General features: G+C 63.8%; 54 protein-coding genes (1 of these 54 cut by a window edge). 35 read left to right on the plus strand and 19 right to left on the minus strand.

Going from position 1 to position 55,709, the window contains the following annotated elements:
* Positions 1 to 347 precede the first annotated feature (347 nt).
* The 5 genes from ABIB91_RS09640 to ABIB91_RS09660 all read left to right on the plus strand — a co-directional run bounded on the left by ABIB91_RS09640 (position 348) and on the right by ABIB91_RS09660 (position 4,279).
* Positions 348 to 1,403: a catalase family peroxidase gene (locus ABIB91_RS09640; RefSeq protein WP_354160330.1), complete on the plus strand. Its 1,056-nt coding sequence runs from the start codon at positions 348 to 350 to the stop codon at positions 1,401 to 1,403.
* A complete protein-coding gene (locus ABIB91_RS09645; RefSeq protein ID WP_007596080.1) occupies positions 1,400 to 1,963 on the plus strand; it encodes a cytochrome b in 564 nt (187 codons plus the stop codon). The genes ABIB91_RS09640 and ABIB91_RS09645 overlap by 4 nt, the downstream gene beginning before the upstream one ends.
* Before the next feature lie 63 nt (positions 1,964 to 2,026).
* Positions 2,027 to 2,527, plus strand: coding sequence for a Dps family protein (locus ABIB91_RS09650; protein WP_354160333.1), 501 nt, complete (start codon positions 2,027 to 2,029; stop codon positions 2,525 to 2,527).
* Positions 2,528 to 2,743: 216 nt separating this feature from the next.
* The gene (gene fdhD / locus ABIB91_RS09655) at positions 2,744 to 3,580 is read left to right on the plus strand and encodes a formate dehydrogenase accessory sulfurtransferase FdhD (protein WP_354160334.1); all 837 of its coding nucleotides are present in this window, start codon (positions 2,744 to 2,746) and stop codon (positions 3,578 to 3,580) included.
* 18 nt (positions 3,581 to 3,598) lie between these two features.
* The gene (locus ABIB91_RS09660) at positions 3,599 to 4,279 is read left to right on the plus strand and encodes a YoaK family protein (protein ID WP_354213011.1); all 681 of its coding nucleotides are present in this window, start codon (positions 3,599 to 3,601) and stop codon (positions 4,277 to 4,279) included.
* Positions 4,280 to 4,328: 49 nt separating this feature from the next.
* Here ABIB91_RS09660 and ABIB91_RS09665 read toward each other — a convergent pair whose 3' ends face one another.
* On the minus strand, positions 4,329 to 5,582 hold the full coding sequence (locus tag ABIB91_RS09665) for an oxalate decarboxylase family bicupin (RefSeq protein ID WP_354160336.1): 1,254 nt from the start codon (positions 5,580 to 5,582) through the stop codon (positions 4,329 to 4,331).
* 248 nt (positions 5,583 to 5,830) lie between these two features.
* Here ABIB91_RS09665 and ABIB91_RS09670 point away from each other — a divergent pair, with 248 nt between their 5' ends.
* On the plus strand, positions 5,831 to 8,122 hold the full coding sequence (locus tag ABIB91_RS09670) for an FdhF/YdeP family oxidoreductase (protein WP_354160338.1): 2,292 nt from the start codon (positions 5,831 to 5,833) through the stop codon (positions 8,120 to 8,122).
* 23 nt (positions 8,123 to 8,145) lie between these two features.
* Here the strand turns inward: ABIB91_RS09670 and ABIB91_RS09675 are convergent, their stop codons facing one another.
* From ABIB91_RS09675 to ABIB91_RS09685, 3 genes are all read right to left on the minus strand, one after another.
* Complete coding sequence (locus tag ABIB91_RS09675; protein ID WP_354160340.1) at positions 8,146 to 9,507, minus strand: PAS domain-containing sensor histidine kinase; 1,362 nt, start codon at positions 9,505 to 9,507, stop codon at positions 8,146 to 8,148.
* 229 nt (positions 9,508 to 9,736) lie between these two features.
* On the minus strand, positions 9,737 to 12,880 hold the full coding sequence (locus ABIB91_RS09680; RefSeq protein ID WP_354160342.1) for an efflux RND transporter permease subunit: 3,144 nt from the start codon (positions 12,878 to 12,880) through the stop codon (positions 9,737 to 9,739).
* Positions 12,877 to 14,049 (minus strand): efflux RND transporter periplasmic adaptor subunit, encoded by a 1,173-nt coding sequence (locus ABIB91_RS09685; RefSeq protein WP_354160344.1) that lies wholly within the window; start codon positions 14,047 to 14,049, stop codon positions 12,877 to 12,879. The genes ABIB91_RS09680 and ABIB91_RS09685 overlap by 4 nt, the downstream gene beginning before the upstream one ends.
* A 69-nt stretch (positions 14,050 to 14,118) precedes the next feature.
* Here ABIB91_RS09685 and ABIB91_RS09690 point away from each other — a divergent pair, with 69 nt between their 5' ends.
* A complete protein-coding gene (locus ABIB91_RS09690) occupies positions 14,119 to 14,517 on the plus strand; it encodes a hypothetical protein (RefSeq protein ID WP_354160346.1) in 399 nt (132 codons plus the stop codon).
* A 266-nt stretch (positions 14,518 to 14,783) separates the two neighbouring features.
* Here ABIB91_RS09690 and ABIB91_RS09695 read toward each other — a convergent pair whose 3' ends face one another.
* The gene (locus tag ABIB91_RS09695; protein ID WP_007596049.1) at positions 14,784 to 15,125 is read right to left on the minus strand and encodes a hypothetical protein; all 342 of its coding nucleotides are present in this window, start codon (positions 15,123 to 15,125) and stop codon (positions 14,784 to 14,786) included.
* A 315-nt stretch (positions 15,126 to 15,440) separates the two neighbouring features.
* On the opposite strand from ABIB91_RS09695, the gene ABIB91_RS09700 reads away from it, so the two are divergent.
* The 10 genes from ABIB91_RS09700 to ABIB91_RS09745 all read left to right on the plus strand — a co-directional run bounded on the left by ABIB91_RS09700 (position 15,441) and on the right by ABIB91_RS09745 (position 24,243).
* Positions 15,441 to 16,226: an alpha/beta hydrolase gene (locus ABIB91_RS09700; protein WP_354160349.1), complete on the plus strand. Its 786-nt coding sequence runs from the start codon at positions 15,441 to 15,443 to the stop codon at positions 16,224 to 16,226.
* 98 nt (positions 16,227 to 16,324) lie between these two features.
* Positions 16,325 to 17,191 (plus strand): MBL fold metallo-hydrolase, encoded by an 867-nt coding sequence (locus ABIB91_RS09705; RefSeq protein ID WP_219681589.1) that lies wholly within the window; start codon positions 16,325 to 16,327, stop codon positions 17,189 to 17,191.
* Entirely contained in the window at positions 17,188 to 18,834 is a 1,647-nt protein-coding gene (gene mdcA / locus ABIB91_RS09710) for a malonate decarboxylase subunit alpha (RefSeq protein WP_354160351.1), read from the plus strand. The genes ABIB91_RS09705 and mdcA overlap by 4 nt, the downstream gene beginning before the upstream one ends.
* Before the next feature lie 10 nt (positions 18,835 to 18,844).
* A complete protein-coding gene (gene mdcC, locus ABIB91_RS09715; protein ID WP_007596039.1) occupies positions 18,845 to 19,162 on the plus strand; it encodes a malonate decarboxylase acyl carrier protein in 318 nt (105 codons plus the stop codon).
* Entirely contained in the window at positions 19,159 to 20,097 is a 939-nt protein-coding gene (locus tag ABIB91_RS09720; RefSeq protein ID WP_354160354.1) for a biotin-independent malonate decarboxylase subunit beta, read from the plus strand. Before mdcC ends, ABIB91_RS09720 begins: the two co-directional genes overlap by 4 nt.
* Complete coding sequence (mdcE, locus tag ABIB91_RS09725; protein ID WP_354160356.1) at positions 20,084 to 20,806, plus strand: biotin-independent malonate decarboxylase subunit gamma; 723 nt, start codon at positions 20,084 to 20,086, stop codon at positions 20,804 to 20,806. Before ABIB91_RS09720 ends, mdcE begins: the two co-directional genes overlap by 14 nt.
* Entirely contained in the window at positions 20,781 to 21,461 is a 681-nt protein-coding gene (gene mdcG / locus ABIB91_RS09730; RefSeq protein ID WP_354160358.1) for a malonate decarboxylase holo-[acyl-carrier-protein] synthase, read from the plus strand. Before mdcE ends, mdcG begins: the two co-directional genes overlap by 26 nt.
* The gene (mdcB, locus tag ABIB91_RS09735) at positions 21,458 to 22,339 is read left to right on the plus strand and encodes a triphosphoribosyl-dephospho-CoA synthase MdcB (protein ID WP_354160360.1); all 882 of its coding nucleotides are present in this window, start codon (positions 21,458 to 21,460) and stop codon (positions 22,337 to 22,339) included. The genes mdcG and mdcB overlap by 4 nt, the downstream gene beginning before the upstream one ends.
* A complete protein-coding gene (locus ABIB91_RS09740; protein WP_354160362.1) occupies positions 22,336 to 23,286 on the plus strand; it encodes an AEC family transporter in 951 nt (316 codons plus the stop codon). The genes mdcB and ABIB91_RS09740 overlap by 4 nt, the downstream gene beginning before the upstream one ends.
* A gap of 9 nt (positions 23,287 to 23,295) precedes the next feature.
* On the plus strand, positions 23,296 to 24,243 hold the full coding sequence (locus ABIB91_RS09745; protein ID WP_354160364.1) for an ACP S-malonyltransferase: 948 nt from the start codon (positions 23,296 to 23,298) through the stop codon (positions 24,241 to 24,243).
* Between the two features lie 203 nt (positions 24,244 to 24,446).
* On the opposite strand, the gene ABIB91_RS09750 is transcribed toward ABIB91_RS09745, so the two are convergent.
* From ABIB91_RS09750 to ABIB91_RS09780, 7 genes are all read right to left on the minus strand, one after another.
* Positions 24,447 to 25,457 (minus strand): helix-turn-helix domain-containing protein, encoded by a 1,011-nt coding sequence (locus ABIB91_RS09750; protein WP_354160541.1) that lies wholly within the window; start codon positions 25,455 to 25,457, stop codon positions 24,447 to 24,449.
* Positions 25,458 to 25,722: 265 nt separating this feature from the next.
* The gene (locus ABIB91_RS09755; protein ID WP_354160366.1) at positions 25,723 to 27,015 is read right to left on the minus strand and encodes an HlyD family secretion protein; all 1,293 of its coding nucleotides are present in this window, start codon (positions 27,013 to 27,015) and stop codon (positions 25,723 to 25,725) included.
* Between the two features lie 11 nt (positions 27,016 to 27,026).
* On the minus strand, positions 27,027 to 27,230 hold the full coding sequence (locus tag ABIB91_RS09760) for a DUF1656 domain-containing protein (RefSeq protein WP_354160368.1): 204 nt from the start codon (positions 27,228 to 27,230) through the stop codon (positions 27,027 to 27,029).
* The gene (locus ABIB91_RS09765) at positions 27,227 to 29,131 is read right to left on the minus strand and encodes an FUSC family protein (RefSeq protein ID WP_354160370.1); all 1,905 of its coding nucleotides are present in this window, start codon (positions 29,129 to 29,131) and stop codon (positions 27,227 to 27,229) included. The genes ABIB91_RS09760 and ABIB91_RS09765 overlap by 4 nt, the downstream gene beginning before the upstream one ends.
* Before the next feature lie 174 nt (positions 29,132 to 29,305).
* Positions 29,306 to 29,686, minus strand: coding sequence for a response regulator transcription factor (locus ABIB91_RS09770; RefSeq protein WP_007596023.1), 381 nt, complete (start codon positions 29,684 to 29,686; stop codon positions 29,306 to 29,308).
* 103 nt (positions 29,687 to 29,789) lie between these two features.
* A complete protein-coding gene (locus ABIB91_RS09775; protein ID WP_007596020.1) occupies positions 29,790 to 30,461 on the minus strand; it encodes a response regulator transcription factor in 672 nt (223 codons plus the stop codon).
* Positions 30,458 to 32,368 carry a PAS domain-containing sensor histidine kinase gene (locus ABIB91_RS09780; RefSeq protein ID WP_354160372.1) on the minus strand — a complete coding sequence of 637 codons (1,911 nt, stop codon included), beginning with the start codon at positions 32,366 to 32,368 and terminating at the stop codon, positions 30,458 to 30,460. The genes ABIB91_RS09775 and ABIB91_RS09780 overlap by 4 nt, the downstream gene beginning before the upstream one ends.
* A gap of 459 nt (positions 32,369 to 32,827) precedes the next feature.
* Between ABIB91_RS09780 and ABIB91_RS09785 the strand changes: the two genes are divergently transcribed.
* Complete coding sequence (locus ABIB91_RS09785; protein ID WP_354160374.1) at positions 32,828 to 33,679, plus strand: AraC family transcriptional regulator; 852 nt, start codon at positions 32,828 to 32,830, stop codon at positions 33,677 to 33,679.
* Positions 33,676 to 33,885 (plus strand): hypothetical protein, encoded by a 210-nt coding sequence (locus ABIB91_RS09790; RefSeq protein WP_007596015.1) that lies wholly within the window; start codon positions 33,676 to 33,678, stop codon positions 33,883 to 33,885. The genes ABIB91_RS09785 and ABIB91_RS09790 overlap by 4 nt, the downstream gene beginning before the upstream one ends.
* Before the next feature lie 120 nt (positions 33,886 to 34,005).
* Here ABIB91_RS09790 and ABIB91_RS09795 read toward each other — a convergent pair whose 3' ends face one another.
* Positions 34,006 to 35,208 (minus strand): MFS transporter, encoded by a 1,203-nt coding sequence (locus tag ABIB91_RS09795; RefSeq protein WP_354160376.1) that lies wholly within the window; start codon positions 35,206 to 35,208, stop codon positions 34,006 to 34,008.
* Positions 35,209 to 35,297: 89 nt separating this feature from the next.
* Between ABIB91_RS09795 and ABIB91_RS09800 the strand changes: the two genes are divergently transcribed.
* The gene (locus ABIB91_RS09800; RefSeq protein ID WP_354160378.1) at positions 35,298 to 35,978 is read left to right on the plus strand and encodes a TetR/AcrR family transcriptional regulator; all 681 of its coding nucleotides are present in this window, start codon (positions 35,298 to 35,300) and stop codon (positions 35,976 to 35,978) included.
* Between the two features lie 10 nt (positions 35,979 to 35,988).
* Positions 35,989 to 36,453: a DUF2231 domain-containing protein gene (locus tag ABIB91_RS09805; RefSeq protein ID WP_354160380.1), complete on the plus strand. Its 465-nt coding sequence runs from the start codon at positions 35,989 to 35,991 to the stop codon at positions 36,451 to 36,453.
* 973 nt (positions 36,454 to 37,426) lie between these two features.
* Here the strand turns inward: ABIB91_RS09805 and ABIB91_RS09810 are convergent.
* Positions 37,427 to 38,833 carry a DHA2 family efflux MFS transporter permease subunit gene (locus tag ABIB91_RS09810; protein ID WP_354160382.1) on the minus strand — a complete coding sequence of 469 codons (1,407 nt, stop codon included), beginning with the start codon at positions 38,831 to 38,833 and terminating at the stop codon, positions 37,427 to 37,429.
* A 197-nt stretch (positions 38,834 to 39,030) separates the two neighbouring features.
* Here ABIB91_RS09810 and ABIB91_RS09815 point away from each other — a divergent pair, with 197 nt between their 5' ends.
* Positions 39,031 to 39,339, plus strand: coding sequence for a hypothetical protein (locus ABIB91_RS09815; RefSeq protein ID WP_219681560.1), 309 nt, complete (start codon positions 39,031 to 39,033; stop codon positions 39,337 to 39,339).
* 20 nt (positions 39,340 to 39,359) lie between these two features.
* The gene (locus ABIB91_RS09820) at positions 39,360 to 40,247 is read left to right on the plus strand and encodes a sigma-70 family RNA polymerase sigma factor (protein WP_354160384.1); all 888 of its coding nucleotides are present in this window, start codon (positions 39,360 to 39,362) and stop codon (positions 40,245 to 40,247) included.
* Positions 40,248 to 40,452: 205 nt separating this feature from the next.
* Here the strand turns inward: ABIB91_RS09820 and ABIB91_RS09825 are convergent, their stop codons facing one another.
* Positions 40,453 to 40,980 (minus strand): winged helix-turn-helix transcriptional regulator, encoded by a 528-nt coding sequence (locus ABIB91_RS09825; protein ID WP_007596008.1) that lies wholly within the window; start codon positions 40,978 to 40,980, stop codon positions 40,453 to 40,455.
* Positions 40,981 to 41,195: 215 nt separating this feature from the next.
* On the opposite strand from ABIB91_RS09825, the gene ABIB91_RS09830 reads away from it, so the two are divergent.
* Complete coding sequence (locus tag ABIB91_RS09830; protein WP_219681557.1) at positions 41,196 to 41,933, plus strand: SDR family oxidoreductase; 738 nt, start codon at positions 41,196 to 41,198, stop codon at positions 41,931 to 41,933.
* 54 nt (positions 41,934 to 41,987) lie between these two features.
* On the opposite strand, the gene ABIB91_RS09835 is transcribed toward ABIB91_RS09830, so the two are convergent.
* Together ABIB91_RS09835 and ABIB91_RS09840 are read right to left on the minus strand one after the other, a co-directional pair.
* Entirely contained in the window at positions 41,988 to 42,881 is an 894-nt protein-coding gene (locus ABIB91_RS09835) for an SMP-30/gluconolactonase/LRE family protein (RefSeq protein ID WP_354160387.1), read from the minus strand.
* A gap of 57 nt (positions 42,882 to 42,938) precedes the next feature.
* On the minus strand, positions 42,939 to 43,598 hold the full coding sequence (locus ABIB91_RS09840) for a GntR family transcriptional regulator (RefSeq protein ID WP_354160389.1): 660 nt from the start codon (positions 43,596 to 43,598) through the stop codon (positions 42,939 to 42,941).
* 228 nt (positions 43,599 to 43,826) lie between these two features.
* On the opposite strand from ABIB91_RS09840, the gene ABIB91_RS09845 reads away from it, so the two are divergent.
* The 9 genes from ABIB91_RS09845 to ABIB91_RS09885 all read left to right on the plus strand — a co-directional run bounded on the left by ABIB91_RS09845 (position 43,827) and on the right by ABIB91_RS09885 (position 51,429).
* Positions 43,827 to 44,843, plus strand: a complete 1,017-nt coding sequence (locus ABIB91_RS09845; RefSeq protein WP_354160391.1) for a TRAP transporter substrate-binding protein — start codon at positions 43,827 to 43,829, stop codon at positions 44,841 to 44,843.
* A 76-nt stretch (positions 44,844 to 44,919) separates the two neighbouring features.
* Positions 44,920 to 45,429, plus strand: a complete 510-nt coding sequence (locus ABIB91_RS09850; RefSeq protein WP_007595997.1) for a TRAP transporter small permease — start codon at positions 44,920 to 44,922, stop codon at positions 45,427 to 45,429.
* A gap of 61 nt (positions 45,430 to 45,490) precedes the next feature.
* Positions 45,491 to 46,771 (plus strand): TRAP transporter large permease subunit, encoded by a 1,281-nt coding sequence (locus ABIB91_RS09855; RefSeq protein WP_007595995.1) that lies wholly within the window; start codon positions 45,491 to 45,493, stop codon positions 46,769 to 46,771.
* 31 nt (positions 46,772 to 46,802) lie between these two features.
* Positions 46,803 to 47,297 carry a type II 3-dehydroquinate dehydratase gene (locus ABIB91_RS09860; RefSeq protein ID WP_007595994.1) on the plus strand — a complete coding sequence of 165 codons (495 nt, stop codon included), beginning with the start codon at positions 46,803 to 46,805 and terminating at the stop codon, positions 47,295 to 47,297.
* A 14-nt stretch (positions 47,298 to 47,311) separates the two neighbouring features.
* A complete protein-coding gene (locus ABIB91_RS09865; protein WP_354160392.1) occupies positions 47,312 to 47,968 on the plus strand; it encodes a hypothetical protein in 657 nt (218 codons plus the stop codon).
* Positions 47,968 to 48,786, plus strand: coding sequence for a sugar phosphate isomerase/epimerase family protein (locus ABIB91_RS09870; protein WP_354160394.1), 819 nt, complete (start codon positions 47,968 to 47,970; stop codon positions 48,784 to 48,786). Before ABIB91_RS09865 ends, ABIB91_RS09870 begins: the two co-directional genes overlap by 1 nt.
* Positions 48,787 to 48,815: 29 nt before the next feature.
* Complete coding sequence (locus ABIB91_RS09875; RefSeq protein WP_354160396.1) at positions 48,816 to 50,537, plus strand: FAD-dependent oxidoreductase; 1,722 nt, start codon at positions 48,816 to 48,818, stop codon at positions 50,535 to 50,537.
* 159 nt (positions 50,538 to 50,696) lie between these two features.
* Entirely contained in the window at positions 50,697 to 50,858 is a 162-nt protein-coding gene (locus tag ABIB91_RS09880) for a DUF2934 domain-containing protein (protein ID WP_007595988.1), read from the plus strand.
* Between the two features lie 283 nt (positions 50,859 to 51,141).
* Positions 51,142 to 51,429 carry a DUF2934 domain-containing protein gene (locus tag ABIB91_RS09885; RefSeq protein WP_007595986.1) on the plus strand — a complete coding sequence of 96 codons (288 nt, stop codon included), beginning with the start codon at positions 51,142 to 51,144 and terminating at the stop codon, positions 51,427 to 51,429.
* A 273-nt stretch (positions 51,430 to 51,702) separates the two neighbouring features.
* Here ABIB91_RS09885 and ABIB91_RS09890 read toward each other — a convergent pair whose 3' ends face one another.
* The gene (locus ABIB91_RS09890; RefSeq protein ID WP_354160399.1) at positions 51,703 to 52,434 is read right to left on the minus strand and encodes a DUF3750 domain-containing protein; all 732 of its coding nucleotides are present in this window, start codon (positions 52,432 to 52,434) and stop codon (positions 51,703 to 51,705) included.
* 121 nt (positions 52,435 to 52,555) lie between these two features.
* Between ABIB91_RS09890 and ABIB91_RS09895 the strand changes: the two genes are divergently transcribed.
* Complete coding sequence (locus tag ABIB91_RS09895) at positions 52,556 to 52,816, plus strand: hypothetical protein (RefSeq protein ID WP_007595982.1); 261 nt, start codon at positions 52,556 to 52,558, stop codon at positions 52,814 to 52,816.
* Positions 52,817 to 52,968: 152 nt separating this feature from the next.
* Here ABIB91_RS09895 and ABIB91_RS09900 read toward each other — a convergent pair whose 3' ends face one another.
* Positions 52,969 to 53,199 (minus strand): hypothetical protein, encoded by a 231-nt coding sequence (locus ABIB91_RS09900; protein ID WP_035993475.1) that lies wholly within the window; start codon positions 53,197 to 53,199, stop codon positions 52,969 to 52,971.
* Here ABIB91_RS09900 and ABIB91_RS09905 point away from each other — a divergent pair.
* Positions 53,198 to 55,709, plus strand: partial view of a DEAD/DEAH box helicase gene (locus ABIB91_RS09905; protein WP_035993472.1) — the 5' portion only. The gene runs 599 nt beyond the window's last position; the window shows 2,512 of its 3,111 coding nt (coding positions 1-2,512); it begins with the start codon at positions 53,198 to 53,200; the stop codon falls past the right edge of the window. The two genes, ABIB91_RS09900 and ABIB91_RS09905, sit on opposite strands and share 2 nt — an antisense overlap.

Genomic DNA, 55,709 nt, shown 5'->3' on the forward strand with positions numbered 1-55,709 from the left:
ATCCCAATCGCATTCCACCTTCCGCAAAGACGCCAGCGCCATCGCGACACGTTCGTCGTTTGGCGATTGATCCCTGGCCTTGTGCGAAGAGTTCCTGAAATACAGCCGGGCGCAAGACGGGTCTTTCGAGCCCGGCGGCTGATTTCCAGATCGCACGAAATATTTCGAGAAAGCCCGAAAGCGGATGAGGACGGGTCTCCCGCGGACCGGGCAGGCTCGAACGTGCCTTCGCGAAATTGGCGTTGGCTTTCAGAAGATCGCGGCTGTGGCCGCCGGCTACAAGAGCCGCTCGGCAGAACGGGCCGTGTGACGCGTCTGTGTCAGCTCGCTCGTTACGAGGAGAAGCGATGAATCAATCAGGCAAACTGCCGCGTTCGGGACTCGGACCGCTCGTGTTGATAGCGGCCATCCTCGGAGGCGGGGCTGCGGCGTTCGCGTACACTGCGGGCTGGCTCTCGCCGGGGCGCCTGACGCCGGAGCAGATGATTGCGGCGCTGACGCCTCCGAGCGGCGCACCGCTCGGGCACCGGCGAAATCATGCGAAGGGGATCTGCTTCACCGGCATCTTCGAGGCCAACGGAAACGGCGTAGAACTTTCGCGGGCCAAGGTCTTCGAACGCGGCACGTATCCGGCGCTGGGTCGCTTCAATCTCGGCACTGCGGATCCGAACGCCGTGGATGCAACTGTCCGTGTGCGCGGTTTGGGATTGCAGATCGCCGCAGCGGATGGCGAAGAGTGGCGGATGGCCCTGATCAACCCGCCGTTCTTTGCAGTGTCCACGCCGCAGGCGTTTCACGACCTGCTGATCGCATCCGCCGAGAAGGAGCCGGAGGCGATGAAGATTTTCATCCACGCAAATCCGGAATTTGCCGCCTTCGCGACCTGGGCGAAGACGGCGCCCTGGACCACCAGCTATGCGGAGGAGCCTTACCACGGGCTCAATAGTTTCATCTTCACGAACGCGAAGGGCGGGGAGCACGCGGTGCGATGGTCGCTGCTGCCCACTGTGCAGCCCGTTCCGGTTTCGCAAGCCGAGCTGGAAAAGCGCGGTCCGGATTTTCTCGAGCAAGAGATAGTGGAGCGAATCAGGACCGCCGGCCCGCAGCGCTGGACCATGGTTACGACGGTCGCAGATCCCGGCGATCCGATCGCGGACCCGAGCAGGCCCTGGCCCGAGGGGCGCCGTACGGTGCAGCTCGGAACGCTTGTCGTGCAGCGGATCGAACCCGAGCGGGATGGACCCTGCCGCGACATCAACTTCGATCCGACCGTGCTGCCGCGGGGAATCCGGCTGTCGGACGATCCTTTCCCGGCCGCGCGCTCGTCGGTCTACCGCAAGTCCTACGATTTGCGTGCGGCCGAAGCCGGCGACTATCGGCGAACCGAGTCGGCGAGGCCATGAGCAACGCTCCGCATCGTTTCGCCCTGATCCAGCGGCTGCTGCACTGGCTGATGGCAGCCTGTATCGTTGCCATGTTCTTCATCGGCGTCGGCATGGTGTCCACCGTGGCGCCGAAGTACTTGCCGCTCATCCTGATCCACAAGACGCTCGGCGTCACGCTTCTGGTCCTCGTTGTGATCAGGCTGGCGCTGCGGCTCCATTACGGCGCGCCGCCGTTGCCGGCAGATCTTCCGCCGGCGATCAAGCTGGGAGCAAGATTGTCGCATCGGCTCCTCTATGGCTTCATGATCGTCATGCCGTTGCTGGGTCTCGGCATGCTTTGGGCTGCGGCCTATCCAGTCGTCCTGTATGGCGGGATTCGAATTCCGGCGTTGCTGCCGCAGAGCGACCGCGTGCACACATTGCTATGGAATGCTCATTTTTACCTGGGCTTCGCGTTCTTTGCCCTCGTGCTACTGCATTTGGCGGCGGCGCTGTTCCACGCTTTGGTTCGCCGCGACGGCGTGTTCGGGACGATCGCACCCTTTCGACTGCGGAACAGGACGACGCCGGCGGAATGAGTGCTTCGCGTGCCGGCGAAATCCGCACCTCAAATTTCTAAACCTCCAGCAAGGATGACGACAATGACCAAAGCAGATCTCCAAAGCCCGACGGATCTCGGGGCCAATGCGAACCGGGACGTTCCAGCCGCGCTGAGAGCGCTGCTGGCTGATGTCTTCGCGCTGTACCTGAAGACCAAGAACTTCCACTGGCACGTGTCGGGTAGGCACTTTCGCGACTACCACCTCATGCTCGACGAGCAGGCCGAGCAGATCTTTGCCATGACCGACGACATTGCCGAGCGGGCACGCAAGATCGGCGGAACCACGCTGCGCTCGATCGGCCAGATCGCGCGCGAGCAGCGCATTCTCGACAACGACGCCGATTATGTCGAGCCGCAGGACATGCTGGCCGAGCTGCGCAGCGACAATCAGCAACTGACGCGGGAAATGCGCCGGGTCCACGAGCTCTGCGACGAATACGGCGATGTCGCGACCGCAAGCCTGCTGGAAAACTGGATCGACGAGACGGAGCGGCGGATCTGGTTCCTGTACGAGACCGGCCGGAGTGGTCCGAGTTCGTAGGTGCGGGGCATGCCGTCACTGCATCCTCAAAAGATAGCCCCGGGCAGGTCCTTGTAAGCTTGCGCTCATTCATTGCCGGCGGACCGGTCGTGCGAACGAGAGTCGAACCATGGCTGACATGTCGAATTCGAAGGCCGGAGTCATCATACCGTCTCACCCGATCCTGGCTTCGTTCACTCCTCCCGACATTCGCCCTAGCCGGCAACGGTATCGGGCATGATGACGGAGTCGACGTATACGAAGCAGCGGGAGATTGCCTGGCGCGGCGGCCGCACGAGGTCGACGTCGCGATTTGTCGCCGAGGAGAGCGCCATCGCGCTCACCTACAACGGATCGACTCATGCGGTGATGATGGGGACGCCGGCCGATCTGGAGGATTTCGGTTTCGGCTTCAGCCTCACCGAAGGAATCATTGACCGCGCAGACGAGATCAGGAGCATCGAACTGATCTCGAACGAGCTCGGCATGGAAGTGCGGATGTGGCTCCATGGCGACCGCGCCGCGATCTTGGCTGCGCGCCGTCGCGCCATCAGCGGTCCGGCCGGATGCGGGCTATGCGGCATCGAGAGCCTCGAACAGGCGCGCCGCGCGTCGGCACGGATCCAGGGCCGCGGCATTGCCTTTCATGCGCGGGACCTGCTGGGCGCCATGCTGGCGCTGTCTCCCCTCCAGATCCTGAATCAGCAAACGCGGTCCGTCCACGCTGCGGCCTTCTGGCATCCCCGCAACGGCATCGGCCCGGTCAGGGAGGATGTGGGCCGGCACAATGCGCTCGACAAGCTTGCCGGATCGCTCGTTCGCAAGGGAACATCGGCTTGCGATGGCGCGGTGCTGCTGACGAGCCGCGTTTCGGTCGAGATGGTGCAGAAAGCGGCCATGATCGGCGCACCGGTCATCGTGGCCGTTTCCGCGCCGACCGCACTCGCAATCCGGACTGCGGACGAGGCGGGGATCACGCTGCTCGCGATCGCCCGCGATGACGGATATGGCGTCTTCACGCACCCGTGCCGCGTCTTGCTGCCTGACGAGGCTGCGCGACGCACCGAGTGCTGACCCCGCGGGCCGACCAGTATGGCGATGCAAGCCGCATCTTCCGCGTCGGACGTCGAGGCGCCTATCGGCATCTATGCTCCGGAGCGATCCCTTCTCGTCGCATCGGTACTGAGCATGTCAGGGGGCTTCCTCGACGCCTTTACCTGGCTCTCGCTCGGTGGCGTGTTTGCCAATTCGCAAACCGGCAATGTCGTATTCGTCGGCGTCTACGCGATGTCCGGCCAATGGCAGCAGGCGGCCCACCATCTGCTCCCGATGGTCGCGTTTCTCCTCGGCGCGTCGATCGCGATCCGCATCCAGGCGCCGCTGCGCTGCCTCGTCGGAGAGATCGTCTGCCTGGCGGCGGCGATGCTCTTGCTTCATCACGTTCCGGATATGGTCGCGATCCTCGGAATCTCCTTCGGTGTCGCGCTGCAGTCGGCGAGCTTCAGGCAGGTGGAGCGTTGGAAGTATCTCTCGACTACCGTCACCGGCAACATGTTGCGCGCCATCGACCAGTCCGTTGCGACATCCGATCGTGATGCGGCACGTGGCGCCGGAGTCATGCTCCTGCTCAGCCTGATGTTCCTGTTGGGAGCCGCCCTCGGCAGCTGCGCGACGAGGTGGCTGGGCGCGTGGAGCCTTGCCCTGCCGATTGCATCGTCGATGCACGTTCTTTGGTTCTGCCGGCGGCATCGCCATCGACGAGACCAAGGCTGACCATTCGAGCCCGGAGACTTCGAAACGGGGCGCCGATGTCAGACGCTCCTTATGTTCGGGCCTTCGGCATGACGCCTGGGCTGTTGTCCGGCCACTGGGCGATCAGCTTCTCGTCGATGTTGAAATGCTGGGCGACCAGGCTGGGGGGCGTGTGCGTCAGCCAGTTGGAGAGCGACACCTCCTCGTAGCGGTGCGCACGGAACACGCCGACGAACTGCAATTCGGTGTCGCCCACATTCTCGATATAGTGGCCGAGATTGCGCCGGACATAGCCGATGTCGCCGGCCGAGAAATCCGTCGTCAGCGCGTTGGGGCCGGTGTCGAACACCGTCATCCGCGCCTTGCCCTTGATGTAGTACTGCCACTCGTCGGCGTTCGGATGCCAGTGCATCTCCCGGACCGCTCCCGGCGGCATAGTCACCAGCGCCGCGGCGACGGTGGTGGCGACCTTGAAGTTGCTGCTGTCGGCGACGCGGATGCTGCCGGCGGAGCTCTCTTTCATCGGCGCCGAACTGCCGAGCGAATGGATGAACGGATAGGGCGGTGCTTCCGCATTCGTGGCGATTGCGGCGCGATCGGCGGCGAGATCGCCGGGCACCGTACCCTGGAAGATCCAGCGATTGTGCAGCGGGATCTTCGCGAACACGTCGGCCGGAACGCCGAAATTCTTCGCCAGCACCTCGGGCGGCGTATGGGCGAGCCAATCGGTCACGAGGAGCGTGTTGAACTCATTGGCGTGGCCGTCGTCGAAGCAGATCACGAATTCGCAGCCGTCGGGACCCAGGCCTTGCAGCGAATGCGGCGCGCCCGGCGGGAAATACCAGAGGTCGCCGGCCTTGAGGTCGCCGATATAGGGGCGTCCCTGCGTATCGAGCGCGGTGATACGGCAACTGCCGTAGGTCATGATCGCCCATTCGGCCGCCTGATGCCAGTGCAGCTCGCGGATGCCGCCGGCGGACAGCCGCATGTTGACGCCGGAGATCTCCTTCGAGATCGCGAAATCCTCGACGGTGACTTGCCGTGCCCAGCCGCCGTTCTGAATCCGCTTCGGTGCGTTGTTGAACGAAGCCCAATCCATCGGCAGGCCACCGACGTCGGTCGCGGGCGGGGTTTGGACGGAGGGAAACTGTCCGGCGAGAGCCGGGTTCTGCGGACCAGGATCGGTCAGGCTTCCAGGGCTCTTGGCGTTGATCGCGCCTTGCGGCGGCTCGTCCGGATTGCCGAAGGTCGCGGCCTGTGCGCCGGAGCCGACCATGGCGGCGCCTGCCGCGGACATGGCCAGCAAATCACGTCGGGAAAACATATTGGGGCCTCCTGAGAATAGTCAAAAGCCCTCTGTGGCGACGGGGCTCCGGATTCAAAGCCTAGTTCCTGGCTGCCGGCACAGCTTCCGCGAACGGCCTTCCTTTTTCCGGAATGCACTGGCTGCTTCAACTGGCGGGGCCGAGTCCGAACGTGTGCAATTGAGAAATTCGGCTTCGTTTTGAAAAGACGGCTCTGCCTGCACGATCCTTAACTGGCTTGGAGAGTTGCTCATCGAGAGATATCGAGATGACTGCGAAATCGGTTCGTCCCTACCATGAGCCCGCCGGCGGCTGGGGCGCTCTCAAGGCGCTCAGCGAAGCGCTGTTGGTGCAGCGGGTACCGTTGAAGGGCGCAGCGACGCTGAGCCGGATGAATCAGCCGGATGGCTTTGATTGCCCCGGCTGCGCCTGGCCCGATCCGAAGCACACCTCGTCATTCGAATTTTGCGAGAACGGCGGCAAGGCGATCGCCTGGGAGACAACATCGAAGCGCTGCACTCCGGAATTCTTCGCCGAGCATACTGTCACGGAGCTCGCGAGCTGGAACGATCACGATCTCGAAATGGTCGGGCGGCTCACCCATCCGATGGCTTACGACGCCGTGTCCGACCGCTATCTCCCGGTGGAGTGGAGCGATGCGTTCGACATGATCGGTCGCGAGCTTCGGGCGCTGCCGGATCCGAACATGGCGGAGTTCTACACGTCCGGGCGAACCTCGAACGAAGCCGCCTTCCTCTATCAGCTCTTCGTGCGCGAATACGGCACCAACAACTTTCCCGACTGCTCGAACATGTGCCACGAGGCGACCAGCGTCGGCCTGCCGTACTCGCTGGGCGTCGGCAAGGGCACGGTGCTGCTGGAGGATTTCGACAAGACGGATTGCATCTTTATCTTCGGCCAGAACCCGGGCACCAACAGCCCGCGGATGATGACCAGCCTGCGTAACGCGGCACGCCGCGGCGCCTCCATCATCTCGTTCAACCCGTTCCGCGAGCGGGCGCTGGAGCGCTTCCAGGCGCCGCAGAGCCCGGTCGAGATGATCACGCTGTCATCGACGACGATCAGCTCAAAACTGTTCCAGGTGCGGGTCGGCGGCGACGTCGCCGTCCTCAAGGGGATCATGAAGATCCTGGTGGAAGCCGACGAGGCCGCCCGTGCCGCCGAGCAGCCGGAGATACTCGACTGGGATTTCATTCGCGGCCACACGGTCGGCGTTGAAGCGCTGATCGACGACCTCAAACGCACGCAATGGCCGGATATCGAACGTCAGTCCGGCCTGACGCGCGAGGACATGGAATATGCGGCCGGCGCCTATATGAAGGTCGAGCGCGCCATCCTCGTCTACGGCATGGGCATCACCCAGCACGGGCGCGGCGCGAACAACGTCCAGCAGATCGCCAACCTCGCGCTGTTGCGCGGCAATGTCGGGCGCGATGGCGCCGGCGTCTGCCCGGTTCGCGGTCATTCCAACGTGCAGGGAGATCGGACCGTGGGGATCACTGAGGTCCCCAAGGCCGACTTCCTCGAGCGCCTGGAGCAACGCTTCGGCTTCAAGCCTCCGGCCGCGCCGGGACACAACGTAGTGACCGCGCTAGAGGCGATGATCCGCGGCGAGGTGAAGGCGTTCTTCGCAATGGGCGGCAACTTCGCCGCGGCCATTCCGGATTGGCAGGCGACCCAGGCGGCGCTTGGCAAGCTCGATCTGACCGTCCACGTCTCGACCAAGCTCAACCGCAGCCACCTGATCCATGGCCGCGCCGCCCTGATCCTGCCCTGCCTCGGACGCACCGAGATCGACGTCCAGGCGTCGGGGCCGCAGTCGATCACGGTGGAGGATTCGATGTCGATGGTGCATGCGTCGGGCGGTCGCAACAAGCCGGCATCGGAGCATCTTCGCAGCGAGGTCGCGATCGTCGCCGGCGTTGCCAAGGCGACGCTGGGCGAGCGCACGGTGGTCGATTGGGACGGCTTCCTTGCCGACTACGACCGCATCCGCGACGCGATCGAGGCGGTATTCCCCATCTTCCAGGGCTACAATGCCCGCATCCGCGTCCCCGGCGGCTTTCATCTCACCTCGACGGCACGCGAGCGTGTCTGGGCGACGCCGTCGGGCAAGGCGAACTTCCTGGTTTTTCCGGGCTGCGGCGAGGATCCGCCGCAGAGTGATCCCGATTTCCTCTGGCTCACGACGATCCGCAGCCACGACCAGTACAACACCACGCTCTACTCGATGTCGGACCGCTATCGCGGCGTGTTCGGCCAGCGCGACGTGGTGTTCCTCAACGAATACGAGTTGAAGAGGCGCGGACTTGCTGACGGCGACCGCGTCGACCTGATCACCGCCTCGACCGATGGCGCCGAGCGGATCGTGCGCAACTTCCGTGTCGTGGCCTATTCCTTCCCGACCGGCTGTTGTGCGGCGTACTATCCGGAGACCAATCCGCTGGTACCGCTCTACGCCTACGATCCCCTCAGCTTCACGCCGTCATACAAAGGCGTTCCGGTCCGCCTGGTACGTTCGGCCGTTCCCTTGGAATAGCTGTAGAGTCGTAGACGTCGCGCTCAGGTATCGGCGTGGAGGTCGCAGCGCGGCGAATCCGCCGGGACGGAGACCGGCAGCGTGAACCAGAAGCGGGCGCCGCCATTCGCGCCGTTGCCGTCGGCGCCGATCCTGCCTCCATGCGCCTCGATGATCGACCGGCAGATCGGGAGTCCCATGCCCATCCCGCTGTCCTTGGTCGTGAAAAAGCTTTCAAACAGCCGATCGACATGTTCGGCGATGCCAGGACCGTTGTCCTCCACGGAGCAGCACAATTTCGACGCGTCCTGTGTGACCGTGCTGATGACGATCCTACGATCGTCACATCCCGCTTGCGTCATCGCCTGCACCGCGTTGATGGCCAGATTGACGATCACCTGCTGGAGCTGGGTGCGGTCACCGAGCACCTGCGGGCTGGTCGGATCAGGCCGGTGCAGGATCGTCACGCTGCGGGATTCCATCTCGTGTTGAAGGAAAAGAAGTGCTTCGCGGATGATCTCGTCAAAGGACAGCAATGCCTGCTCGGGGGCTTTCCGGGAGGCCATCCCGTGAACGCGCGCCACGATGTTCGCGGCGCGCTGGGTATCCACGACGATGTTCTCGATGGTCTTGCGGATCTCGAGGATATCGGGCGTGGGCCTGTTCAGCCACCGTAGGCCGGCGGCGCCGTTGGTGGCGATGGCGGCCAGCGGCTGATTGACCTCGTGCGCGATCGACGCGGTGAGCTCGCCGAGCATCGAGACGCGCGCGGCATGCGCGAACTCGGCCTGTGCCTGCTGGAGCTTCTGCTGGGCGCGAATGCGTTCGGAAATGTCGATGGTAACGACCAGGCTTGCTTCGAGATTGTCAATGGGGCCGACGCGAGCCGTCGTAAAGAGAACGTCGACGATGCGGCCGTCCCACGTGACCATCTGGGTCTCTTCCTCGAAATTCGTTTCTCCGCGGAAGCGGGACTCGATAGCCCGGCGGAACGTATCTGGACGTTGCTTCCAGGTCTCGGCCATGGAACGTCCGACATAGCCTTCCCCGAAACTCTGGATGGCCCGTTCGTTGGCCTCCTGAATCGAGAGTGCGTCCATGCAGGTCCGGAGGAAATCGGGATGGCTATCGAGATAGAGGCCCAGATCGGTAACGCCCTCGGCGCGCAACTTTCGGAACAGCGCCATCAGCCTGCTGGTGTCGAGCTGCCGAAGCGCGATCGGCATCCGGCTGAACAAATGGCGGTAACGCTGCTCGCTCCGCTCCAGCTCGCCATGGGCCTTCTTCTGCGCGGTGATGTCCATGACCGCGCCGACGAGCGTCAGCGAAGCGGCCAGAAAAGCAGCGAAAGCGATCGCCGTAAAATTTTCTCCAAGCAGTGAACAGGCGAAGGACAGCAGGGTCAAAACAAGGCTACCCCAAGCCCACAGCAGAATCCGATCCTGTATTGTCTGGATCGGCAGCAAACGGCGCCACCATCGGCGAGGCTGTACGGGGTCGGAGCCATCCAGGCATTCGAGCGTCATGCAAAAGGTTTACCGCCCCGCCGGAGGCCGGTCTTTTGCGTTTTCGTCGGCGCTTTGTCAAAACGCACGAAGCTGTGATCGAGCTGGCATCATGCCGCCAGTTAACTACTCAAGCGGATTCATGGCGCAATCCAGTATCCGCTTCGCGCGTGGCTGGAGTGGATGTCTCGGCCGACCGCGGCTTGCGTCCGGTGAGCCAATTGCTGAGCCGGTCCAGATAGAGATAGACGACGGGCGTCGTGTAGAGCGTCAGGATCTGCGATAACATCAGACCGCCGACGATAGTGTAGCCGAGCGGCTGACGCAGCTCGGCGCCGGTGCCGGAGCCGATCATCAGCGGTACGCCGCCCAGCAGCGCCGCCATCGTCGTCATCAGGATGGGGCGGAAGCGCAGCGTGCAGGCCTGGTAGATCGCCTCTTCCGGGCTGAGCCCGTGCTGGCGCTCCACCCCGAGGGCGAAATCGACCAGCATGATGCCGTTCTTCTTGACGATGCCGATCAGCAGGATGATGCCGATGATGGCGATGACGCTGAGATCCACGTGGACCGCCAGCAGCAAGAGCAGCGCGCCGATGCCTGCCGACGGCAGCGTCGACAGGATCGTAATGGGGTGGATCAGGCTCTCATAGAGCACACCGAGGATAATGTAGATCACGATCAGCGCCGCGCCGATCAATAGCGGCGTGCCCGACAGGGAGGACTGGAACGCCTGCGCATTGCCCTGGAACGAAGCTGTTAGCGAGGCGGGCTTGCCGGTGCTCTTCTCGATGTTCTGGATCGCCGCCACCGCGTCGCCCAGTGCGACGCCGGGCTTCAGGTTGAACGAGATTGTCACCGAGGGGAACAGGCTCTGGTGGTTGATCAGGATCGGCGCGGGCTTGATTTCGCTGTGAACCAGCGTGCTCAGGGGGACCTGCTGGCCGGTGGCCGAGTTCAGGTAGATGTCCTTGAGCGCTTCGGGGCCGTACTGAAAACGTGGGTCGACCTCCATCACGACATGGTACTGGTTCAGCGAGGTGAACATCGTGGAGACGATGCGCTGGCCGAATGCGTCATCGAGCGTGTTGTCGATCGTCGTGGGCAGGATGCCGAAGCTCGATGCGACCTCGCGATTGACGGTGACCTCCAGCCTCGGGCCGGCATTGGCCTGGTCGCTCGCGACATCGGTGATGAGGTCGAGCGCGCGGAGCTTCTCCAGAAAGATCGCCGACCAGTTGGTGAGCTCGTTGGAATCGGCGTCCGTCAGCGTGTACTGATACTGAGTCTTCGACAGCCGTGCGCCGATGGTGATGTCCTGCGCGGCCTGCATGTAAAGCCTGATGCCCTGAATATGGGAGAGCGCAGGCCCTAGCCGCTCGATGATCTGATCGGCGCTGGCCTTGCGCTCGGGCTTCGGCTTCAGGACGATGAAGATGCGTCCCTGGTTGAGCGTCGCGGTCGGGCCGCCCGGGCCGATATAACTCGCCACCGACTGGACCGCTGGATCCTTCGAGAGGATGTCGACGACCGCCTGCTGGCGCTCGGACATGGCGGGGAAGGAGATGTCCTGTGCGGCTTCGGTGATGCCGACGATCTGCCCGGTGTCCTGTTGCGGGAAGAAACCCTTCGGTATGATGACGTAGAGGTAGCCGGTCAGCGCGATGGTCGAGAGCATCACCAGCAGCGTCACGAAGCGATGGCGCAACACGATTCGCAGGCCTCTCGCATACAGTGCGAGCAGGGCATCGAAGCCGCGTTCGAAGGCGAGGTAAAGCCGGCCGTGCTTCGCCCGCGAGTCGTCCTTCAGCAGGCGCGCGCACATCATTGGCGTCAGCGTCAGCGAGATGATGAGCGACAGCAGCAGCGCGGCGGTAATCGTGATCGCGAATTCCTGGAACAGCTTGCCGACATAGCCGCCCATCAGGAACAGCGGGATGAACACCGCGATCAGCGACAGGGTGATGGAGACGATCGTGAAGCCGATTTCGCTGGAACCTTTGAGCGCGGCCTCCATCGGCGTCATACCCTGCTCGAGATGGCGCACGATGTTCTCGATGACGACGACGGCATCGTCGACCACGAAGCCCACCGCGATCGACAGTGCCATCAGCGAGAGGTTGTCCAGGCTGTAGCCGAGCACGTAAAGCACCGCGAACGTGCCGACCAGCGACAGGGGAACCGTGATCGCCGGGATGATCGTGGCCCAGAAATTCCGCAGAAACAGGAATATCACCATCACCACGAGTGCGACCGTCAGCATCAGCGTGAATTGAACGTCGGAGACGGCGGCGCGAATGGTGGCGGTCCGGTCGGCGGCAATCGTCACCTTGATCGCGGGCGGAACGGAGGCCTGCAGTTGCGGCAGCAGCTTCTTGATGCGGTCGACGGTTTGGATCACGTTGGCGCCGGGAACGCGCTGCACCGCCAGGATGATGGCGCGATCATTGCCGTACCAGCCGGCCAAGAGGTCGTTCTCGGGCCCGTCGACCGCCGTGCCGATGTCGCGTATCCGCACCGGTGAGCCGTTACGATAGGCGATGATGAGGTCTTCATAGGCGGCGGGCTTGAGCAACTGATCGTTGGTGTTCAGCGTATAGGTAACGCGCGGGCTGTTGAGCGTGCCCTTGGGCAGGTCGACATTGGCGCCGGCGATCACGTTGCGGACGTCTTCGAGGCCGATGCCGCGCGCAGCGAGCGCCTGCGGATTGACGCGAACGCGGATTGCGGGTTTCTGCTGGCCGCCGATGCCGACGAGGCCCACGCCCGGCACCTGCGAGATCTTCGGCAGCAGGATGTTCTCCGCATAGGCATCGACCGTGGTCAGCGGCAGCGAGTCGGACGTCAGCGCGATCAGCATGATCGGCGTCTCCGCCGGGTTCACCTTCCGGATCGTCGGCGGGTAGGGGATATTCGGCGGCAGGAACGGGCTCGCGGCATTGATCGCGGCCAGCACGTCCACCGCCGCGCTGTCCACCGTGCGCGACAGCTCGAATTGCACCGTGAGCTGGGCCACGCCGAGCGCACTGGACGAGGTGAGCTGAGTGATACCGGGAATCTGGCTGAGCTGCTGCTCGAGCGGAGTGGCCAGCGACGAGGCGATCGTGCCCGGGTCGGCGCCGGGCAGTTGCGCCGAGATCTGGATGGTCGGGTAGTTGACGTTCGGCAGCGCGCCGACCGGCAACAGGGGATAAGCCGCAAGGCCGCACAGCAGCAGGCCCGCCATCAGCAGCGCGGTTGCGATCGGCCGCAGGATGAAGGGCGCGGAAATGTTCATGGGATCGCATCCTGCACGGCGCTCTGCAGGTCGGCTTCACGCGCGGCCTTGCCGTGCAGCTCGAGAACGCGGCTGCCTTCCGTCAGTCGATACTGGCCGTCGACGACGACAACGTCACCGGATTTCAGGCCCTGGTCGATCAGGGCCTGGCCATCGGTGATCTGGGCGACGTGAACGGGACGCAAGGTAACCGTCTGGTCAGCGGATACGACATAGACATAGCTGCCGTTCGGACCCTGCTGCACGGCCGAGCCGGCGACAGTGAGCGCATCCTTCTGAATCTCGAGCAGCAGGCGCGCATTCACCAGCTGCCCCGGCCATAGCCGGTGCTCATGGTTCGGGAACACCGCCTTGAGCTGGACGGTGCCGGTCGTTCCCGCGATCTCGTTGTTGACCAGCAGTAGCGTGCCTTCGTCGAGCTTCGTCTTGTTGTCCTGGCTGTAGGCGATGACCTTCAGGGCGCCCTTTGCTGCGTGCTCCTGGATCCTCGGCAGGTCTGCCTGCGGCAGGGTGAACAGCAGCGAGATCGGCTCGATCTGGGTGACGACGACGAGGCCGTTGGCGTCGGTCGGATGAATGACATTGCCGACATCGATCTGGCGAACGCCGGTGATGCCGGGAACGGCCGACGAGAGGCGCGTATAGCTCAGCTGGACATTGGCCTCGTCGATCTGGGCCTGGTCCGCCTTCACGGCGGCCCTGAGCTGCGCCACCTGCGCCGTCTGCGTCTCGATCAGTTGCGGGGTCGCATAGCCCTTGTCGCCGAGTTGATTGTAGCGGGAGAGATTGGCTTCGGCATTCGCGAGCTGCGCCTGGTCCCTGTCGCGATTGGCCGTCAACTGCTCGATCTGGGCCTCGTAAGGACGTGGATCGATCTGGGCGAGCAAGTCGCCGGCCTTGACGGCCTGTCCCTCGGTGAAGGCGATCTTGACGATCTGTCCTTGAATCTGGCTGCGCACGACGTCGGTGTTGTAAGCGATCACCGTGCCGATGCCGTGCAGATAGATCGGAACGTCCTTGCCCGTGACCGTGGCGGCGACCACCGGCACCGCAGCGGGCACGGGTGCGGCTGCCACGGCGGGCGATCGGTCGGTGCCGAAGAACCAGAAGCCCGCGCCGAGCATGATCGCAGCGAGAGTGAGGAGCGCAATGGTGAGGTTCCGTTTCACGGTGATGATCCTCCATGATTTCAGGGACTGCCGGAATTTCAGGGACTGCCGGAGCTGTCGATCGATGTCGTGCCGTTCAAGGACGTTGTGCCGTTCAAGGGCGTCGGGCCAGCCACCGGCACGGACGGACTAATTCCGGCTCCTCCGATTTCAGTGGCGCCCAGCGGAATTCCGACGCGGCCGACCGTCGATGTCGAGGGCAGGGACGGGACCGCTGCGGTGCTGCCGGCACAAGTGGTCGATGAGGTGCCGGACAACCCGCCGCCGTCGAACAATGCTCCGGTCGATGCGGCGTTGCCGGACCCGGCGCAGGCGCTCGTGCTTGGCGCAGGGTTGATCGGCGAGATGCCGGGCGTTACGATTTCGGTCGATCCCAACGGAATGCCCACTGGCCGCGTGGATTGCGGGTTGAGCGGCGACGTCGCAAGCATGCCGGCGGGAGGCTGCATTCCCGGCGCCGTTGTTTGAGCGATGGCCGCAGCCGGGACCAGCCACAGCATGGCGGTCGCAAGCATCACACCGTTGTATGTTGAATATTGTTGTCGCATGGATGAAAGCTCCGGCCGACTGCGATCGAACAATAGGAAGCTGCGCCGGCGCGGGTATTTCCAGAACGCACGCCCTGCTGCCCGGCTGCACGACGACGAGGCGAATCCGGTGCGTCGTGCATCGCATTCTGTCTTGCGCGACCACGTTCGACGCATCGCCTCGCCGTTGGCCTGAGATAGCCTTCGCTATCTCAGGATGGCCCGGGCGTGTGCGATCTCCCGACTGCACGCGGCGAGGTCGCCGCCGCGATTGGCGGTGCGCGCGCGATCGAGCGAGTCGAGCGCCTCGGTGAAATCGATGCCATTGCCACCAGCTGCTTCCGCGAGCGAGCGGGGCGTGGGTTGATGGCCGCGCAGCGCGCTGAGGCTCTCCGGCTTCCAGCCGTGGGAGCCAGCGTCTCTTTCTATGGCCAGATCGAGCTGGGCCTGGGTTTGCGCGATGTCATCCGTGCAGGTTCCGGCACGAGCCGGCATTGTTGCGTACAGCAGGGCGAAGAGGGCCAAGCTGCACTTTGCGATGGATGTCATTGTTCGATCCTATGCTTGAATTTCGAGTGACGTCAGGAACGTTGCCTTGAATGACAGGGCGCGCATCGATCGTCTTTCGTGTACGAACGCCGGCCGTTCACGCTTGCGAGAGGTCATGTCATGAATGTCAGCGTACATAACGTGAGCCCCCAAAAATGCCTCGCTCAACGGGGCTACGTCCGGAGGATGTTCCAGCAGCGATCGTCGCAGCTCGCGTGTCCGGGCGTGCGAAGTGGCAAGGATAGTTGTTTGCGGAAATACGCAAGCAAGCCTTGAAATTAGTATCGCGTCATTCCAACCCGGAGTGATCCCGACATGAAACACATCAGCGCCAGCCTCGCCTTTGCCGCCGCTCTCTCCTTGTTCTCGGCCGTCGCCCCTGCGCGCGCGGAGCCCCTGAAGAACATCGTCCTGGTGCACGGCGCCTGGGTGGATGGGTCCGGCTGGAAGCCGGTCTACGAGATCCTGAGCAAGGAAGGCTTCCGCGTCACCATGGTGCAGGAGCCCGAGATCTCGTTCGCCGACGACGTCACTGCGGCCAAACGTATTCTCGATCTGCAGGATGGCCCGACGCTTCTCGTCGGTCACAGCTACGGTGGCTCGATCATCACCGAGGCCGGCGTACATCCCAACGTCGTCGGTCTTGTCTACGTCGCCGCACATGCGCCCGACGTCGGCGAGGACGAATCGGCGCTGGGCAAGAAGACGCCGAGCGTGCTCGGGAAGACCGAAGGCGTCATCAAGATGACCCCCGACAAATTCACCTATCTCGATCCCGTGCAATTCCCGAAACTGTTCGCGCCGGATCTGCCGCGCGAGCGGGCTGAGTTCGTCGCGCGCTCGCAGGTCCCGGCCGCGACACAGGTCTTCAGCACGCCGCTGACGGCAGCGGCGTGGAAGACCAAGCCGAGCTGGGGCATCGTCGCCGGCAACGACCAGATCATCAGTCCGGATCTGGAGCGCTGGTACTATGAGCGCGCCAAGAGCCAGACCACTGTGATCCCCGGCGCGAGCCACTCGGTCTACGAGTCCCGTCCGAGGGAAGTGGCGGCGGTCATCGCCCGCGCCGCGCGCAGCATTCAGTCGCCGGTCACGCGCTGACCGTGCTTTTGCTGGTCCCGACGCACGACCGGCAGAAGGAAGGACGGCGGGAGTGACAGCACTCCCGCCGCCCCGAATATTCCATCCGGAGAATTCCCATGAAAATGATCGAGACGACCAGCTCCGCTCTGAACTGGAAGGTGACGACGGTGAAGCGGGCCGGACTCAGCCGCGACTTGCCGTCCGGCAATCCGGATTTGATGTGGGTCGCGAATTCGTCGACGCTGATCTACGGTGAGCGGGATGCGGTTCTCGTCGACACGTTCCTCACCGCCGGGCAGTCGAAGACGTTGCTGGACTGGGTCGTTTCGTGCGAGCGAAATCTGACCACGATCTATGTCACGCACGGGCACGGAGATCACTTCTTCGGCCTGGCGCCGCTGCTCGATCGCTTTCCGCATGCGAAGGCCGTTGCAGTTCCCGAGGTCGTCGAGGAGATGAAGGCGCAGCTTGCACCTGAAGCGCTCGATGGCTTCTGGCGCAAGCGCTTTCCGGGCGAGATCGCAGAGCGTCTGGCCGCGGCTGCGCCCCTCGAAGGCGAGCTTACGCTCGAGGGACACAAGCTCGTCGTCGTCGACATGGGACGAACCGATACGGCCCGCTCAACTGCTCTTCATGTCCCCTCTCTCGACCTGATTGTCGCCGGCGACACCGTGTACAACGGCATTCATCCCTATCTGGTCGAAACCGATACGCAGAGCCGGCTGGAATGGATCGCGGCGCTCGGCCGGCTCGATGCCTTGAAGCCGCGCTTCGTGGTGGCCGGACACAAGAAGCCGGACAACGACGACGATCCGCGCAACATCGCTGAGACCCGTCAATACCTGCTCGATTTCAACCGCCTCGATAAGGCGACGACATCGCCGCGCGAGCTTTACGAGGCGATGCTCGAGCTCCATCCCGACCGTGCCAATCCGGGATCGCTCTGGAGCGGAGCCAACGCCGCAAAGGAGCTGAGGTCGTGACGAGCTGGCAGAACAATCGAGCCGCGCGCGATGCGCGCATTGCGGCAGGAGCCGGCCTTGCCCGCGGCAAGGTCGTTGAAGCGCACGACGTCACGCGCCTGCTGGAGGCCGTGGTCCGATCGGGAGACCGGGTTTGCCTGGAGGGCGATAACCAGAAGCAGGCGGATCTCTTGAGCCGCGCGCTGCTGGCGGTCGATCTGTCCAAGGTCAACGATCTGCACATGGTGCAGTCGGGTGTGGTTCTGCCCGAGCATCTGGACCTATTCGACCGCGGGGTCGCAAAGCGGCTCGACTATGCTTATTCAGGACCGCAATCGGCGCGCATCGCGCGCATGCTGTTCGGCGGCAAGATCGAGCTGGGCGCGGTTCATACCTATCTCGAATTGTTCGCCCGCTACTTTATCGACCTTACGCCGCACGTCGCGCTGATCGCCGCCGTCAGCGCCGACCGCGAGGGAAATCTCTACACCGGCCCGAATACCGAGGACACCCCGACCGTGGTCGAGGCGACCGCGTTCAAGGACGGCGTCGTGATCGCACAGGTCAACGAAATCGTCGACACCGTTCCGCGGGTCGATATCCCGGCGGACCGTGTCCATTTCATCGTCAAGGCCGACAAGCCGTTCTTCGTCGAGCCGCTGTTCACGCGCGATCCGGCGGCGATCACGGAAGGCCAGATTCTGACAGCGATGCTCGCGATCAAAGGTGTCTATGCGCCCTATGGCGTACAGCGGCTCAATCACGGCATCGGCTTCAGCACAGCCGCGATCGAGCTCCTGCTGCCGACGTTCGGCGAGAGGCTGGGGCTGAAGGGCACGATCGCGTCCCATTTCGCGCTGAATCCCCATCCCGCGCTCATTCCGGCGATCGAGTCCGGCTGGGTGCGGCAGATCCACTCGTTCGGGTCGGAGGTCGGCATGGACGACTACATCCGGGCCAGATCCGACGTCTACTTCACCGGTTCGGACGGCTCGTTGCGCTCCAACCGCGCCTTCTGCCAGACCGCCGGGCTCTATGCCTGCGACATGTTCATCGGCTCCACGCTGCAAATCGATCTGCAAGGGAACTCGTCGACCGTAACCACCTCGCGCATTGCAGGCTTCGGCGGCGCCCCGAACATGGGGGCGGATGCCCGCGGGCGACGCCATCCGAGCGAGCCCTGGCTGAAGGCCGGAGCAGAGGCCGATCCCGACGGTTCGGCACTGATGCGCCGCGGCCGCAAGCTGGTCGTGCAGATCGGAGAGACGTTCGGCGACAAGAACGTGCCGCTGTTCGTCGAGAAGCTCGATGCGATCGAGCTCGCCGAAAAGCTGAAGCTCGATCTCGCGCCGGTCATGATCTACGGCGACGACGTCACGCACATCATCACAGAAGAGGGCGTGGCAAACCTCTTGCTGTGCCGCACCGCGCAGGAGCGCGAACAGGCCATTCGCGGCGTTGCCGGCTACACCGACGTTGGCCGACGGCGGAACCACGGCATGGTCTCGCGCCTGCGCGAGCGCGGCGTGATCCGCAGGCCGGAAGATCTCGGTATCAATCCGCTCGATGCGGATCGCAGCCTGCTGGCGGCGCGTTCGATCAAGGATCTCGTGCGCTGGTCGGGCGGACTCTACGCGCCGCCCTCAAAATTCAGGAATTGGTGAGGGACGGACCATGGAAGATCTCAACTTTCAACACCAGGTTCGCGCGCGAGCCGGCGGCACCAGGCAACGCGCGATCGTCGGCGTGGTCGCTTCCGGAAATCTGGAAGTGCTGGTCGAGCGGAGCTTGCCGGATGCGGAATGCGTCGTGGACATCAAGACCGCGGCCATAGGCTTCGGAGCTGTCTGGAGCGCCGTGATCGGCGATTTCGTCGAGCGCTATTCGCCGGGCGGGCTGAAGTTCTCGATCAATGACGGTGGTGCGCGTCCCGATACGGTGTCGCTTCGGCTCGCGCAGGCGGTGCGATTGATCGCGGAGGCCGGCCAATGACCGCTCCGCTCAAGGACATCAGCCCGGCCGAACGGGCCCGCAGCACCAGCTTCTACGAGGCATCGGCCCGCACGCGACTGGAGCTGCTGCTCGAGGCCGGCAGCTTCGTCGAGTTCATTGGGCCGGAGCAGAGCGAAGTCAGCCCGCATCTGAAGATATTCGACCTTCCCGAGCAGTTCGACGACGGCATCATCGTCGGTCACGGACGGCTTGATGGCTCGCCGGTGTTCGTCGCTGCGCAGGAAGGCCGCTTCATGGGTGGCGCGTTTGGCGAGGTGCACGGCGCCAAGCTGACGGGGCTCCTCCGCGCCGCGCGTCAGATCGGCTCGATCCCCGTCCTGATCCTGTTCGATACCGGCGGCGTCCGCTTGCAGGAGGCGAATGCTGGCGAGCTGGCCATCGCCGAGATCATGCGCGCCTTGATGGAAGCCCGCAGCGCAGGCGTGAAGGTCATCGGCCTGATCGGCGGCAGGTCCGGATGCTATGGCGGCGGCGGCCTGATCGCAGGCTGTTGCTCCGCTCTCGCCGTCTCGGAGCCGGGGCGTATCGCAGTGTCGGGCCCCGAAGTGATCGAGACCAATCGCGGCGTCGAGGAGTTCGATTCCCGCGATCGCGCCTTGGTCTGGCGGACCATGGGAGGCAAGCATCGCCGTCTGCTCGGTGCCGCCGATGTCTTCGCCGACGACAATGTGCAGGATTTTCGCGAGGCCGCGCTGGAGCTGCTCGGCCTGGTCGGACCTTTCGGTCTCGACAGACTGAGGGCCGAGCAGCGGCGGCTTGCCGACCGGCTGCGTAGCTTCGGTGACTGCGGCGATGCCGTGGACATCTGGACGGCGGAAGGCATCGCGCATGCCGAGGCCGTTCCAGAGCTGCCGGCCGATCAGTTCATTGCTCTTGCCAACCGGATCGGGAGGACCAGCCGTGACGCTCGATAATATCCTCGCTTCGCTCTTTCCCGACGGCCATGAGGTGAGGAACGACAAGGGCGTCATCCTCGGCTCGGCGACGCTGCGATCCGGCGGCCGGATGCTCGTGCTTGGTGTTGCAGACCGGACGGCGTTAGGCGTCGACGAAGCGATCGGGCTGTCGGGCCACGTCCTGGATTCGATCGGTCGGGACTCCGGGCCGATCCTGGTGCTCGTCGACAGCGACAGCCAGCGCATGAGCAAGCGTGACGAGCTGCTCGGGTTGAACGAGTTCCTCGCCCATCTGGCGAAGGTGCTGATCCATGCGGATATGAATGGCCGCCCGACCGTCGGCCTTCTGTACGGTCACTCGGCTGCGGGCGCCTTGCTTGCGACGGGCCTTGCGACGCGTGTGCTGGTCGGACTGCCCGGGGCCGATCCCGCGGTGATGGACCTGCCGTCGATGGCGAAGGTCACCAAGCTGTCGATGGAGGCCCTGCAGGAAAAGGCGAAGTCGACGCCGGTGTTCGCGCCGGGCCTGTCCAATCTCGCACAGATGGGCGCCGTTCACATGACGTGGAGCAATGCCAGGTCGCTTGCCGACCAGTTGGAGGCGCTGCTGGCCGGCATGCCGGCCGTGCAGGATCGGCGGGATGCGCTCGGCAAGGAGCGTGGCGGCCGGCTGAAGGCCACGGAGATCGCGGAGCGCGTTCATGACCTCGCCCTGCAAGCACGGTGAGCGTCCACCGGGTCGTCACGACCTGGTCTTCGTCAGCCCCGAAGGCTGGCGCGCGATGCTGGACGCGCGCGACGACCTCGCAGCCGATTCCCTTCTCGCGCGCTGGCCAAAAATGCGGTGGCCGACGATCAGGCGACGCGCCCTGCCATGCGAGGCGACAGGCCTCGCGCTGGGCCTGCCCTTGCCGCCCTCTGCCGGCAAGAAACGGGTCTCTCTCGTGGTTGATATCGACCACGTCGCCTCGGTCGCGAGGCCGCCGTCGCTGCGGCAGGCGCGGGCCTACGCGCCGCGCAACTGGTGGCCGACGCTCGACCGGCTCGACGGGCTGGCGCTTCGCCATGCGGTGGAGGTGCGCGTGTTCGGCAGCCTGGCCTGGCAGTCGCTGACCGGGCTCGACTACGTGACCGACCGTTCCGATCTCGATGTCCTGTTCGAGTTTCACCGCGAAACCGACATCGATCGCTTCGTCGCCGACGTCGCTGCGATCGAGACTGATGCGCCGATGCGGCTCGATGGCGAGTTGATGGGCGCCGACGGCGCTGCGGTCAACTGGCGCGAATTCCACAGCGGCACCAGCGAGCTTCTGGTCAAGAGCCTCGCGCGCGTGGTCCTGCTCGGCAGGCATCAATTCATGTCGGGAGCGATGGGATCATGATCACCACGGCCGCAAGAGGCCTGGAACGGCCGGTTCTGCGCCGACCGCAGATAGCGCCCGATGTCTCCGCCATCGGCGCCGTCGCCGCCGATTGCCTCGTCCAGGAGCTCGAAACCTGGCCGAAGCCGGGGCTGGTGAGCCATGTCGACAACGGCAGCCACGACGACATGGATGCGGGCACGTTTCGTCGCAGTGCTGCGGCCATCAGGCCCTACCTGCAACGCCTGGCCGATGCGGGCGCGCTTGGCTGCGGCATGGGGCGGCTGCGCATCATCGGCCTTGAAGCGGAGCGCGCCATGCTGGCGGCGACCGCGGGGGTCAACACGCACCGTGGCGCGATCTTCGGGCTCGGCCTGCTGTGCGCGGCGGCCGGCGCGAGAGCCGGCGGGTTGGTCGATCCCGGACTTCCGCTTGGCGCTGTCGTGGCGCGCCTGTGGGGCGACAGCATATTCGATGGTCCGGTGCTGCTGCACAGCCATGGCAGCGCAGCCCGCCGCCGCTTTCGTGCGGGTGGTGCACGGATGGAGGCCGCAAACGGATTTCCCAGCGTCTACCGGATCGGCTTGCCGGCCTTGCGCGGAGCGACGCCGATTGCGCTGGAAGACACGGAAGCCGCCCGGGTCGAGGCGTGCTTTGCGCTGATCGCATTCGTCGAAGACACCAACCTCCTGCATCGCGGTGGGCTTGACGGCCTTCGCTTTGCACATGACGCGGCGCGTCGCTTCATCGCTTCAGGCGGCGTCGGCGTGTCCGGCTGGCGTGCGCGGGCGCAGTCGATCCACGAAAGCTTCGTCGCCCGTCGCCTCAGCCCGGGTGGATCGGCCGACCTGCTTGCGATGACGCTCTTCGTCGACGCCCATGAAAGGCCGATTTCATGATGTCCAACGCGATCCTGATGGCGCTGGTGCCGGTCTTCTTCGTTCTGTTGCTGGGATACGCCGCCGGAAAATTCCATATCGTCGACAATCTTCACGTCGACGCCCTCAACGCACTCGTGATGGATTTTGCGCTGCCGGCCTCTCTGTTCGCGGCGACAGCCTCGGCGTCACGCCGTGAGATGATCGAGCAGGTTCCGCTCTTCCTGGTGCTCGGCGTGACGATGCTGCTGGTCTATCTCGCCTGGTATTTTACCGCGCGTGGGGTCTCCAAGGTTTCCCGGTCGGAAGCATCGTTACAGGCGTTGACGATTGGTTTTCCGAATCTCGCCGGCGTGGGCCTTCCGATCATGACCTCAGTCGTGGGGCCGGCCGGCACTGTGCCGGTTGCCGTCACATTGGCGGCGGGCTCGATCCTCATCAGTCCGCTGACCCTGATCATGGCGGAAATGGGCGCCGCCAAGGCTCGCGGCGAGCAAATGGCGGCACGGCAGGTCCTGACGGCAATTCGGCGTGCGATCACCAAGCCGGTGGTGCTCGCGCCCGCGCTTGGCATCCTGTTCTCGTTATCGGATGTGAGCCTCGACGCGTTGGCCCGTGCAAGCCTCGCGCTGATTGGAAGTTCGGCTGCCGGCGTCGCCCTGTTCCTCACCGGAGCCATTCTGTCGGCGCAGTCGTTTCGGCTGGACTGGAAGGTCGTCGCTGCAACGGTGGCTTCGGACATCGTGCGCCCGCTGCTGGCAGTTGCGGTCATTTGCCTCATTCCGATGACGCAGGATGCGGCGAAAACGGCTATTCTGCTCGCCGCGACACCCTCGGGCTTCTTCGGAATTTTGTTCGCGGTCAATTACCGGCTGGATTCCGCAAGGGCAGGGTCGATGGTCATCGCCAGCACCGGATTCAGCGTCGTGACCCTGGCGATTGCGATCGCGCTGCTCTTTCCCCATTAGGCCGCGGCGATGACGCTTGCGATCCTCTGCTCGGGCCAAGGCGGCCAGCATCGGGACATGTTCGCCCTCACGGGCGACGCGTCGGATGCCGCGCAGCTGTTTGCGCATGGGGCTGCATTGCTGGGTGGCAGGGATCCGCGCGAATTCGTCCGGAGCGAACCTGATGAGGCCCTGCACCGCAACCGTGCCGGCCAGATTCTCTGTACCTTGCAGCCGCTCGCTGCGGCGCGTGCGCTCGCAGATGTCATGCCGCATGGCGTCATCATTGCCGGCTATAGTGTCGGCGAAGTCGCGGCCTGGGGTGTCGGCGGACTGTTCGATGCGACTGCCACGCTCGATCTCGTGGCGCGCCGCGCAGAAGCCATGGATGCGGCCACGCGCGCCGGCGACGGTCTGATCTTCGTCCGTGGTCTTTCGCGAGACGAGATCGGTCGCCTTTGCGAACGTCACGGCGCGGCGATCGCCCTCGTCAATCCCGGCGATGCCTTTGTCATCGGCGGCGGCCGGGAGGCGCTGAGCGGAATTGCCGCAGACGCGCGGGCGATACGCGGCGCAAGGATCGTCGCGTTGCCGGTTGAGGTGGCCTCCCACACTACACGGCTCGCCGCCGCGTCCGCCCTATTTCGTGAGACTCTGCGCCTGGCACCGGTGGTGTTCCCGCCGGGGAGCGGTGCGCGCATTCTGAGCGGAATAGATGCCACTCCGGTTGTGTCGGCCAACAAAGGTCTCGACAAGCTTGCCGCGCAGATTTCGCAAACCGTGCAATGGGCAGATTGCTTGCAAGCCTGTGTCGAAGCGGGCGCGACGGGGTTTCTCGAGCTGGGGCCGGGATATGCGCTCAGCAGGATGGTTGCCGAGATCGAGCCCGGGCTTCCGGCTCGTTCGCTGGACGATTTCAGGAGCCTTCACGGTGTCCGCGCCTGGATTGCGCGTCACCTGAGCGCCCAAGCGCGATAAATTCCGAAGAGACAATCGCGCTGCGCGGTGGAAAAAAAGGGGCCATCCTTGGGGGAGGACGGCCCCAAAATGCTCGTATGCCCAGGGAGGAGAAAGAGGCTCGAGCCGTGACTTGGGGGTCTCAGTCACCTAACACACACAGAGTCGCCGATCGCGCGGCCAAAGTATTTCACGAACCCCTGTTATTTCTCATTTCGCATGATTCACGTGATTTCCGCGGGCAGCGCGTGGGACACGGCCATGCGTGTCGCAGCCGGATCGCCGAGCCTGGACGAAGCCGACGCGTTCCGGCTGGCGCATCGCCAGCGCGCGGGGGTTTCACCTGTGATCCGCTTGAAGACGGTCGAGAAATGCGCCTGGGTGCAGAAGCCGACGGTCAGCGCCACCTCGGCGAGGACCGTTTCGGAATTCGATAGCAGCGATTTCGCACGCTCGATGCGCTGATGCAGCAGGTATTCCCGCGGTCGGTATCCCGTCGCGGCACGAAACTGGGCCGCGAAGTGCATCCGCGACAGTCCCGCCACCCTGGCAAGGTCGGACAGGGTGATGCCGTGGTCGAAGTTCGTCCCGACATACTCCTCGACGCGCCGCAGCCGCCATTTCGGCAACGCATTGACTTTCGCGTGAGGGAGCTCGCGCCGGGCAATGTGCATTGCCAGCGTCCGGCCAATGCAGCGTGCGAATTCCCGGTCGGCAGAATGGCCGCGTTCGGTCAGTGCTTTCGCAAGCTGCTCGGCAAACGGGTCGCGGAGCAGGACGAGGTCGTTGAGGCCTTCCGGCGCGGCGGGGCCTGCTCCAGGCCGTAGAGGCGGAAAATAACTGCCGGCAGAGACGTGGAAGTGCAGGAAATCGCACGGCGCGTAGAACTGCGCACTGAGCCGCTGCGACGGTGCGCCGATATACAGCGTGCCTGCCGGCATGACGCCGTCGAAGACGGTGTGGCGGCCTCTGGTCAGTTTGACCCGTGTTGTTTTCAAGGCGATGGCCAGGAAGTATCGGTCGCAAGGCGTCGCGGCTTCTTCGTGCCTTATGCCTGTTTGGGTCGAGGTCCAGCGCGAGATCGTGATGTCGTCGGACGCGGTGCCGCCATGTTGGCCGGGCTGGCGCCACCTTCGTTCGAGGGGAAATGCGCGAGACTCTTGCGGGGAAGCCGATTCGCGGCGGCTGGGTTGATACGTCACCCGGGCGCCGGCCGCTTGCATATCAGTAAGCATCGTTCGTCCCCATTTCCTGGATTCGGCTGCCGTCGGGACGGCAGCAGAATGCAATTGGTCCATGTTCGAACGATAGGTGCGACCGCGTCGGAAGGCTCGTTAAGGAAGCTGAAGCGGTATTAGATTTTGCAAGTGCGAGCGGGTGCGACCGCGTGTCGCGAAAAATTCAATTGGAATCAAAGGGATCAAGTGCATGTGTGGAGAGAACACACCGAACGAGGGTGCATGCGGTACTGTCATGTCCGGCCGGCCGTCTTCGTCTGATTCAGGGCAGGCGTGGCGAGGCGTCGAGGCCGGGTGTGAGGCCCGGTGCGATGGCAGCCGCTGGCGGAATGGCGGGTTCGCGCGAATACGGAACCGCTTCCACCTCGGGGGGCTGCTGGGATGTGGCCTGAAGGCAGTTCGCGCGAGGCGGACGTCCCGCGCCGAACAGATCGGCGACGGGATTCACGAAGTTCGTGCGGAATCGCCCAAACCGGCTTTGGGTTTCGCTTGAGGGCTGCCGGATCGTCACCGTCGCCGTCATGCCGGAGACCAGCGGCACCCCCGGAGGCACCGTGTCGATGGCGACGCGAACCGGCACGCGCTGCGCAAGCCGAACCCAGGTGTAGATGGGATCGACGTTGGGCAAGCCTTGGGTGCCGGATGCGGCGTTCGACACGCTGACGCCGCGGGTCACGGTTTTCACATGTCCCTGAAGCGGCTTGGAGTAGCCGACGAGCTGTGCCTCTGCGCGATCGCCCACGCATACGCCCGCCATCTTGGTCTCTTCGAAATAGCCGTCGATCCAGAAACTGTTGGCATCGATGATGGAGACGTTGCTGGCGCCGGTGGTAGCATAATCGCCGACGCGCAGCAGGAGGTTGGTCACGTAGCCGTCGACCGGACTCGTCACGTTGGTTCGTTTCAGGTTCAATTCGGCCTGAGCAAGCTGATGCGCCGCCGCCTCATACGCAGCCTTCGCTTGCAAGGCATTGCCGGCGAAGATCTGCTGTTCCTCCGGCGTCGTTGCGAGGTTGGACAAGCGCTGACGCCGGTTGAACTGGGCCTGCTTCACTTCGAGATCCGCCGCGCGCTGGTCGAGGACGGCCTTGCCGACATGGGCGGCCACCTCGAAGTCGAAGGGGTCGATGACGTAGAGCACGTCGCCCTTATGGACGAACTGATTGTCGGTCACCCGCAGTTCCACGATCTCGCCCGAAACCTGCGGCGCGACGTTGGCGACCTGGACGCGCACGCTGCCGTTCCGGGTCCAGGGCGCGGTGACGTAATGCTGCCAGGTCGCGAGCGATATCAAGACGGCGACCAGTGCAATGCCGAGGGTCGCAAGATGTTTGCCCGCGCCGTGGATGAAGCGGCGGGCGCCCTCGCGCAGCACCTTCGCGGAGGGAGCCGCCTGTTCCGGAGGTTTGACGCCGGCCGCGGCGTGATCGCCGGTGTCGCGCGCTACGGTCTCCGGCATGTTCGAACCGTCCACGGTGTCTGCGGCATCCACCGGCGCCTCGGTCGTTGGCTCGCCATGAAGCGGGGCGGCGTTGCGGGGCAGGGTGGCTTCCATGGCTTTTCTCCCTAGAAGAACAGTGCGAGCATGCCGAACATAGCCACGTAGAGGCTGAGTTCGGCCAGCGACGGGTTGCTGAAGACTCTCGTGAAGCCGACGAAGCGCAGCAACGGGCGCAGCATCAGGAACGCGAGCATCGCCGTTGCCGCATAGGAGACGATGGGGGCAATCAGCACGCCACCGATGACGAGTTCCCGATAGGTGTTCATCATGGTGATGTCCCTCGGCTGGAGCCGGTCGGAGATTGTGGCGGCATGAACGCCGCACTTGCCGCAATCAGCGCGGCGATGGCTGCACTGGTGGGCAGGTTGCTTGGCGCTCCCGCCTGGTGCAGCGCCCCGGCCGAAGCGAGGATCGCACCGCCGTCCCGCCGGGCGAGGGCCTCTCGCGCGGCCTGCGCCGCTCCGGCGAGCGGGCCCTGGCCGACCCGGTCCAGTTCGGCACGGCAACGTCGCAGGGCGTCGGCCTTGTCGAAAAAGTGCATGGCCGTGCCGGCGATCTGATCATTGATTGCGGAGGGGCCGTTTGCGGTCACCATCTGTTCAATCCGCGCCGCGTCGCGAAAGGCGGCTTCCTCCGGCGCGAGATGCCGGGCTGGCCCGCTGTCGCGGCGGCTCAGCTCGCGCCGGACCTCTTCCAACAGCAGCCGAATGCGCCGGCCGCCCGACAAGGGAGGCAGCAGCAACTGCGCGGCAAAGACGAGGACGGACGAAAGGCAGGCAAAGAAGCTCGTCAGCAGAAACACCTCGGGGTCGTAGCTCTGCGGATTTGTCGGTGCGAGCACCGCGAGCGTGAACACCAGGACGAGACGGCCGAGGGAAGACAGCATCGGGCTCGGCAGCGAGACCAGCAGCGCGAGGCCGATGACGACAGGCGCAAGACCGATCGCCAGCAGCTGAAACTCGGACACCCCATTGAAGACGAGATACTTCAAGATACCGGCCAGCACGCAGGCGATCGGCATCGCCATCACCGCCACCAGCGTGAAGCTGCGTGGCGCGGGCGAGGTTGAGCCGAGGCCTATGATCACGGCGACGAGTGAAAGGCAGAGCTCTGTTGTCGGCCAGCCCGCCAGCACGAAGAAGATTGCGATCAGCGTGAACGCGATCGCAGCCCGTGCGCCGGCTTCGGCCGCAATGCGGCGCGAACGATAGAGCGGTGCGTGCCATGCACGATAGGGACGCGTCCCTGCACGCAGCGCATCGAGGCTGCTGCGCACTTGCGCGTTCTTGCGGCTGATTTCGATCCGCAGCCAGGATCGGGAAATCGCGATCAGCCCGGCCGCATCCTGGTCCGGATCGTCACCATTCTGCGCCGGAGCGGACGTGGCGGAGAGCGCTGCCAGCATGCGGCCGAGAGAGAACGCGCTGACGAGATCGACCAGCGCGGAACGCGCGGCCGCGGCTCTTGTCGGGCCCACGCTCGATTCCGCCGCTAGGCTCGCGATGTCCGGGCGCAGCGCTGCGATATCATGCAACAGGTCCGCCGCAACGGGTGCGGATGGCGCTTGGCCGCGCTCGGCGTCTTGCGCGAGATCCGTGACCCGCCGGTGCAGCGCCTCGATGCGGCTTGCCAGGGCCGGATGATAGTTCGGCGCGGCCAGAACTTCGTTCACGAGCGCCACCGCGAGGACCCCGACGCTGATGGCCGCGCCCCGCGCGACGCCGGTCGGGAATACTTGCAGCGGGCTGTCGATCTGCTGAATGGCAATCAGCGCGACCGTGGTGCAGCAGAGAGACGCTGCATAAGCGCGATTGCCGTCGAGCATCCCGACGGCGTAGACGCAAAGGCCGATCCAAATGCCGAGCACCGCGAGCAGGAGGCCGTCGGTTTGGGAAAACATGCCGGCGATCGCGATCGATGCCGCCACGCCGATGGCGGTTGCAAGCAGCCGGTAGCCGGCCTTCTCCATGCCCTGACCGCGCGTGGGCAGTGCAAGGATCGCCACCGTGAGGGCTGACGACGAGGGCGATTCAAGCTCGAGCCAGAAGCTCACATAGAGGGCGAGAAGCATCGCGAGCCACACCCGCAGCGCAAAGGCCCAGGAGCTCGCCGGAAACCCGGCGAAGACCAATGGGCGCGCCGCGGCGGCAGCATCGGCATTGATTTGCATCGCGCGAGATCCCCATTTCCCTCGGCAGAACAGCCAGCCCCGCCAATGTCGTGATACGCGCGCGAATATGAGGTGCGAGGGGCTCGCCGGTATTTCCGGTTCACCAACCTCGTTGCCGGATTGCACGTCGGGTTGAGGGAAAACGGCGCTCGTCCGCGCCAGCCGCGGGCCGGACTATTGCGGCCCGTTGCCTGCCAGCGCGTCTTCGAGGCAGCGGATGATCTCGTCACCGCTGGAAGGCTTGCCAAGATAGCAATGCGCGCCTGCGGCCATGACGCGCTGACGCACGGTTTCACTCGGAAACGCCGTCATGAAGATGATTGGAAAATGGCGGCCGGCGGCAACCAGCTGGGCCTGCAGCTCATCGCCTGTGATGACCGGCATCTGGACGTCGGCGATCATGCATGCCGGATCGTCTCCCTGCGCCTGCCGCAGGAAGTCCACGCCGGATTCGTAGGCCTGGGCCTCGTAGCCGACCGAACGCACGAGGCTCGCCAGCGATGCCCGAACGCCTTCGTCGTCGTCTACGATCGCAATCACCAAGCTTTTGGCCATGGGGGCGCCTAATCCTGGCCGCGGTGTTCCGCAAGGAAGAGCATCTCCCTCGGCGCGGCCGATGGCGCTTTATGCACCTGGGGCAGTCCCGCCGGAATTATACTCAGGTTTGGTCCGAAGTCCTGCGGGTCTGGGAAACTCCGAGCGCCTCGGCCTTGCGAACGAGGTCGGCGAACGACCGGACACCCATCTTGCGCATGACGTTCCCGCGGTGGATCTTGACCGTGATCTCGCTGAGACCGATCAGGGCGGCGACCTGTTTGTTCATCAGGCCGGCGGTGACATGGCCCATCACCTCGCGCTCGCGCGCCGTCAGGGTCTCGTATTGGGCGCGGATGTCCTCCTTGGTCGCGGCTTCGGCCCGGTGCTGCGCATCGCGTTCGAGCGCCGCGGTCACGGCATCGAGCATGTCCTGGTCGCGAAATGGCTTGGAGAGGAAATCGACCGCGCCGGCCTTCATGGCACGCACGGACATCGGAATGTCCCCATGGCCCGTCATGAAGATGATCGGATAGCTGATGCCCTGCCGGACGAGCTGGCCCTGCAGGTCGAGCCCGCTCACGCCGGGAAGGCGGACGTCCAGCACGATGCAGCCGGGGCCGTCGGGCAGCGAGCCTCCAAGCAGTTCGGACGGCGAGCCGTACAGGCGCGTATCGAGGCCGACCGATCGGAACAGGCTGTCGAGCGAGGCGCGGATGCCTGCGTCGTCATCAACGATGATAACGACCGAGTTGAGCGATTGGGCGGGCGATTGCGCGTGGTCTGGTCGTGTCATGGTCTGATGTGTTCTTGGCTGTATGGCAGTGTCAGGCGGAATGTCGCTCCCGCGCCCGGGGTGCTCTCGACCGACAACTCGCCACCGTGAGCTTCCACCGTCGTTCGGCAGATCGCAAGTCCCATGCCCATTCCGCCGCGCTTCGTCGTGAAGAACGGATCAAACAGGCGTGGCATGTCGTCCGGCCGGATGCCGGGGCCGCTGTCCTGCACCGTGATGGCGAGTCTCTCGCCGTCGACGGCGCTGGCGCGCAGCATGACGGTACGGGAACCGCGCTGGTCCGACATGGCCTGGGCGGCATTGACCAGCAGGTTGACCAGCACCTGCTGAAGCTGGATCCGGTCGCCGCGAATTGGCTTCAGGCCAGGCGTCGTCTCGACAGTCAGGACGACGTCGTCATTCGCGAGCTCCCGCGCGACCAGAAGGGCCGCTTCCTGGATGATCTCGGCGATATCGAGACTGTCCTGCTGGGCAGGCGCCTTCTTCAGGAAGGTGCGGATGCGGGCCACGACCTCGCCGGCACGGCGGCCCTGCGCGACGACGTGAACGATCGTGGCCGCGACCTCCTTCAGATCGGGCACGTCGCGCCGCAGCCATCGCAAGCCGGCCTCGCCGCTGGTGACGATCGCCGCCAGCGGCTGATTGACCTCGTGGGCGATGGAGGCGCTGAGCTCGCCGAGGGTGGCAACGCGCGCGGCATGGGCGAGCTCCGCCTGCGCCGCAAGCAACGCATCCTGCGCCTGCTTGCGCTCGGTGATGTCGACGACGAAGGCGAGCACGTTGCGGTCGCCGTCAGGCCCGGAGGGGAAGGTGATCGTGAACAGCACCGGAACCTTGCGTCCGTCGAGCCTGACGAGCTCGGTTTCGCCTTCGTAGAACGGCTCGCCTTCCGCGAACGCGATCAATGCGCCCAGGAAACTGCGGTCGTCCTCTCCGAGAAGCAGGTCTACATTCTCGATAAAGGTCGAGGCGCCGTTTGCTCCTGTCATCTTTTGCAGGGCCGGATTGACGTCGGTGATTGCAGCGAGCCGGCGGGCATGCCGGACGAAATCGGGATGTCGCGCCAGATGGTCGCGCAGGCTGGCTCCCGCGGTATCCAGCGATTGCAATGCGGTTCGGAGTTCGCTCCAGTCCTCTTCGACGACGCCGATCCGGCTTGCGTCGAACATCCGGCGGTATCGCTGTTCGCTTCGCACCAGCGCGTTGTGTGCGGCGACGCGGTCGGTGACGTCGGTGTGCGTTTCAAGGACCCCGACCGGCTTGCCAAGACGGTCGTGCTGCAAGGCCCATCGGGCATCGACGGTGAGCGCCGCGCCGTCTTTCGTTCGTTGCTGCACGCGGCCTTCCCACCGACCGGTGCCCACCAGGCCCGCTTCGATGACCTCGCGCCGGTCGGGATATCTGGTTTGCAGAAGCGCGTCGGCGAGCTGCCCGACCGCGTCGTCGGCAGACCACCCGTAGACCTGCTCGGCCGTCTTGTTCCAGAAGGTGATCACGCCGCCGCGGTCTCTGACGAAGATCATGTCGTGCGAGAGGTTGAGCAGGCGGGCTTGCGCGGCGAGGCGCTTCGTTGCCGCGTGATTTTGCAGCGCCAGCAAGGTCGTGATCCCGATTGCCGCGAGGCTCACCAGCACACGAAGGGCGGGTGAGGCGATGGTCCGCAGATCGTGCGACAGGAGATAGGCTGTTATCGTCAGGACGACGCAGCCGGCCGCGGCAACGATGGTGTCGTCGCGCCGGTTGGTCTTCGCCGCGAGCAGGATCGCCACGATATAGAGAACCGCCACGGCGCCCTCGAGCGGCGTCAGGACGTCAACCAGGAAAACCGCAAAGGCGAGGACGGCGGACAAGGACCGCAAGCCGGTGCGGCTCTTGGATGAGCCCGTGGTCAGATCATGACGCGTCATCGTCACTTGCAGTCGTTCTTCTCACATCAGCTATCAGCGCGTTGATGCCGCGATTTGATCGCGTTCACAACATCCACCCGCGCGATTTTCGTGCTCTCGTGGAAGACCTGTCGCGCGCTCGGTGCGGTGAAACCGCCGGCAAGCGGCATTCCCCGGAAAAACCAGGGAGCTCGCGTGGTCCCGCCGGCGGATGGTGCGCAGAAAGCGCGTCAACTTACCGCAGGCGTCGCGCCGCAAGTTGTGCCCGCAGCCGCAATCCCGGTGAGACGTCGCATCGGTGCGCTCACCCGAGGAACAGGTCGTGATCATACCTAGGTATGACGCGGTCAACCCGAGAACCTATAGACGCACCCGCGGGTAGAATGGATCGCGCACACCGCCGAATTACTCTGCTCCCATGGCATTCGGGCAAGCCGGTCAGGCCAGGCCGGATCGAAAACGGGACAAGGAGATTCGACGATGTCGCTGCAGATGTCACGCTCACAGGCGATCAAGGATCATGACGTTCGCGCGATCGATATCTCGGCAATCGATCGCGATCCGCTCGGGCTATCGAAACTCCCTGACCGGTTCGACGAAGGCGGAACAATGCTGTCTTTCGTCCATCTGGACATGGCCCTGGCGGTCGAGCATGCGGCGGACGCCGGACGTTCTGCCGCTCGCGGGCCCCGCTTCAGGCTCTCCGCAAAACTTCTTGCACCGCCGCCTGCCGAGAGCGAACGGGCCTTCGCAGGAGGAGAAGCCGCTGATCCGGTGATGCGGCGCCTGTCCGATGCGCTCGCGGCGACCGAGGCCACGCACGATACCCATTCCGCCATCATGGCCGACGCCCTGCGGCTTGCGATCCTCACCCGGACGTTCAGTCGGCAGGCTCCCAGCGCACGGGCCGAGCTCGATCAGGCCGACGCAATTCGCGAGGGGGATGCTGGAAGGACCGTACGGTCGCTGCAGAATTGGCGTCTCAGGCGCGTCCTGCAATATGTCGACAAGAATCTGACTGCAAAGATAACGCTTCAGGACATGGCCGCCGTCGCCGGCCTGAGCAGGATGCATTTCGCCGGGCAGTTCCGTGCGGCCGTCGGCGTGCGACCTCATGAATATCTGCTGAGGCGCCGCATCGAGCGCGCCCAGGAGCTGCTCAAGCAGGCCGAAATTGCGCTCGTGGACATCGCCCTGACCGTGGGTTTCCAGACCCAGGCGCATTTCACCACGGTGTTCAAGCGCTTTGTCGGCGATACGCCGTATCAATGGAGAAGCGCTTATCTCGCGCAAATTATGCCGCTGCCGTGCGCAGGAGCGGGTCCGTCATGATCAACATTGGCATTCAAGCCCTGCTCCTGTCGCATGCCAGTCTTCATTTGACGCTGACGCATCATGAATTGATGGAGATGATCGAAATTCTCCGTGCTCTCGGCAATTCGTACCGCCTCGCTGCGTCAGAGCCGGGAAGCGGTTTTCTCTATGGACGCCTCGCCTTCAACTTCTGTCGAGGCGCTGTGATGTGGGCCGCGCGGTAGGCGGCACTTCGGTGGCACCCCGGCGTCGGGTATTTACGGGAGCGACTGTTTGCTGTGCGCGCCCATATCATTCGACCCTTGTGCAGACCATCAGGCTCCGGATTGTGAAGAGGATATGCCTTATTCAGATGCCTTGGCGAACTGCGGCACCTTGGTCTCGGATTCCGCCAACCAGATGCTCGCAAGCAAGACGGTCGCTGCCAAAGCCGCTGTCACGCCGAGCAAGAATTGCCAGCCCGCCTGCTGGAGCAGCCAACCGGATAGAAGCGCGCTGATGGCGGTCGATAGGAATACTGTTTGATCGTGCAGCGCTTGAGCCTTGGCGCGCTCTGAAACGTGATAGTTTCCGGTCAGAAGCGTGCTTCCGCCGACATAGAGAAAATTCCAGCCAACCCCCAGCAGCACCATCGAAACCCAGAATGCACTCACGCCAGTTCCAAGAAGTGCGGCCGCGGCAGCGCAAGCGAGCATCAAAAGCGCGCCGAGCCGGATGATCGTGGTCGAGCCTGCGCGCTTGATCAATGCCCCCGTCGCCAAGGACGGGGCGAACATTCCCAAGGCATGCCATTGGATCACGAGCGCAGCATCGGCATATGTGTGATGATGGGAGATCATCGCGATTGGAGCCGATGTCATCAGCATATTCATGCCTGCATTTCCGAACGCACTGCTGAGAACGGCCATGATGAACCCCGGCTGGCGTGCGATCTGCGAAATCGGGCGGCTTTCGGTTTGCTCCGACTCATCGTGGGATGGCAGTAAATTCAGACGAGCCTGAACCATCAAAGCGACAAGCGCCAGGCAGGCGAGAAACAAGTATGTCCCTGCGAACTGGACCGCAAAGACATCTTTGGTCAGTTTCGCTATTTCGGGACCCGCGATTGCCCCCACGATTCCGCCAGTAAGGACGAGTGAAATGGCGCGTCCGGCGCGCTCGGGGCCGCTCATCTCCGCGGCGGCAAACCGATAATATTGGCCGAACGCATTATAGGTTCCAATCATCAGCGTTCCAAAGCACAGCACTGCAAAGCTGTTCATGAGCAGCGCGGCTGCGCAGACGAGGGCGCCGAATAGCCCGATGATCGTCCCAACCAGGAATCCGTGCCGGCGTCCAAATCGTCTCATCCAGAGCGAAGCAGGGAAGGTCGCAGCCGCGGTGCCGGCGATGTAGGTCGCGACGGGAAGGGTTGCCAGCGACTTGTCGCTGCCGAGTACGGCATAGCCCACCAATCCGTTAAGGCCGATGACGATGATGTTATTCGTCAGGAGCGCCGCCTGGCACGTCGCCAGAGGCGCAATTACACGAAACAGCTTGAGGTCCAACACGTCCTCCTGTCGGTCTTCCGGAGTTGACAGCAAGTTCTAGGACCGGTAGATAGCAAGTACACGCTATCTAATCAAGGACGCCAGCGATGCCCGTCGAGGTAACTTCGTCTCTCAGTCGCGAACGATTGCAGGCCGATGAGCGCAAGGAGCAGATCGTGCAGACGGTCTTGCGATTGGTCCATGAACGAGGCGCCGACTCGGTCAGTACGCAGCTAATTGCGGATACGATCGGTCGATCCCAAGGGGCGGTCTTTCGACACTTCCCCACCAAAGAGGTGCTCTGGACCGAGGTGCTGGCGTGGCTCCAGGGAAGCCTGGAGGGTGTTTGGACCCGCGCTCTCCTCGAACACAGGGACGAGCCGCCGCTCGCTCGTCTGGAAAGTATTCTTGTCGGCCACGTCGGGCTGATTGAGAAGTTTCCCGCGCTCGCAAAGGTCGTGATGTCGGACGATCTTCGGCACCGCTACCCAATGCTCAACGAGCAGTTTCAACGGCTTCACATCCTATACGAGCGGCACGTGACCGATCTGCTCAAGGAGGCGGTTCGGCTTGGTCAACTTCCGAAGACCACAAATGTCTCCAACGCGGCAATTCTCTACTTCTGCATCATACAGGGACTTGGTTTCCAGTCAGCTATTGCCCGTCTGCACGCGAACAAGCTCGCGAGCCTCGCTTCGAAGATGTTTTTGTTTTTCGTGAGGGCGCTCGAAAATTTGCCGGCGGAGGCGAAGACGCCGCAAGCCGACAGCGCCGAGAGGCGAAAATAGGAGTATTGCGATGCCCGAGATCATTCCGAATTGGCATCCGGTTTTTGTGCACTTCACGATCGCCTTGTACGTCGTGGCGACGGCACTGTATGGGCTCGGTCAAATTGCGCGCGGACGCAGCTGGGCAGGCGTTGTGGTCGTCGCGGCTCGGATAAACCTCTGGACAGGAGCTGCGCTGTCGATCCTGACCGTCATTGCAGGAATCAACGCCTTCTTCACTGTTGCTCATGACGCGTCTCAAACGATCTTCATGACCGACCACCGGCGATGGGCGATCGCGACTGCCGTGATCTGGTGGTTCATCGCAGTGTTGGAGGCCGGAAGGACAGCTCAAGGCAAGAAAGCGCATCTGGTGATCGCATTGGCGCTCGTCGCGGCCATTGGTCCGCTCGCCGTTACCGGCTGGAAAGGCGCCGAGCTTGTCTATCGAAATGGGATCGGAATCGTCGCGACGTTGGGATCAGTCCCGCGGTAAGCCGCCGGCTACAAGACTCATGGGTTTGTGGAGAGGCAGCGACTCAAGCTGTTCTGGTGCGCTTCGATGGAAAGCCAGATTTGTCGTTCGAGCGGGTAGGTTAAATTGGTGGGCTTTTCCGTTCCTTTGGCCAACTCTCGCCTGTCGAACCGACGGTCTGTCTCGCAACGCTCCAGCCCTGTGTCGCCCCCTGTCAATCCGCTCACGCAAAAATATTCCACTTTACCGAAATTCGGTTTTGGCGTATGTGTCGCTCATCCCGGCTCATTCTTGAGGGGCGATCTTGTGGTCGTCATGTTCGCGAGCCGGGCTTGCGGTGGACGCGGCAGCGTTCGGGTGCGAGAGGCCAAGGGCAGGGCGGATTGCTCTCCGTGAGCCCAAGGCTTCGTTCCGACGAGCGGCGCTGCTAGGCTTCGTCTCGTCTGTAAGTTTCCGGCTCTGTCGACAGGGCTGGAAAAACTGCGGCGAAATGGCGAGCCGTGCGTACGGCAAAACCGTGTGGTCCTGGCCGTCGTTGCTACGGTCAAGCCCTGGCGAATGCGGCATCTGCGTCAACCGGCGCGGTGTCGGTGACTTTCGTCGGGACGAGGGAGGCCAAAGAGAACTCGGCTCCCGGGAGAGCACGGCATAAGCCGTCCAACCATCGCGCAGGGAAGGCCGAGTGATTGGCTACACCTGTATGCTGCTGTGCGGTTTCATTGCGCTACATTTTCGCGCAGCGGACCGCGGGTGCCAGCCGGCACCCGGCCTTCCCTGCGCCCTCTTGGCTTAGAGGGTGGAGTGACCAGGCAAACCTCGGGCGAATTTCGCCGCGAGAACGCGAAAACGTGTCCTGCGGGTTGCAATGCGTGTCGGAGGACTGCGATGTCTTCCACCAGATGTCGTTTTCATTTTAGAACGACGCTTCATGATCAGAAAGAAGCGTGACGGCACAAGCCGCCAGCCCGATAACGAAACTCCAGTGTTGTCAGCCTCACGCATCTTGCGGCGCGGCTGCGCCGGCGGTCCGTCGCCGTGCCGGCAGGAAAAACCCTGCAATCGCGCCGGCCAGCGACAGCGTTGCGGCGAGGCTCATCGCCGCGGCAAATCCGCTCTCGAAATGAGCGGCCGAATCGACCCCGCCATGGGCCGAGAAGTTCGCCACCAGCGCGGCGATGCCGAACATGCCGCCGAGGAAGCGGCCCATGTTGAAGATGCCGGACGCCTTGCCCATTTCGGCCACCGCGACCGAGCTCAGGATGGCGTTCTGTGCTGCCGGCATCGCCATCGAGACACCGACGCCGGCCAGCACCAGCGGCGCGACCAGAGCGGAGTAGGTAACCGCGGGGCTCACGATCTCCGCGATCCAGCCGAGGCCGATCGCCTGCATCAGCAATCCCGTCACCACCAGCGGCCGCTCGCCGAACCTGTTGACGACCGCGCCCGCGATCGGGGCGGTGACGAACAGCGTCGCTGTCCAGGGGAGCAGGCGAAGTCCGGCGCCGAAGGCGTCGAAGCCCAGCGTGGTCTGGAGGAACTGCGGCAGCAGGAACAAGACGCCATACATCGCGGCGTAGAACAGCACGCTTGCGGACATGCCGGAGGCAAGCGCCCGCGATGAGAACAGCCGCATCGGCACCATCGGCGCGGCCGCGCGCAATTCCCAGAGCACGAAGCCGGCCGTGAACACCAGGCCCGACATCAGCGTGGCCATGATTTCGGCGCTCGCCCACCCCACGGCGTTGCCGCGCAACAGGCTCCACACCCACGCCAGCGCCGCCAGCGCAACAAGCGCCAGTCCGGGGATGTCCAACGCGGCGGCCGGGCCGAAGCTTTCGCGCAACCGTGCCAGCACCAGGGTGATCGCGATCAGGCCGATCGGCAGGTTGATCCAGAACACCCAGCGCCAGCCGAAATGTTCGGTGATGAAGCCGCCGATGGCGGGGCCAATGATCAGCGCGCAGCCGGTGATGCTAGCGAAAATGCCGAGCGCGCGGGCGCGCTCCTCGCGGCCGAACGTGCCGCTCAGGATCGCCATGGCCAGCGGCATCACCAGCGCAGCGCCGGCGCCCTGCAGCGCGCGGGCGGCGATCAGCGCGGTGGCATTGCCTGCGAGCGCACAGGCCGCCGATGCAACGACGAACAGGGCGAGCCCGGCCGCGAACATGCGGCGGCGACCGAAGCGGTCGCCGAGCGCGGCACCGGTCAGGAGCAGCACGGCAAAGGTCAGGTTGAAGGCGTTGACGGTCCATTGCAGCGTCTCGACCGGGCTGCCGAATTCGGCGCGGATGGTCGCGAATGCCGTCGTGATGATCATAGCGTCCAGCGCCATCATGAAGGATGCCAGCGCGGTGACGCCGAGCACCCAGTTCTGCGCGGCGCGATTGGTCGGGGTCTGCATCGCCCTCTCTCCGTGTGTCGCGCCAGCCTGTCGCGGCGCGTTCTGCGGGCTAGACGAGGGCTGAGCGGCAAAGGATGCGCCCAAAAATAATTGTTTCCGGGCCGCATCCTTCGCCGGTCGGCAAACGTCCTAGGGGTGATGCGGCCATGTGCGCGATTTTGAGCGAACCAGGTCGCGACATGAGCAAGGAGCGCGCGATGAGAAGGACGTTGATCAGGTACAAGGCTAGGCCGGAGCTGGCCGATCGGAATGCTGAGCTGGTTTCGGCCGTATTTGCCGAATTGAAGGCGGCCGGGCCGGACGGTGTGCGCTATCTGACGCTGCGGCTGGAGGACGACACCTTCATCCATCTTGTCGAGGCCGCGGCCGAGGACGGCTCGAGCCCGATCCCGAAACTCAAGGCATTTCAGACGTTCCAGGACGGCATCCGTGACCGCTGCGCGGAGCTGCCGCTGGTTCGTGATGTGAGGATTGTCGGCAACTATCGTATGCTGGACGAGTCCTGAGCAGGCGAAGCGGAGGAGCAATGGCGCCAGACCCCCTGGCCACCGTCGATGTCGAGGCCCTGCTGGCGCGGATGCGGCCGAAACTGCATCGCTACTGCGCGCGCATGGTCGGCTCGGTCATCGACGGTGAGGATGTGCTGCAGGATGCGCTGATCAAGGCGATGGAAGCGCTGCAATCGGTCACGCCTGTCAATATGGAGGGCTGGCTGTTCCGCATCGCGCACAACACCGCGCTGGATTTCCTGCGCCGCCGCAACCGGCAGGAGGCGCTGCATTCGGCCGAGGAGGTGGAGATGATTGCCGACCGGCTCGATGATTTGGAAAGCCGCCAGATCGCCGCGACCAGCCTGCGCACCTTCATGCGGCTGCCGGTGGCGCAGCGCTCCAGCGTGATCCTGATGGACGTGCTCGGCTGCTCGCTTGCCGAGGTCTGCGACATCATGGATTTCAGCCTGCCGGCGGTGAAGGCCGCGCTGCATCGCGGACGCACGCAGCTGCGTGAGTTCGCCGGAGAGCCGGACGACGTGTCGCAGCCGGGCCTGTCGGAAGCCGATCGGACGCGGCTCAGCGCCTATGTCGGCCATTTCAACGCTCGCGACTTCGACGCGATCCGCGCCATGATCGCCGACGACGTCAGGCTCGAGCTAGTCAACCGCACCAGGCTGAGAGGCAAGGCTGAGGTGTCGAACTATTTCGGCAATTATTCGAAGGTCAGCGACTGGCACCTGGTGACGGGGCAGGTCGAGGGACGTCCCGCGATCCTGGTGTTCGATCCGAACGAGCCAGCCGGGCGGGCGAAATATTTCATGCTGCTCGACTGGTCCGCCGGCAAGCTCGCCACTATCAGGGATTTTCGTCACGCAGCCTATGTTATCGATGGTGCGGAGTGCGTGGTGGATAGAGGGTGAACTTGCCTATGTGCTTTTCGCGCAGCGGACCGCGGGTGCCAGCCGGCACCCGGCCTTCCCTGTGCCCTCTTGGATTTGAGCGGGTGAGTGATGAAGCAAAGCTCGCGCGAAATGCGCCGCGGGAACGAGAGTTCATGTCCGTTTGAAAGATCGGTCGCACCATTTCCAGGGATATGTCGAACGTTGCTCGCGCTACGCAGCCATCTCACGCGGCGCTGCGGTGGGCCTTTGTCTTTGCCCTTGTCTCTCGCTTTGCCTTCGGCTTCTCCGGCGCCGGGGTGCGTCGAGCACCAGGGCCGGGGTGGGTATGAATCTCCTTGGCCAAAAGCGGCTCGCCGCATTCGGAGCAAACCATGACCGGATCGAAGTCCTTGCCGCATTTGCGGTGTTGATGCAGCAAAGGTCGTCCGCGCGCGTCGACCATATGAGTGTCGCCCCAATGCACGATCGCCATCATGATCGGATAGAGATCGAGCCCCTTCTGAGTGAGGATGTATTCGTGCCGCTTGGGCGAGTCCTGATAGGGGATACGCCGCAACACGCCTTGCCGGACCAGCTTCTTCAGCCGCTCGGCGAGCAGGTGGCGCGTGATTCCGAGCGAAGACTGAAAGCCCTCGAAACGGCGTGTGCGCAGGAAGCATTCACGCAGGATCAGAAGGGTCCAGCGGTCGCCGATCACGCCGATGGTTCGGGCCATCGAACACGGCTCGTCCTCCAGCTCACCCCATTTCATTCCAGATCTCCACTCTGCCCGCGGCTTCCGCGCGAATATCGTTCAGGAAGCCTTTGGTTCAGATACCATTCTAAATCGGTACCTACTGCGAGACAATGTCTTTCCTAGAGCACAAAATCTACTCGAATTGACAGTTCGGTTTTAGAACTGTAAGACAATCCGCGGTCTGAATTATGATCCGACGACCGGATCCAGACCTGACCGGGAGAAGTCCCATGCAAAAGAGAAACGCGACCGTGGCCGTGATCGGCGCCGGTGATTTTATCGGCAGCGAGATTGCAAAGAAGTTCGCCTCCGAGGGCTTTACGGTGTTTGCGGGACGCCGCGACGGCGCCAAGCTCGAACCGCTCGTCAAGGAGATCGAGCAGGCCGGCGGCGAAATTCACGCGCGCGCGCTCGACGCGCGCAAGGAAGACCAGGTCATCTCGTTTCTCGGCGATGCCGACAAGCACGCCCCGCTCGAGGTTTGCATCTTCAACGTCGGCGCCAACGTCAACTTTCCGATTCTGGACACGACCGAACGGGTGTTCCGCAAGGTCTGGGAAATGGCTTGCTATTCCGGCTTCCTCGCCGGCCGCGAGGCCGCGCGCCTGATGCTGCCCCGTGGCCAGGGCAACATCTTCTTCACAGGTGCGACGGCGAGCTTGCGCGGCGGCAGCGGCTATGCGGCCTTCGCCAGCGCCAAGTTCGGCCTGCGGGCGGTCGCGCAAGCCGCGGCGCGCGAATTGGGCCCGAAGAACATTCACGTGGCGCATCTGATCATCGATTCCGGCGTCGACACGGAATGGGTCCGGCAACGGCGGATCGAGGCGCTCGGTCCGAACGCGCTGGACAATCCCGACCTCCTGATGCCGCCATCGTCGGTCGCCGAATCCTACTGGATGCTCTATCAGCAACCCAAAAGCGCCTGGACCTTCGAGCTGGAGATTCGTCCCTTCGGCGAGAAATGGTAGCGAAGCCGGTTCACGACGGCCCGTGCAAGGGTTCTGAATGAAGAGGGTTCAGGATCAATTGCCGAAGCGGTGTTCTGGAAGTCCCTGTGCGATGCCCTCAATGGCCAGAACATGACCCGCTTGGGGTTCGCGGCTCAATTGCTCACGATCTAGAAACTTTCGCGCCGTCGTCACGAACAAGGTCTTCAGATCGGCTCCGCCGAAGCACACGCAGGTCGGATTGGTCGCCGGCACCGGAATGACGGTGTCGATCCGGCCGTCCGGCCGATAGCGCACCACCCGGCCGCCGGAGAAGAATGCGGTCCACAATCCGCCGGCGACGTCGATACAAGCGCCGTCGGGCCTCTCCCCGGAGGCGCTGTAATCCGCGAACAGCCGCTTGTTTCGGATCACGCCGTCATCGAGATCGAAGTTGAACTGCCAGGTGCGGTATCGCCTCGTATCCGTGAAATAGAGCGTGCGATTGTCGGGTGAGAACGCGATGCCGTTCGTTACGATGACATCGCCGAACATGCGCATCGTCCGGCCGTCGGCATCTACGCGATACAGCGCCCCGTTCGGTCGATGCAGCTGGTTGTCCATGGTGCCGATCCATAGCCGACCCCGGGCGTCGACGCGCCCGTCGTTGAGACGGTTGTCGGGGCCGCTTTCGACCTCGCAGAGCTGGCCTGGAGGACGGTCACTAGGCGAGTGGCGATAAAGCCCCAGATCCTGCGCGAGCAGGTGGGAGCCATCCGCCGTCAGAGCCTGACTGCCGAGAAAGTTGCATGCGTACGGAACAACCTGATGAGCGCCTGTCGCCGGATCGAACGATTGATGCAGCCGCCGGTCGATGTCGACCCACCACAGCTTACGGGAGCGGTCACACCACAACGGCGTCTCCCCGAGGATATCGCCTGCGGCGACCGCGGTCTCGACCCGATATGCGGGCATCATGTCAGGAGTCATCCCGAAATCCGATTGCAGCGACGAGCGCTGTCTCCGAACGAGGTCAGGCGCGGACGATCAGTCCTCGTTCCAGGAGGCGAGGGCGTGCGCGACGCACCCGTTGATGTGCTCGGTGAGCACGGTTTTGGCGCCTTTGATGTCGCGCTTGAGGGCGCAGTCCAGCAGCGCCTTGTGCTGGTTGATCGTCTCCGCGCCGCGGTAGCGCAGCGCATAGCGGAAATATTTGTCGAACACGACCGCGTGGGTCTGCATCAGCTCGCGCGAACCGCAACTCGAGATCAGCGCCTGGTGGAATTCGCCGTCGTAGCGTTTGCGCAGCTCGGGATCGTCACCCTCCTTGAGGACGGTGCGTTCGGTGGCCGCCAGCTTGTGATGCGCGGACACCACGCGGCCCTCCCACTCGACGTCGCCGGCACGAAACGACTCGGCCATCGCGTGATGCTCCAGCAGGATGCGCAGGCCGGCGAGCTCACGCAGGTTCTGGATGGAGATCGGCGCCACCTCGAAGCCGCGCTGGCCCTCGGCAACCACAAAGCCCTCGGAGGTCAGACGATTGAGGATCTCGCGCAGCGTGGAGATGCTGACCCCGTAGTCCTCCTTCATGGCGTCGAGCTTGAGGCGTCCGGATGGCGTGAGCACTCCGAAAATGATGTCGGCCCGGATGCGCTGATAGCCGCTGTGGCCTGCCGACAGGGGCCGTTCCTCGACTGACGTCATGCCTTCTGATCCCGCCTGTCCCGATCGTCGGCCACTTCGGACGCGGCCGAACCATCAATGTTGCCAGCACTATAGCAGATTTCCGATGTATGACGTATGACAAAACATCATATGAAATGGATATCGTCATTTGACACGGAAATATATGTGTGATGTCTAAATAGGCTGAGGGCACGAAAAATAATGGCTTAAGCCGCCGGTCGTGCCCGGTCGAACAGGGAGGAAACGATGAGCTTGTTGATACGGGCGCTGTCTGCGACGGCGATCTGCGTGGCGCTGACGGTCGGCGCATCCGCTGAGGACATTCAGGAGCGCACGATCAGGTGGGGACACCTGAACAACACCGATCACCCCGTCAGCGCGGGGGTGCAGAAATTTGCGGAGATCCTGCTGGCGAAGAGCGGAGGCAAGATGAAGGTCCGTGAGTTCGCGGCCTCGCAGCTCGGCAACGAGCTGCAGCAGCAATCGGCGCTGCGCGGCGGTACCCAGGAAATGCTGTCGGCCTCGACGACGTCGCTCGCAACCGTCGTGCCTGAGTTCGGCCTCATCGACTTTCCGTTCATCGTGAAGACCATCGAGCAGGCCGACGCGCTCGGGACCGGAAAATTCGGCACGTCAATGCTCGATACGCTGCCGTCGAAGGGGCTGATCGGTCTGGGCTATTGGGGCCTCGGCTTCCGCAACGTCACCAACAGCACGCGGCCGATCACCAAGGTCGAGGATTTCAACGGCCTCAAGCTTCGCGTCATTCCGAACCCGGTCTACCTTGAGACCTTCGGATCGTTCAAGGCCAATCCCGTTCCGATGGCCTTCGGCGAACTCTACTCGGCGCTGGAGACGCGCACCGTCGATGGCGAGGAGAACCCTTTTACGGTCATTCTCTCCAACAAGTTCTACGAAGTGCAAAAGTACGTTTCCGCCACCAATCACACCTTCACCCTGAACATCATCCTGGTGAGCAAGGCGTTCTGGGACAAGCTCTCGCCGACCGAGCAGCGCCTGATGCGCGAGGCGTATGAGGAAAGCCGAGGCTATCAAAAGGAGCAGACACGCCTTCAGACCGAAAAGGCGCTGTCGGAATTGCAGGCCAAAGGCATGCAGTACAACACCGTCGCGCCGGAAGAGCTCGATCGCATGCGCAAGACGGCGCAGCCGGTGGTCGACAAGATTGCCGCCAATCTCAAGCCGGACGCGGTTAAGCTATTCAACGACGAGCTCGATCGCATCCGCAAGGACGTGAAATAGTCGACCTCGTCAGCATGCAAGACGCAGAGCCGTCCAGTCGGCCGGCTCTGAACCCGACTTTGCCCGGACGGCACGTATGGCGCGATTTCTCGACCTGTATTGCACCCTGCTGAAAGGCATCATCGCCGCATTTCTCGCGGTGATGGTGGTGCTGGTGTTCGGCAACGTGGTTCTGCGCTACGGCTTCAACTCCGGTATCGCGATTTCCGAGGAGCTGTCGCGCTGGCTCCTGGTCTGGCTGACTTTCCTCGGTGCGGTCGTGGCAATGCGTGAGCACGCCCATCTCGGCGTCGATAGCCTTGTGCGGATGCTGCCGGCTTACGGCAAACGCATCTGCTTCATCGTCAGCTACGTCCTGATGCTGTTCGCCGACTGGCTTCTGCTCTCGGGAAGTTGGCGGCAGACGATCATCAATCTCGACGACCGCGCGCCGGCGACCGGCCTGTCGCTCGGCATCTTCTATGGCGTGGGCGTGATCTTCGGCGTTTCGGCCGGCGTGATCCTTCTCTACGATCTGTTCCGCGTCATGTCCGGACAAGCCAGCGAAGCCGACATGGTGGCCGTCAGGGAATCGGAGGAGCACTGATGCTGTCTCCCAATATCGTGTCGCCCGGCGCTCACATCCTGAAAATCTCCGGGATCACGCCATGACGATTGCCGTCTTCACTTTTTCGCTGCTCGGCGCCATGGCGCTGGGCATGCCGATCGCCTTTGCGCTGATCGTCTGCGGCGTGGCCCTGATGAGCACGATCGACATGTTCGATGCCCAGATCGTGGCGCAGAACGTCATCAACGGCGCAGACAGCTTTCCACTCATGGCCATTCCCTTCTTCATGCTCGCCGGCGAGGTCATGAACAAGGGCGGTCTGGCCAAGCGAATCGTCAATGTTGCGCTCGTCGCAGTCGGACATTTTCGCGGCGGACTCGGTTACGTCACGATCCTCGCGTCCTGCATCCTCGCGTCGCTCTCGGGCTCCGCGGCGGCCGACGCCGCAGCGCTGGCTGCGCTGCTGGTGCCGATGATGGTGGCGGCGGGCCACAAGAAGTCCTATGCGGCGGGTCTGGTGGCGGCCGGCGGCATCATCGCGCCTGTGATTCCGCCCAGCATCGGGTTCGTCATCTTCGGTGTCGCCGCGGGCGTGTCGATCTCGAAGCTGTTTCTGGCCGGGATCGTCCCGGGGCTGCTGCTCGGGGCTGGGCTCTGCCTGGCCTGGTGGTGGGTGGTGCGCCAGGAGAACCTGACGCCCCCGCCAAGGGCATCGCTCTCGGAGATGGTAAAAGCCGTGGTCGACGGCTTCTGGGCGTTGATGCTCCCGGTCATCATCATCGTCGGCCTGCGCTTCGGCATCTTCACGCCGACGGAAGCCGCAGTGGTCGTCGCCGTCTATTCGCTGTTCGTCGCGACCTGCATCTATCGGGAATTGAAGCCGTCGCAGCTTTATGAGGTGTTTGTCTCCTCGGCCCTGACGACGAGCATCGTGATGTTTCTGGTGGCAGCGGCGCTGGTATCGTCCTGGCTCATCACCGTGTCCGAGATTTCGGCACAGATCGTCACCCTGCTGAAGCCTTTCATGGGCAACAACACGCTCCTGATGCTGGCGATCATGGTCGTGGTGGTGATCGTGGGAACGGCCCTCGACATGACGCCGACCATTCTCATTCTCACGCCGATCCTGATGCCGATCGTCAAGGCAGCGGGCATCGATCCCGTCTACTTCGGCGTCCTCTTCATCATCAACAATGCGATCGGCCTCATCACGCCGCCGGTCGGTATCGTTCTGAATGTGGTTTGCGGCGTCTCCAGGATCAGCATGGAGGACATCATCAAGGGCGTCTGGCCCTTTTTGATTGCACAATTGATCGTCCTGTTCGCGATGGTGCTATTCCCGGGACTGGTGACGATCCCGGCCAAATGGTTTGCCGGCTAGACCCGTCGGCAACAAAGGAAGGACAAGCGAAATGGCCGCAAGGATCATGATCCTCAACGGACCCAATCTCAATTTCCTCGGCATCCGCGAGCCCCACATTTACGGCTCGACGACGCTCGGGGAGATCGAGGCGAGCTGCCGCGCGCTGGCCGATCAGCTCGGCGTTTCGATGTCGTTCCATCAATCGAACATGGAGGGCGAACTGGTCAATCTGATCCAGTCCGCCCATGGCAACGTGGAAGCCATCATCATGAATCCCGCGGCCTATTCATTCACATCGATCGCGCTGATCGACGCGCTGAAGATATTCGAGGGCGTGAAGATCGAGGTGCACATCTCGAACATTCACGCGCGGGACGAGCTGCACCGCCACTCGATCACGTCGAGTGCCTGCACGGCTGTCATTTGCGGCCTGGGTCCCTATGGTTATCTCGCGGCGATGCTCGCGGCGGTCCAACGGCTGGGGCAAATGCCTGCGACCATGGCACCGGCTCTGCGCGGGCTTCCGGCCGGCGGCAAGGCGTAGGCATGGAGGGCGGAATGCGCGGCACGGGATTTCTCGCCATCTGGAGCGACGTCGAGGCTCACGACCTGACCGACTACCGACACTGGCTGACGCGTGAACACACGACCGAGCGCGTGACGACGAAGGGCTTCCTGGCATCGCGTGTCTTCCGCGCGGCAAGGGACGACATCAACCGCTTCTTCATTCTGTATGAGCTGGAGACGCCGGAGGTCCTCGACGGCGAGGCCTATCTGGCGCGCCTCAACGCACCGACGCCGTGGTCCCAGCGCATCATGCCGAAGCTCGGCAATTTCATGCGGGGCGGCGGCGTCATGATCGCGCGGGGAGGGCGGGGCGAGGGCGCATCGATCGTGGCGCTGCGGATCGAGACGTTGCCGAAAGATCCGGAAGGTCTGGCCCAGGCGCTCGTTGCGTGCGACGGGGTTGCGGTCGTGCAGATCGGCGCGACCGACGAGGCGCGGACGTCGGTGCGGACGACGGAGAAGGGCATGCGGAAGAATGAGGGCTTCTTCGCGGGGCTTTTGCTGATCGAGGCGCTCGACGTCGCCTCGTTGCAGGCTGCCTTGCGGCGGGCGAGCGAGCTTGCGCCCGACGTCATGGTCGGGGCGAGCGAGCCGGAAGTTTATCAAAGCATGTTTGCGCTCGACGCCCGTATCGCGGATTTCGGCTGATGACAACGTTCTCGCTCGCCGCGTTGACCGTGCTCGAGCTTGCGCCGCCCGAGATGATCGAATTGGCGGCGCATTGCGGTTACGAAAATGTCGGGCTCAGGCTGTTGCCCGCCACGCCTGGCAGTGTTGCCTATCGCCTGATGGACGATGCGCCGCTCCTGCGGGAGACGCTTCGGCGGTTGGAGTTGACGGGGGTGTCTGTCGCCGATCTCGAGGTCGTTGCGTTCAGACCGGAAACCGAGATTGCCTCGTTCACGCCCTTCTTCGAGGTGGGCGCGCGCCTCGGCGCCAAACACATCCTCGTCGCGGCCTACGATCCGGACCTGGCGCGGTTTTCGGATCGCTACCAGCAATTTTGTGAAGCGGCAGCAAGCTATGGCCTGACCTCCGACCTCGAATTCATGCCCTGGACCAGCGTTCCGGACCTGAAGACCGCAATGCGGATCGTCGGCGACGTCGATCATCCCGGTGCCGGCATTCTGGTCGATGCACTGCATTTCGATCGGTCGCAATGTTCGCTTGCGGACCTCCGCGCTATCCCGGCGCAACGCTTTCACTACTGGCAACTTTGCGACGGCCCGGCCGAGCGCCCGGCGACCACGGAGCAGCTCATCCATGCCGCTCGCGAGGAGCGGATGTTTCCGGGCGAGGGCGGAATAGACCTGATGGGGCTTGCAAGCGCGATGCCGAATGATCTGACGATCAGCATCGAGGTTCCGACCGTTCAGCTGGCCAAGAGCGTCGACGCCGCGACGCGAGCACGCCGGGCGTTGGCGGCGGGCAGAGCCGTTGTCGAGCGGGTGCGCAGCGAGAGGTGAGAATTTCGGGACGAGAAGGGTAGTGCGGGATGTCGCAAGCCGATCGCTCCTGGGACGTCGAGACTGATCTTCTGGTCGTCGGGGCGGGTGCCGCCGGCATGACGACGTCGCTGGTGGCCGCCCTCGAAGGGCTCGACGTGATCCTTTGCGAGAAGTCGGACACGGTTGGCGGCACGACCGCGACCTCCGCCGGCACCATCTGGATTCCGGGCAATCGGCAGGGATTGCTTGCAGGGATCTCAGACTCCACCGAGGCGGCGCGGGTCTATCTTGAAGCATTGCTCGGCGAACACGCCGCGGACGCGCGTGTGGATGCGTTCCTCCAGACGGGTCCAATGATGCTCGATTATCTCGAGGAGAGGACGAGCGTACGGTTTGCGGCGCCGCCGGTCCATCCCGACTACAAGAATCTTCTAGGGGCAGCGATCGGTGGTCGTGCTCTCGGCGCCGTTCCGTTCGACGGCCGCAAGCTTGGCAAGGACTTCGAGCGCATAAGGGCCCCGCGGCGAGAGTTCATGGTCCTCGGCGGCATGATGGTCGGAAAGGCGGACATCCCGGCGTTGCTGGCGCCATTCCGCAACTGGACGAATTTCAGGCATGTCGTTGGTCTGCTCGGTCGGCATTTGCTTGATCGACTTCGCTACAACCGCGGAACGCGTCTGATCATGGGCAACGCTCTCGTCGCGAGGCTGTTTGACAGCCTTCGTCGTTCCGGCGTGGATCTGCGATATGAGACCGAGCTCACTGAGCTCATCCGTAATGGCGACGCAGTCGTCGGGGCCGTTTTGTCATCGCCCTCAGGAGCACTGGCGATACGTGCCCGCAAGGGCGTGGTGCTGGCAACGGGAGGCATCGGCTGGAGCCGCGAGCTTCGCGCCAGGTTTTTCCCCGAGGCCGCGCGCCGATTTTCACTCGCGCCTTCGTGCAATACCGGGGACGGCCTGCTCGCGGCCGAACGCGTCGACGCGGTGATTGAGCGTAATTTCGATAGCCCCGCCTTGTGGATGCCGAGCTCGGTCATGACGCAGGCGGACGGCTACGTCTCGGTATTTCCGCACATTATGCTGGATCGTGCCAAGCCAGGACTGCTTGCGGTGAACAAGTCGGGCCGCCGTTTCGTGAATGAAGCCGACTCCTATCACGACTTCGTGGAAGCGATGTTGCGATCGGACTCGTCTTCGGTATTGGCAACGCCAGCTTTCCTGATTTGCGATCGCGCCTTTATCGGCGACTATGGCATTGGTCTCGTTCATCCCGGGACGAGGGATTTGGACAAATTTCTCAAGGCTAAATATTTGCTGGCGGGCGAAACGATTGAAGCACTGGCCGAAAACATCGGCGTCGATGGCGGCGAGCTTGCTCAAACGATCGAGCGATACAATCGCTATGCCGAGAGCGGTGTGGACGAAGAGTTCGGCCGCGGTTCAAGCGAGTTGAACCGGTTCAATGGTGATCCCCGGAACGTGCCAAACCCGTGCCTGCGGCGGGTCGGTCCTGGGCCATACTATGCCGTCGCAGTATGGCCGACGGATCTCGCTAGCAGCGCCGGCTTGTGCACGGATTTAACCGCCCGCGTCTTGTCTAGCCCTGGGACCGCCATACCCGGACTCTACGCCGTCGGTACCGATTCATCCTCGATCTTTCGAGGCACTTATCCGGGCCCGGGCACGATGATCGGGCCTGCGATGGTATTCGGATGGTGCGCGGCAATGCATGCCGCGGGCGCTTCAGCTCAGGACGAAGGTAACTGAAAGCCGGATCGTTCGCCGCTCAGGGCTAGGAACTCTGCGCACCATCGAGGCTTGACTCAGCGGGCCAGCGTCGCCGCCGATTTGCTGGCCTGCACGGCCCCGCCTCCAAGCCCCCATACCCCCCAGGGTGGGGCCGTGTCTCTCGTCGCAGGAGATGCAATGCCGGAGCCGACCGATCACGACATCAGAGAACGCGCGCACCGCTTGTGGGAACAGGCGGGCAAGCCGGAAGGCCGCGAGGAAGAATTCTGGCATGCGGCCGAGCAGGAGTTGCGCAACGAGGACAAGTCGAACCCCATGCGGACGCCGGATACGCTGTGACCGACAAGAGATGCCCATTCTGCCACGGTCTGGGATGGGTCTGCGCAAACCATCCGCTCCGCGCCTGGAGCGAGGAACTGGGCGGCTGCCGCTGCGGTGAGGGAATGCCCTGCACCTGCAACACGACGGAAGATCCCGAAACAAGGGCGGTGGTCGTCGAAGCGGACACGACGTGGCACTAGCAAGACCTGGCATTGAAGGCGGAACAGAGCCTTCCAGCAGGAATTGAGGTTGTGAGCAGCACGGGCTGCGACGCAGGCCCGTGGCTACGGCGGGGTTTGCGGTGGACGAGCGGCAAAAGATAGAGCACCAGATCGAACTCGCAACGCGAGCGGCAGCCCTTGTCAAAGACGAAACCACCGTCCAGCGATTCAGGACGTTCGCCGAGGAGCTGAAGCAAAAGCTGCTTCGCATGATGCGGCGCGGAAAGGTGCGAGCGCGCGCCTACGAACTCTGGGAGCAGGCCGGTCGCCCGGTCGATCGGGACGTGGAGTTTTGGCTCGAGGCCGAACGGCAGATCGACGAAGAGCGCGATCAGCGGAGGCTCTCGGATTCCTCAGACAAACGGTAGAGGTTCCGGGAGCCACATCGGCAGCGAACAAGCTTCGGCCGCGCGTTCCCTGGACAGAGAAAAAGCCGCCGAGTTCTTCACCTGGCGGCTTCAAAAGTCCGTAGCTGTCGGTCGCCTCTCCAGCCTTGTGCGTACCGCCGTTACCTTGTTTGCGGCCATGCAAGTTCAGTCTAGGCCAAGGTGCTCGATTCTGCTGTGACCTGAAGCACACATTGGACGATGTCGGGAAGCTTGGGAGGACACCGACTTTGATGGGACTGCTCGGTCATTGCGTTACGCGCCGGCCGTGACACCCAGGCGGCCTATGCCTGGAAGCTTCAGCGCGGGGCGGCGGATGTCGAGGCCGAGCACCGCGCCGAGGAAATTGATCTCGACCCCTTCGACCCAGCCGATGGTCATGCCGAGATAGCCCGACAGCGAGGCGTAGAGCCCGGTGCCGGACGCCGTGATGCCGGCCCAGCGTCCGCTGTAGGGAAAGTCCTTGCCGATGGCGGTCGGCGGCAGCACGGCGCGCAACTCGGGAACGGCGTCAAGCGCCGCCTGCACGAAGGTGTTGGAATTCGGCCCCGGCCAGGCGCTGTAGTCGCCATAGGCGCGGAACTTGTAGTTCTCGATGACGGCACGGATCTTCGGAATCAATCCTTCTGCCCGCGCGCCGTCGACCGCCACGACCGTTTCCGGCATCGCGCCGAACCAGCGGCCATCGGGCGCAAAGCCGTTGCTGCGAACAGGGTCGCCCCAGGCCGTGTAGTCGTATCGGCTGTAGGTCGTGGCGCCCTTCTCCTTGACGACGATCCAGGTATGGACAGCAAAAATACTGCGCCAGCGCACGGTGCGCGCGGCGAACACGCGGATCAGCGCATCCGGATTGGCGGATGCGGGCGGCAGCAGGCCGGCGCTGGAGCGATCCGCCGTCTGCCAGTTGCCGCGGCCGTCGCCGCGCAAATAATAGCGGCCGGCCGACACGGCGATCGGCAGGAAGATCAGCAGCAGGAACAGAATCAAGGATTTCCTCAAGGGCAAACGGCGTTCAGGCGGGACGATGCCACCAATATAGTTCGCAAGGCACGCCGCGCCAGCGCTCTCCTGCTCTTGCATTCGGATGGTGCGGCCATATGTTGCGTCCATGAGGAAGTTGTCGCTCGTCGAGGACCAGGCCATCCAGGCGCGAATCGCGTACATCGCGGGCGCCGAGATTTTCGATCGCCTGTTCGCCGGCATCCGGTTCGACGAAATCGACGGCAATCTGCTGTTTGCCATTGCCAGCGACGAAGACTGCGCGGCCGAGATCGAGGACGAGTTCTCGCACCAGCTCGCTGTGGTCGCAACGCATATCCTCGCGCAGAGCGTGGATGTGGTCGTGGTGCTGCCGAAGGTCCTGCAATAGCCCGGTAGCCTTCTGCCCGTTCAGGCCGCTTGCCTTCGTCCTCTGTCTCTGCTTTTCAACGCAATTGCAAAATTGTAATGACGTCATTGGGCGCTCAGGCCCGAGGCGCGTTATCGACGGAGCTCAACGGGAGGGCTCGTCGTCGCTCGCCTCTATTTGCGAAACAAAGTTGGATACACATTGGCGCCCACCAGGAAAGCCCGGGCCACGACCGGCGCGATAAAGACACAAAGCGAGAGCTCAAAAAGCAAAGGCTCGCTAAGCAAGAGCGCGAAAAGCAAGAGCACGAAGAGCACGAGTTCGAAAAGCACGAGCTCGACAAGCAAGCGTCCGGACAAGAGCGCCTCGCGTTCCGCGGTCGCCTCCTCATCGCCGCTCGGCATGCTGGCGCTGCATCTGCTCGAGCAGTGGGAGAAGTCCGACGGCCTCGTCTTCCTCTGCGACGACGAGAGCAGGGCGGAGCGGCTGGGCGGCGTGATTCACGCTCTCGATCCCTCGGTCGACGTGCTGGTGTTTCCGCGCCTGAACACGCTGCCCTTCGACGGCCTCGAGCCATCCCGCGAGATCGCGGGACGGCGCAGCTCGGTGCTGCGGCGTCTCGCCAAGGCAAAGAAGCCCGTCTTCCTGGTGTCAACCGCGGAAGCCATCATGGAACGGCTGCCGCTGCCGGCGAGCTGGTCGCGGTCGAGCCTCACGCTGAAGGTGGGCGCGCCCTATTCCGGGCCCGAGCTGGAGACGCGGCTGGAGGCTCTCGGCTACGATCTCGACGAAGAGGCGGAGTATCCGGGCGGCGTCCTGTTCCACGGCAAGACGTTCGAAGTGTTTCCCGCCGGCGCGCTCGCTCCCTTCCGGATCGAGCATTCCGGAGACACGATTCGCAAGATCGTCGCGGTCGATCCGATCGAGCACGAGGTCGTCTACGAGACCGCGGAATTGATCATCGATCCCATGTCCGAGCGGATCGCGCTGGGAGCTACGCGCGGACAGCGGGCGACGCTGCCTGATTATTGCAGCCGCGCGCGGTGGATCGCGGATGCCGGGGTATCGACCCACGCCGAGAGCTGGCAGGCCACGATTGAGGACGCCGCCGGCCGCAGGGATGCGGAGCGCGAGTATCTGGGGCAGGCGGATTGGAAGCAGCTGAAGAAGCGCATCAGCGTGCTGCCGCGCAAGGCCGCCTTCATCTCGACTCCGGAGTTCTCGAAGCTGGCCTCGCCGCGCAAGGCGCTTCGCGCCTTCGTCGCCGACATGCAGCGCGGCGGATCGCGGCTGCTGTTCGTCGCGGCCGTCGAGGACGACCTTCGCGCGATGGAGCGCATGAGCGGCATCAAGGCGGAGCGCCTGGCCGATTGGAGCGAGGTGGCGAAGGCACGGAGCCGCGAAGGCGCGCTGCTGGCCGATTTCGACGCGGGGTTCATTGGCGCCGGCCGCAAGCCGCTTGTCGTCGTGACCGCGTCCGACGTGCTCGGCAGCCGGGCCCATCATCCCCAGCCGATGGCGCGCGCATGGAACCCGGCCTTCGATCATCCCGATGTGCCCGAAAAGGGCGCCGCCATTGTCCATCTGCAACGCGGGCTAGCCGTGCTCGATGGCTTGCAGACCCTCGATATGGGCAAGGGATCGCGACGCGAGATGATCAGGCTCAAATTCGCGGGCGACAATGCCGTGCTCGTTCCACCGGCCGATCTTGCGGTGATCTGGCCCTATGCCGGCGAACCCGGCAAGCTGACGCTCGACAAGGCGGACGGCAGCAGCTGGTGGGCGCGGCGTACCGAGGCGGAAGCGGAAATCCAGGTCGCCGCCAAGGCGCTCGCCAAACACATCAGCCAGCGCCTCCGCCGTCGTGCACCCAAACTGGTGCCGCCGGGGCCGGCTTATGAAAAATTCGTCGCACGGTTCCCCTATTTCACGACAGCGGACCAGGGCCAGGCCATTCAAGACGTCCTCGACGATCTTGCGGCGGGCCATCCCATGGACAGGGTGATCTGCGGTGACGTCGGATTCGGCAAGACCGAGGTCGCGCTGCGGGCGGCGGCGGCCGTGGCGCTGTCCGGCAAGCAGGTGGCGATCGCGGCGCCGACCACCGTGCTGGCGCGGCAGCATGTCGAAACCTTCCGCAAACGGTTCGGCCCTCTTGGGATCGAGGTGGGAAGCCTGTCGCGAGCCAGTTCAGGCCCGGAGACGAGAGAGACGAAAGAAGGACTGCGGCGCGGCACGCTGAAAGTCGTGGTCGGCACGCAGGCTCTTGCGGCAAAGGACGTGAAGTTCGCCGACCTTGGCCTCGTCATCATCGACGAAGAGCAGCATTTCGGGGCGGCGGAGAAGGCGAAGCTCTCAGGCCTCGCCAAGGGGGCCCATTCGCTGTGGATGAGCGCCACGCCGATCCCGCGCACGCTCGCGGCGGGTCTTGCCGGCTTCAGGGACCTCAGCGTGATCGCCTCGCCGCCGGTTCATCGCCTTCCCATCGTGACCAGGATCGCGCCGCTGTCCGACGCTGCCATTGCCGCGGCGCTGCTGCGCGAGCGCAGGCGGCACGGTCAGAGCTTCCTGATCTGCCCACGCATCCAGGATCTGGAGCCGATGCTGGCGCGGGTGCAATCGGTGGCGCCGGAGCTGCGCATCGTCTGTCTTCACGGCAGGTTGCCCGTGGACGAGATCGACGACCGCATGATGAGTTTCGTCGACGGCGAGGCGGACGTGCTGTTGGCGACCAATATCGTGGAAAGCGGGCTCGATATTCCGCGCGCGAACACCATCGTGGTGTGCTGGCCCGAAAAGTTCGGGCTTGCGCAGCTGCATCAGCTCAGGGGACGGGTGGGACGCGGCGGCACGCGCGCTTTTGCCCATCTGCTGACGGAATCGACCTCAGAGCAGTCCGAGAAACGTCTGGCGG

The organism is Bradyrhizobium sp. JR4.3 (genome assembly GCF_040547695.1).
Lineage (GTDB): Bacteria > Pseudomonadota > Alphaproteobacteria > Rhizobiales > Xanthobacteraceae > Bradyrhizobium > Bradyrhizobium canariense.

What these genes read in the sequence shown, in the direction of transcription:
- ABIB91_RS09640 (WP_354160330.1), top strand. Translation starts at nt 348, where the DNA reads ATGAATCAATCAGGCAAACTGCCGCGTTCGGGACTCGGACCGCTCGTG.
- ABIB91_RS09645 (WP_007596080.1), top strand. Translation starts at nt 1,400, where the DNA reads ATGAGCAACGCTCCGCATCGTTTCGCCCTGATCCAGCGGCTGCTGCAC.
- ABIB91_RS09650 (WP_354160333.1), top strand. Translation starts at nt 2,027, where the DNA reads ATGACCAAAGCAGATCTCCAAAGCCCGACGGATCTCGGGGCCAATGCG.
- fdhD (WP_354160334.1), top strand. Translation starts at nt 2,744, where the DNA reads ATGATGACGGAGTCGACGTATACGAAGCAGCGGGAGATTGCCTGGCGC.
- ABIB91_RS09660 (WP_354213011.1), top strand. Translation starts at nt 3,599, where the DNA reads ATGGCGATGCAAGCCGCATCTTCCGCGTCGGACGTCGAGGCGCCTATC.
- ABIB91_RS09665 (WP_354160336.1), bottom strand. Translation starts at nt 5,582, where the DNA reads ATGTTTTCCCGACGTGATTTGCTGGCCATGTCCGCGGCAGGCGCCGCC.
- ABIB91_RS09670 (WP_354160338.1), top strand. Translation starts at nt 5,831, where the DNA reads ATGACTGCGAAATCGGTTCGTCCCTACCATGAGCCCGCCGGCGGCTGG.
- ABIB91_RS09680 (WP_354160342.1), bottom strand. Translation starts at nt 12,880, where the DNA reads ATGAACATTTCCGCGCCCTTCATCCTGCGGCCGATCGCAACCGCGCTG.
- ABIB91_RS09695 (WP_007596049.1), bottom strand. Translation starts at nt 15,125, where the DNA reads ATGACATCCATCGCAAAGTGCAGCTTGGCCCTCTTCGCCCTGCTGTAC.
- ABIB91_RS09700 (WP_354160349.1), top strand. Translation starts at nt 15,441, where the DNA reads ATGAAACACATCAGCGCCAGCCTCGCCTTTGCCGCCGCTCTCTCCTTG.
- ABIB91_RS09705 (WP_219681589.1), top strand. Translation starts at nt 16,325, where the DNA reads ATGAAAATGATCGAGACGACCAGCTCCGCTCTGAACTGGAAGGTGACG.
- mdcC (WP_007596039.1), top strand. Translation starts at nt 18,845, where the DNA reads ATGGAAGATCTCAACTTTCAACACCAGGTTCGCGCGCGAGCCGGCGGC.
- ABIB91_RS09720 (WP_354160354.1), top strand. Translation starts at nt 19,159, where the DNA reads ATGACCGCTCCGCTCAAGGACATCAGCCCGGCCGAACGGGCCCGCAGC.
- mdcG (WP_354160358.1), top strand. Translation starts at nt 20,781, where the DNA reads ATGACCTCGCCCTGCAAGCACGGTGAGCGTCCACCGGGTCGTCACGAC.
- mdcB (WP_354160360.1), top strand. Translation starts at nt 21,458, where the DNA reads ATGATCACCACGGCCGCAAGAGGCCTGGAACGGCCGGTTCTGCGCCGA.
- ABIB91_RS09740 (WP_354160362.1), top strand. Translation starts at nt 22,336, where the DNA reads ATGATGTCCAACGCGATCCTGATGGCGCTGGTGCCGGTCTTCTTCGTT.
- ABIB91_RS09745 (WP_354160364.1), top strand. Translation starts at nt 23,296, where the DNA reads ATGACGCTTGCGATCCTCTGCTCGGGCCAAGGCGGCCAGCATCGGGAC.
- ABIB91_RS09750 (WP_354160541.1), bottom strand. Translation starts at nt 25,457, where the DNA reads ATGCTTACTGATATGCAAGCGGCCGGCGCCCGGGTGACGTATCAACCC.
- ABIB91_RS09755 (WP_354160366.1), bottom strand. Translation starts at nt 27,015, where the DNA reads ATGGAAGCCACCCTGCCCCGCAACGCCGCCCCGCTTCATGGCGAGCCA.
- ABIB91_RS09760 (WP_354160368.1), bottom strand. Translation starts at nt 27,230, where the DNA reads ATGATGAACACCTATCGGGAACTCGTCATCGGTGGCGTGCTGATTGCC.
- ABIB91_RS09765 (WP_354160370.1), bottom strand. Translation starts at nt 29,131, where the DNA reads ATGCAAATCAATGCCGATGCTGCCGCCGCGGCGCGCCCATTGGTCTTC.
- ABIB91_RS09770 (WP_007596023.1), bottom strand. Translation starts at nt 29,686, where the DNA reads ATGGCCAAAAGCTTGGTGATTGCGATCGTAGACGACGACGAAGGCGTT.
- ABIB91_RS09775 (WP_007596020.1), bottom strand. Translation starts at nt 30,461, where the DNA reads ATGACACGACCAGACCACGCGCAATCGCCCGCCCAATCGCTCAACTCG.
- ABIB91_RS09780 (WP_354160372.1), bottom strand. Translation starts at nt 32,368, where the DNA reads ATGACGCGTCATGATCTGACCACGGGCTCATCCAAGAGCCGCACCGGC.
- ABIB91_RS09785 (WP_354160374.1), top strand. Translation starts at nt 32,828, where the DNA reads ATGTCGCTGCAGATGTCACGCTCACAGGCGATCAAGGATCATGACGTT.
- ABIB91_RS09790 (WP_007596015.1), top strand. Translation starts at nt 33,676, where the DNA reads ATGATCAACATTGGCATTCAAGCCCTGCTCCTGTCGCATGCCAGTCTT.
- ABIB91_RS09800 (WP_354160378.1), top strand. Translation starts at nt 35,298, where the DNA reads ATGCCCGTCGAGGTAACTTCGTCTCTCAGTCGCGAACGATTGCAGGCC.
- ABIB91_RS09805 (WP_354160380.1), top strand. Translation starts at nt 35,989, where the DNA reads ATGCCCGAGATCATTCCGAATTGGCATCCGGTTTTTGTGCACTTCACG.
- ABIB91_RS09810 (WP_354160382.1), bottom strand. Translation starts at nt 38,833, where the DNA reads ATGCAGACCCCGACCAATCGCGCCGCGCAGAACTGGGTGCTCGGCGTC.
- ABIB91_RS09815 (WP_219681560.1), top strand. Translation starts at nt 39,031, where the DNA reads ATGAGAAGGACGTTGATCAGGTACAAGGCTAGGCCGGAGCTGGCCGAT.
- ABIB91_RS09820 (WP_354160384.1), top strand. Translation starts at nt 39,360, where the DNA reads ATGGCGCCAGACCCCCTGGCCACCGTCGATGTCGAGGCCCTGCTGGCG.
- ABIB91_RS09825 (WP_007596008.1), bottom strand. Translation starts at nt 40,980, where the DNA reads ATGAAATGGGGTGAGCTGGAGGACGAGCCGTGTTCGATGGCCCGAACC.
- ABIB91_RS09830 (WP_219681557.1), top strand. Translation starts at nt 41,196, where the DNA reads ATGCAAAAGAGAAACGCGACCGTGGCCGTGATCGGCGCCGGTGATTTT.
- ABIB91_RS09835 (WP_354160387.1), bottom strand. Translation starts at nt 42,881, where the DNA reads ATGACTCCTGACATGATGCCCGCATATCGGGTCGAGACCGCGGTCGCC.
- ABIB91_RS09840 (WP_354160389.1), bottom strand. Translation starts at nt 43,598, where the DNA reads ATGACGTCAGTCGAGGAACGGCCCCTGTCGGCAGGCCACAGCGGCTAT.
- ABIB91_RS09845 (WP_354160391.1), top strand. Translation starts at nt 43,827, where the DNA reads ATGAGCTTGTTGATACGGGCGCTGTCTGCGACGGCGATCTGCGTGGCG.
- ABIB91_RS09850 (WP_007595997.1), top strand. Translation starts at nt 44,920, where the DNA reads ATGGCGCGATTTCTCGACCTGTATTGCACCCTGCTGAAAGGCATCATC.
- ABIB91_RS09855 (WP_007595995.1), top strand. Translation starts at nt 45,491, where the DNA reads ATGACGATTGCCGTCTTCACTTTTTCGCTGCTCGGCGCCATGGCGCTG.
- ABIB91_RS09860 (WP_007595994.1), top strand. Translation starts at nt 46,803, where the DNA reads ATGGCCGCAAGGATCATGATCCTCAACGGACCCAATCTCAATTTCCTC.
- ABIB91_RS09865 (WP_354160392.1), top strand. Translation starts at nt 47,312, where the DNA reads ATGCGCGGCACGGGATTTCTCGCCATCTGGAGCGACGTCGAGGCTCAC.
- ABIB91_RS09870 (WP_354160394.1), top strand. Translation starts at nt 47,968, where the DNA reads ATGACAACGTTCTCGCTCGCCGCGTTGACCGTGCTCGAGCTTGCGCCG.
- ABIB91_RS09875 (WP_354160396.1), top strand. Translation starts at nt 48,816, where the DNA reads ATGTCGCAAGCCGATCGCTCCTGGGACGTCGAGACTGATCTTCTGGTC.
- ABIB91_RS09880 (WP_007595988.1), top strand. Translation starts at nt 50,697, where the DNA reads ATGCCGGAGCCGACCGATCACGACATCAGAGAACGCGCGCACCGCTTG.
- ABIB91_RS09895 (WP_007595982.1), top strand. Translation starts at nt 52,556, where the DNA reads ATGAGGAAGTTGTCGCTCGTCGAGGACCAGGCCATCCAGGCGCGAATC.
- ABIB91_RS09900 (WP_035993475.1), bottom strand. Translation starts at nt 53,199, where the DNA reads ATGCCGAGCGGCGATGAGGAGGCGACCGCGGAACGCGAGGCGCTCTTG.